Here is a 57,671-nt window from a genome sequence, read left to right on the forward strand (position 1 = left end):
CGAACGGCCGGATCAACAGCACCAGCCCCAGGCCCGCTCCGCCGCCGGCAAGGGCGGCCCGCGCCCCCGTCCGCGCACCGCGCAACAGCTCCGCGCTGGACAGGACGAGCACGGCTGCACCCGGGGCGTAGGCGAGTGGCAGTGCCGTATGCAGGAGGACCAGCGGCGAGAGCGCGACGCCCACAGCGGCGGCCACCGCGCTCCAGGCATGGTCGAAGAGCTCGCGGGCGAGGCGGTACGTCCCGACGACCCAGACCCCGGCGACCGCGGCGGGCGCCACGGCCATCGTGCCGAACAGCGCCTGGGACAGCGCGAGCAACGCCGGCCAGCCCGGCAGGTACTTGGTGAACACGCGGCCGTCGTGCACACCCGTCAACCACGGCCGGAAGAACGGTTCGACGGCGCCCGCGTCCAGGGTCAGCCGCCCCTCGAGCAGCATCCGCGCCTGGAGGATGTACGCGGCCTCGTCCGCGTCGCCGGAGCCCTCCGGGTACAGCGTGACCCGCAGGACCAGGCTCGCGACGAAGGACAGGAGCGCGACCACCGCGACGACGCCGGCCGACGACCGGAACCGGGACAGAGACAGGGACAGAGACAGGGACGACCGGGCCCACTGGAACTGCCGGCTTTGCCGGAACCGCCGGAACCGCCGGCCTCGTGGGCCTGCGTGCGTGCCCGCTCCGGACGGCTCCGCGTGACCGGTGCCGTCGGCCAGGTCGACGGGTGTGCCCGGGAGCGTCCCGGCGGTGCTGTCCGCCGTGGTCGGACCACCTCCGGTCGACGCGCCGACCGGGGAGTCGACAGTCATCGGCGGCGGGGTGCGGCGACGTCCGTCATGGTCGCGCCGTGATCCGGCGCGGCGCGTTCCCGGTCATCCGTGTCAGCCCCATCCAACCTCGATCACACCATTCATCCGTGATCTGTTGATCGCACCGAATGTGCCGTCCGCGGCGCCTGAAATGATAAGAAACCGCTCCGGGACGGCCGAAACCGGGGCTCGGCACCACGCGCCGGCCAGGGGCACCCCGGTGGACGTCGCGACCCGGCGGGCATGGCAGCCCGGCGAAGGGGCCTGACGGGACCTGGTGGCTCGGCAGCGACGGACGGGCTGACGGATGTGGCGGGCCGACAGAGGTGGCGAGCCGACAGACGGGAGTGGGCCGGACGACAGGGGTGGGCTGGCAAACGGGGGTCGGCCGACCGACATGGGTGGCACGGTCACCGTGGCGTCTCGGTCACTGTCCGGCCGGCGGCCCGGCGGCCCGGCGGCCCGGCGGCCCGGCCTCAGATCATCGGCAGTCCGGGTCCGGGACAATCCTGGTGTTGGCCGAGGGAATGTAGCCGTCGTCGGCGAAATGTGTGGTGGTGTAGCCGCGGAGGCCGTGGCCGACGCATTTCGTGGCCAGGTTCCCGAAGTGATCCGGAAAATTGAACACCTCGGCCGGCGTGTCATCCCCGCGCCGGTTCAGGACGGGCGCGTCACCCATCCCCCGCTTGTCGTCGTCGCCGCATCCGGACAGGAGTACCAGCAGCGCCACACAGGTCGCCGTCACCCCCGCCCGCGAGAGGATACGTCCCATGCCGGCCACTATCCCTCCGGATCACCCCGACCCGTGGCGATTGTCTTTTCCGCGACGTGACCGAACCGCGGGCATACGGTGTGGCCATGGCGACCTGGGACGACGTGCGCCGGCTGGCGCTGGCGCTGCCCGAGACGAACGAGAGCCCCTCATACGGTTCGGCCTCGTGGCGGGTACGGGACAAGGGCTTCGTGTGGGAGCGCCCCCTGCGGAAAACAGACCTCGCCGCGTTCGCCGCCCGCGGCGAGAAAGCGCCGGACGGCCCGGTCCTGGGTGTGCGCGTCGCCGACGAAGGAGTCAAGAACGCGCTGATCGCCGACAGCCCGGCGGTCTTCTTCACCGTCCCGCACTTCGACGGCTACCCGGCGGTCCTGGTCCGCCTCGACCGGATCTCCGTCGAGGAGCTGGACGAGCTGGTCGTCGAGGCCTGGCTGCTGCGGGCCCCGAAACGCGCCGCGAGGGCATACCTGGATGCCCGGTGACCTTCCGCCGAGCAGCGGGCCGACGTCGCGGGTATCGATTCTCCACGGCGGAGGCGTTACAGTCACCGCCATGGAGCCCGTCCAGGATTCCGGTACGGACGACTGCTACTCCTGCGGCGGTAATGAGGCGCTCAATGATCTGCCGCCGTGGCAACGAATCCTCGTCGGCACCGGTTGGCGGGTCGCGCACGCGATCAACTGCGCGCTGCCCGGATGGCTGGTCGTCATCGCCCGCCGCCACATCACCACGGTGGCCGAGCTGGACGCGGCGGAGGCCACCGAGCTGGGTCTCGTCACCTGGCGGCTCAGCCGGGCCCTGATCGAGGTGACGGGGTGCGCGAAAACATATGTCGCGGCATTCTCCGAGGCGGCGGGATTCACCCATCTCCACGTTCATGTCGTGCCCCGCGCACACGGCCTGCCGACGGACGAACAGGGCCCTGCGGTGTTCACCCATCTCCGCCGGCCAGCCGCGGAATGGGTGCCCGAGGGCACGATGGACGATCTCGCCCGGGCCCTCGCCGCGCGGATCGCGAGCGAGCCCTGACCACCGAGCCCTGACCACCGGAGCCGGGGCGGGCCGGGCCGGGCCGCCGCGGCCGCTCAGCGGTTGCGCAGGCGTTCCACCGCGCGGCGGTCGCGTTTGGTCGGACGTCCCGTCCCGCGGTCGCGAACCGCCATCACCGGAAGGCGTTCCGGGGGCGGCGGGCTGTTGTCGATGTAGCACTCCGCCGCCACGGCGGCGCCCACCCGCTTGGTGAGGACCTTGGTGACCACGACGACGCGTTCGTGGCCGGCCTGGCGAAGGCGCACCTCGTCGCCGGCGCGGACCATGCGCGCCGGCTTCACCCGCTCGCCGTTGAGACGGACGTGGCCGCCGCGGCAGGCATCTCCGGCCTGCGTCCGCGTCTTCACGAGCCGGACGGACCAGATCCAGATGTCGATCCGAGTGCTCTCCTCCACCGACGCCATAATGAAGACTCTACGAACCGGCCGCCCCCGGACGAGTCCCATCGCTACCGACACGCGGCGATGACCCACGAATGATCGGGTTCGATAGCCTCGCGACCATGGCGGGGGAGGAACTGCACCTACGCGGAGCCGACGGAGCCCGCCGGGCAAAACTGTGGCTCGAGGCCACGACCCGCGCGAACGTCTACTACGTCACCCCGGAACCGGTGGCGGTCGCGAAACTGAGCTACCAGTGGGCTGACGGACGCGGCTTCTCCTACGACCTGGGCGGTGTGCTGCTCGGCGGCGAGTTCCAGGGCCACGAGTTCGTCGCGGAGTCGAAGTTCTACAACGGCCATCACGACCAGGGAACGCTTTACGTGGAGTTTCTCGCGAAGTGCTACCGGGCGCTGTCGTTGCAGCCGGCCCGCATCGACCACTTCATGTGGATCACCTGGGCGCCGTTCCTGGTGACCCGCTGGCCGGACCTCTGCTCACCGAACGAGGTCAGGTCGGCCGTCCTCACGCATCATCGGAGAGTGTTCGGCTGCCCGCGCGACCACGAGGGCAGCCTCGTCTCGGACGAGACCTGCGAGAGCGTCGCGGAGCGCCTGTGGATCATCGTACTCTCGGAGCGTCAGGAGAAGCTGGTCATCTCCGCCGAGAACCTGAATATACTTCGAGGCATCGGCACCGAGAGGGGAGCCAGGTGACCACCCCGACCTACGCCGCCGAGCTGGAAGCCGCGTTGAGCATCTCCAGCACGCAGGAGAGTATCGGCAGTATCAAGGCCGTCGTCGCCAGAGAAATACAGGCGACCGATTCCTCCGTACAGATCCGGGACACCGGGTACTTCAATCATTCATATATGCCCGACTTTGTCCTCGACTGGCCGGACGACGCGGCCGCGGGCCAGCGTTTCATGTACCTGAAGTTCGGCGGGGACGTCGACTACTTCGTCCGGGACGTCGCCCTCGTCGAGGACCGCGAGCCGATCGTCTTCAGCATCGGGCGGTACCGGAACGCGGGCGACGCCCACGTTCGCCTCGCCGCGGAGGCGGGCACCGCCAACACCCTGCTCACCGATGCCGACGGCCTCGCCACGATGATCGAGCGGCGGGACCGCTCCCCCGATATCAGAATCATCTCGACGGCGTTGACGCAGGACGGCCGTGGTGTCCTCGACGCCGTGAACGCCTCGGCCATCGCCGACGGCTTCAGCCAGGGCATCGACGCGGCGCGCGCGCTCGCGGTCGAGGGCACCAGGCGGGCCACCGAGATCGTCACCGCCAGCCTGCGCCGCCGGCAGTCCCGGCTGCTGAACCAGTTCCTCCAGGCCGTCTGGGTGGGCTCCGGGGGGAACATCGCCGGATTTCCGGGTGTCCGCGATCTCTCCGGCGAGGTCACCGACGCCGCCCTGGAATTCCTGCTGACCGGCGAGGAGATAACCGACCCGGTGTTCTGGCGGCGGCTCGGCCGCCGCGCGAGCCTGGAACAGATCGCGCGCCTGCACGTCGACTCCGCGACGCCGAACCTACAGCACTACGTCACCCAGAACATCGGCGTCCTGCGGGCCCGTTCCTATCAGCTGCGGTCGGTTTCGAGAAACGTCACGGATGAAAACCCGCCGTTCGAGTGGAAAATCGAGCGGAAACTGCTTGCGCTGCGCGCCCAGCAGTTCACCGCCTACCTGGACGGCCAGGCGGACGATCCACACGGAAAGGATTCCGGCGGGCGGTCCGACGGCGTTCCGCTCGCCGGCCTCCTTACCCGGGCGACCGGAACCACCGTGGCAGAACTGGAGATCGCGGCGGAGGGCCGGACGATCGTCTACCGCGGAGAGGACAACATCGACGTCACGCGGGACGAGCGGCTCGCCGCGCTCGCCGAGTCACTCGGGCCGGGCGCCCGAGTCACGAAGGCGCGTCTCCCGGTCGCCGACGACCGCAGTCTCGTCTGCGACTTCACGACCCAGGTCGCCGCGCCGCGCGGGCCGAGCAGGATCCCGGTCACCGATCTGCTCGCCAGCCTCCCGCTGCTGCGGGAGCTCACCGCGGCGGAGTCAGATCGCCTGTCCGCGCTGCTCGAACCGGCGACTGATCCTGCGCCTCCCCGCGAGGCCGAACCCGGCGACGTCGAGGAGCACGGATACGCGGCTGGCCCCGGAGACGTCGAGAAGCACTGAACGGACCACCCGGGATCGCCGTCAGCGCCACGACGAGCGCGGCAACCAGCAGCGCGGCGGACACGAACAGCGTGTCCTGGCAGGCCTCGGCAAACCGGGCGGCGGCCGGGCCGTACACCACGGTCGGCAGCACGCCCTCACCGCCGCCGGCCGCGCCACCGCCACCGCCACCGCCACCGGCAGCGCCGGCCACGCCCTGGGCGGTGAGGCCGGCCGCGAGTACGACGGAGGTCAGGGCGGTACCGATCGAGACACTCACCTGGTTGGTGATGGTCAGCAGCGTGCTGCCGGACGGCGCGTCCCGGTCGCTCAGATGCCGCAGCGCTGTCGTGATCGTCGGCATGATCGTCGAGCCCGCGCCGACTCCCATGACGGACATCGCCAGCACCATCTGCCAGTACGGGGTGTCGACGCCGAGCAACAGCGTCGCGGTGATCAGCCCGCAGGACGCCGTCACGATCCCGAAGCCCACCACGCGGGCAGGCGGAACCCGGTCGACCATCCGGCTCGCCACCTGCAGCGAAGCCCCGGTAGCGAGCGCCTGCGGGATCGCCAGCATCCCCGTCTCCGCGGGGCTGAGCCCCCGCACGAGCTGCCAGTAGAGCGGCAGGACGAACATCGAACCGAAGTAGGCCGCCGTGAACAGCGCCAGCGTCGCCGTCCCTGACGCGACAGCCCGCAGCCGCAACAGCGCAACCTGGACCAGTGGGGCGCGCATCCGAGCGGCCCGGACCACGAACACCACCGCCAGCGCGAGCCCGACCAGCGCCGGCACGAGCACACCTGCCGAGGTCACAGTCCCGCGCCGCCCGCTCTCCGCCAGCCCGTAGACGAACAGCGCCAGCCCCGGCGCGACAAGCGCCAACCCTGGGACGTCGAGCCGCCCGTCAGCACTCTCAAGCGTGCCGCCCCGCTGGACGGCACCCGCGGCCGCGGTGACCGGGCGCAGGACTCGGCTCGCAAGCAGGAGCGCGGCCAGGCCCAGCGGCAGGTTGACCAGGAAGATCCACCGCCAGGAGATGTCGACCAGCCAGCCGCCCAGCGTCGGCCCGATCACCGGCCCGACGAGCACCGGCAGACCCAACAGGCCCATGGCGCGCCCGCGCCGCTCCGGCGGCGTGGCCCGTAGCACAATCGTCATCGCGACCGGGTTGACCAGGCCACCGCCGATCCCCTGCACCACCCGGAAGGCAATGAGCGCGCCGATGTTCCAGGCCAGACCGCAGAGCACCGATCCCAGCACGAACAGACTCAGGGCCGCCATGTAGACACGTCCGGAACCGAACCGTGCCACCAGCCATGCTGTCGTCGGCACGGTCACGGCAAGCGCCAGGGTGTAGCCCGTCGAAACCCACTGGATCACCGGCAGTGAGGCATCGAGATCCGCCGCCAGCGTGCGGATCGCGACATTGATGATCGTGATGTCGAGAATGACGAGCAGGCCACCGAGCACGAGCACCGTGAACACGAGCCCGGTGCGCGGCGGCCCGACCGAGCCGGATGGCGCGGATCGCCCACCCGGCTCCCCTCGGCTCCCTTCCTTTTCCCCCTCCTCTCGCGGCCCCCCTGCCTCCTGCGGTTCCCCTGCCTCTTCCAGACCCGCCAAGCCACCCGGATCACCGCTCACAACCGCGCCCTCCGTCCCACTCGGCTCTGCCGAGAGCACCACCCCGCCACCGACCACCCCACCCTCACACCTAAACCGAAGTAGAGGTCAACCCCAGCCCCTCACCCCCGGCCACACCCTCCAAAAACATGTGTGGCGGGTGAATGAGTCCATGGACTCATTCACCCGCCACACATTCAGTCAAGCGCTGATGCACTCGGGGTTTGAACACCGAGTTGGCTGGATGACCACGGCAGCCTGTGCTCGGTCACCTACCCCTTTAGCGCCCAACACCCGGTGGACGACAGCTTGAGGGATTCCGTGCCTGGACCAGGCGCTGGCCCATTCCGTCTGCCGGCAAATCCACGACTCAGAAACTATGACGTATCGACGCCAGCGACACGGCCGGCTCCTCGAATGTTTTCCTCGGCGTGATATGGGGAATCCGCCGCAGTCTCATCAGCGACCTTGAACCCGTGTGTCGACTCGGGTCAACGCGACCCCGCGTCAGCCGGCGCCTGGGTCCGCGGCAGTCGTGTCAGATGTGTCAGATGTGTCGGCGGCGTTCGCGTCGTTGCCGGCGGCTGGGTCGGTCTGGCCGCGGCGGGAGTCTCGCATCAGCGGGAACAGGACTACTTCCCGCAGCGTCGGGGCATCGGTGAGCAGGGCGATGAGGCGGTCGATGCCGATGCCGAGCCCGGACATCGGGGGCATCCCGTACTCCATCGCCTCGATGAAGTCCTCTTCCAGCATCATGGTCTCGTCGTCGCCGGCGGCGCGCAGCTCGGCCTGCTCCTCGAGGCGGCGACGCTGCTCGACCGGGTCGACGAGCTCGGAGTAGGCCTTCACCAGCTCCCAGCCGTTCACGACGACCTGGAACATGTCGAGCCGGGACGGGTCCTCGTCGCTGCGCCGGGCCAGCGGGACGAGCTCCGCCGGATGGTGCACCAGGAAACACGGCTGGACGAGGTGCGGGCGGACGGCCTTCTTGTAGAGCAGGTCGACGAGCGCCGCGTAGGAGGCCGCGTCGTCGACCTCGAGCCCCAGCTCGCTGATGCGCGCCCGCAGGGTCGGCAGATCACGGACGACCGTGAGGTCGATGCCTGTCCGCCGGGCGACCTCGGCCCGGTAGTCCAGCTCGGGCCAGTCGGCGCCGAAGTCGAGCTTCACGCCGTCGTAGGTCACCGTCCGGCTGCCGAAGACGTCGTCGAGGACGGCCAGGATCATCTCGCGGACGAAGCGCATGTTGTCGCGGTAGTCCCAGTAGGCCGCGTACCACTCGAGCATCGTGAACTCCTGCAGGTGCGAGGGGTCCATGCCCTCGTTGCGGAAGTTACGGCCGAGCTCGTAGACGCGGTCCAGGGAGCCGACGACGACCCGCTTGAGGAACGTCTCCGGCGAGATACGCAGGTAGAAGTCCTCGCCGAGGGCGTTGTGGTGGGTGACGAAGGGACGGGCGGCCGCGCCCGACGCCGCTTCCTGCAGCATCGGCGTCTCGACCTCGAGGAAGTCGTTGTCGTCGAGGAAGCGGCGGATGCGGGAGATCGTCCGGGCCCTGGTACGGAAGCGCTCCCGGGAGTCGCTGTTCACCAGCAGGTCGAGGTAGCGCCGGCGCAGCCGGGCCTCGATGTTCGACAGGCCCTGCCACTTGTCCGGCAGGGCGCGCACCGTGCGGTTCAGGACGACCAGCTCGGAGGCGCCGACGGTCTTCTCGCCACGGCGGGTGGTGTAGAGGGTTCCGGTGACGCCGACGAAGTCGCCGATCTTGACGGCGCGGGCCCACTCCTGGAAGGTCTCGACCCCGAGCTCGTCCCGGGACAGCGACACCTGGACCCGGCCGGCGCGGTCCTGGATGTGGCCGAAGACCAGCCCGCCCATGCGTCGCCAGAGCACCACCCGGCCGGCGAGGCGGACGGCCGTCCCGTCCGCGGCGGCGGCCGCGGCGGAGGTCACCGAGTCGGTGAGATACCCGGAGCGGGGACCCGCCGTGGACTCGTCCGTCGCCATGCACAACACCCTTTTGCGAGAGGCTTCCGCCCGAGAATCCCAGGCGTCTTGACGGCGCCGCGCACGTCGCAGTTCCCGCGGCCCGCGTGGTCAAGCCTACTGGCCGCCTCAGCCGCCCCCGCCGCCCACGCGCCCGCGAGGGCCCGGCCGCCCGCCCTCCACCGCCCGGACGGCCGGTGCCCCCGGAGACCAGTGCCCGCGCAGACCCGTGCGCTCAGCCGGTCTCGACGACGGCCTGGGCGAACTGGGCCTTGTACAGCCGCGCGTAGGCGCCGTCCGCCTCCAGCAGGGCGTCGTGGTCGCCCTGCTCGACGATCGCGCCGTCCTCCATGACGAGGATCGTGTCGGCGTCCCGGATGGTGGACAGCCGGTGGGCGATCACGAAGGCCGTGCGGCCGGCGCGCAGCCGGGACATCGCCCGTTGGATCAGCACCTCGGTGCGGGTGTCCACCGAGCTCGTCGCCTCGTCCAGGACGAGGATCAGCGGCTCGGCGAGGAACGCGCGCGCGATGGTGATGAGCTGCTTCTCGCCGCCGCTGACCCCGACGCCCTCGTCTTCGAGCACGGTGTCGTAGCCGTCGGGGAGCGTGCGCACGAACCGGTCGACGTGCGCGGCGCGGGCCGCCTCGACGACCTGTTCGCGGGTGGCGCCCTCGGCGCCGTAGGCGATGTTCTCCGCGATGGTGCCGCCGAACAGCCAGGTGTCCTGCAGCACCATCCCGATGGATCGCCGAAGATCCGCCCGCGACATCTCGGCGATGTCGACGCCGTCCAGGGTGATCCGGCCCTCGGTGACCTCGTAGAAGCGCATCAACAGGTTGATCAGTGTGGTCTTTCCGGCGCCGGTGGGCCCGACGATCGCCACGGTGTGCCCCGGCTCGGCGACCAGCGACAGGTCGTCGATGAGGGGCTTGTCCGGCTCGTAGCGGAACGCGACGTGCTCGAAGGCGACCCGGCCGTGGTCCTGCTCCGGGCGGGCCGGCGCCAGCGGGTCGGGCTCCTGCTCGGGCGCGTCCAGCAGGTCGAACACCCGCTCCGCCGACGCGATCCCGGACTGCACCATGTTCCCCATGCTGGCGAGCTGCGTCAGCGGCTGGCTGAACTGTCGCGAGTACTGGATGAACGCCTGGACGTCGCCGATCGACAGCGCGCCGGAGGCCACCCGAAGGCCACCGACGACGGCCACCAGCACGTAGTTCAGGTTGCCGATGAACATCATCGCCGGCTGCATGAGACCGGAGATGGACTGGGCCCGCCAGCTCGCCTCGTAGAGGCGCTCGTTGTGCTCCCGGAAGATCTCGGCGGACTCCTCCTGCCGGCCGAACGCGCGCACCAGGGCGTGCCCGGTGTACATCTCCTCGATGTGGCCGTTGAGCCGGCCGGTCGTCTTCCACTGGCTGACGAACTGGGGCTGGGCGAACTTGCCGATCCGGGTGGTGATCACGATCGACACCGGCACTGTGACGACGGCGATCAGCGCGAGGATCCAGGAGATCCAGATCATCATGGCCAGCACGCCGATGATGGTCAGCACCGAGGCGATCATCTGGGACAGGCTCTGCTGCAGGTTCTGCCCGAGGTTGTCGATGTCGTTGGTGACCCGGCTGAGCACCTCGCCGCGCTGGCGGCGGTCGAAGTACCGCAGCGGCAGGCGGGTGATCTTCTCCTGCACATCGGCCCGCAGGTCGCTCAGCATCCGTTGCAGGGCCTTGTTCGCCAGCCGGGCCTGCAGCACCGCGCAGAGACCCGCGACGAGGTAGACGATCAGCACCACCAGCAGCACCCGGCCGATCGCGCCGAAGTCCATCCCCTCGCCGGGGGTGAAGTCGACGGAGGACAGCAGGTCGGCCTGGGTGCCGTGGCCCTCGGCACGCAGCCGCGCGACGGCCTCGGCCTTGGTCGTCCCGGCGGGCAGCCGGGAGCTGAGCAGGCCGGCGAACACCAGGTCGGTGGCGTGCCCGAGCAGCCGCGGCCCGGTGACGGTGAGGCCGATGCCGACCACGGCCAGCCCGACCGCGGGGATCAGCAGCGCGCGCTGCCGGCCCAGCAGGCGGAGCACCCGCCGGGTCGAGGCCGCGAAATCCTCGGGCTTCTCGCCCCCGGCGGCGAAGAACCGACCGGGGCCTGCCATGGGGCGGGCCCCGCCCGCGGGTGGGCGGGTCATGCCGCCTCCTCCTCGGTGAGCTGCGAGAAGACGATCTCCCGGTAGGTGTCGTTGCCCGCCAGCAGCTCGCGATGGGTCCCCGTGCCCACGACCTGGCCGTCGTCCAGCACGATGATCTGGTCGGCGTCGCGGATGGTCGCCACCCGCTGGGCGACGATCACCATCGTGGCGCCGGCTGTCTCGCGCGCGAGCGCCGCGCGCAGGGCGGCGTCGGTCGCGTAGTCGAGCGCCGAGAACGAGTCGTCGAACAGGTAGATGTCCGGACGCCGGACCAGCGCCCGGGCGATCGCGAGCCGCTGGCGCTGCCCGCCGGAGACGTTCGTCCCGCCCTGGGCGATCGGGGTGTCCAGCCCGTCGGGCATCGCCTCGACGAAGTCCCTGGCCTGGGCGATGTCCAGGGCGCGCCACAGCTCGGTGTCGGTGGCCTCGGGATCCCCGTAGCGCAGGTTGGACGCGATCGTCCCGGTGAACAGGTACGGCTTCTGCGGGACGAGGGCGACGGTCTCGGCCATCAGCTTCGGGTCGATGTCGCGGACGTCCACCCCGTCGATCAGGACGGCGCCCTCGGAGACGTCGGACAGCCTCGGGACCAGGCCGAGCAGCGTGGACTTGCCACTGCCGGTGCTCCCGATGATCGCGGTGGTCCGCCCGGGGCGAGCGCGCACGCTGACCCCGCGCAGCACCGCCGCCTCGGCGCCCGGGTAGCTGAACATGACGTCGCGCAGCTCCAGCTCGCCGTGGCGCGGCAGCGTGCGCACCGGGTCGGCGGGCGGGCGCAGCGTCGACTCCGTCCCCAGCACCTCCTGGATGCGCTCCGCGCACACCTCGGCCCGCGGAATCATCGAGAACATGAAGGTGGCCATCATGACCGACATCAGGATCTGCATCAGGTAGCTGAGGAAGGCCGTCAGCGCCCCGATCTCCATCGCACCGTCGTCGATCCGGTGCGCGCCGAACCAGATCACGGCGATGCTCGAGACGTTCACCGCCGCCATCACCAGCGGGAACAGCAGCGCCATGATCCGACCGAAGCGCAGGGAGACGTCCGTGAGGTCGGCGTTGGCGGTGCCGAAACGGCGCTTCTCGTGGTTGTCCCGGACGAAGGCGCGGATCACCCGCAGGCCGGTGATCTGCTCGCGCAGGATGCGGTTGACCTCGTCGAGACGCTCCTGCATCTTCCGGCCCAGCGGCTGCATCCGCCGGACCAGCAGGGTGATCATCGCCGCGAGGAACGGCACGATCGCGACGAGCAGCAGCGAGAGGCCGGCGTCCTGGTGCACCGCCAGCGCGATCCCGCCCAGGCACATGATCGGCGCGGAGATCATCATGGTGAACGCCATCAGCACCAGCATCTGGATCTGCTGGACGTCGTTCGTCGCCCGGGTGATCAGGGACGGCGCGCCGAAGCGGCCGACCTCGCGGGCCGAGAACGACTGGACCTGGTCGAACACCGCGGCCCGGATGTCGCGGCCGACCCCCATCGCGGTGCGCGCACCGAAGAACACCGCCGCGGCCGAGCAGACGGCCTGCAGGAAGGTCACCCCGAGCATGATCCCGCCGAGCCGGACTATGTAACCCGTGTCGCCCGGCACCACACCGTTGTCGATGATGTCGGCATTCAGGGTCGGCAGGTAGAGCATGGCCAGGGTCGCGGTCAGCTGCAGCACGACCAGCAGCGCGATCGGCCGTGAGTAGGGGGGTAGGTGGTTCCGCAACAGCCTGGTCAGCATGTGATCTCCGTCGGCGGGTGACCCGGCCCGCGCCCGGCTCGGCTGATCCGGGTGCTGGGCGGCGCGGGGTCCTCCATTGATCCGGGTGCTGGGTGTGATCCGGGTGCTCGGTGTGATCGGACGCTTGGCGTGATCGGACGCGGGTGGCGTGGGCCGTCCGTTGGCAGGTCGACCGACGCGTCGGGAAGCTGGCGATACAGCGTACCGGGGCGCACCGACCATTCCTGGCGGGCGCCGCACGATGCCCGGACCGTCATGATCGGAGATCACCGTGACTGACAGTGGGAGAGACTGCCGGTGGGAGATCGCCAGCGCCCGGGATGTTCGGCGGCGGTCGCACGCGTACCGGCCCCGGGCTTCCGACGATGGTCGGGGCCCGGGGCCGGGTGGAACTCGCTCGGCGGTGGCCGAGCGCGCATGCGCTCAGCGGCGCTCGAGCGCCCAGGACGCCGCGAAGGCCACGGCAAGTACCACACCGACGATCAGCAGACCGCCGATGATGTAGAAGCCCACCGTCTTCACCAACGCGATGAAGATCGGTAGAGCGGCGGCGAGCAGGAAGAGCCCCCGGCTGCGCACCGGGGCGTTGAACAGCGCGGCGAGCTTGCGCGGCCCGCTCTCCCGCTGGATGTTGAGCTCGTCGACCATCGACGGCATCACCCGGATCGTCGACCAGGTGAGCGCGACGAACGCGATGGCCAGGCCCCACCCGTAGAGGAACCCGACCCCCCGTCCGAACGCGTCGAACGAGGCGCCCGCACCGATCACGGTGATCGCCAACGGGATGTACCAGCCGGTCGTGCGGTCCTGCCGGGCCTGCCCAGCGAACCGGCGCGCCTGCGCGAACCGCTCGCCCCGCCGGCCACCCTCGCCCGGGTCCATGTTGACCATCGTGTTCCTCCCCTCGACGGCCCCCGTCCGTCCTGTCCCGCTGGGACCGGCCGCGTCCCCCAGGCAGCGCGGACCGTTCGCCCTCGACTGCGAGGACGCGTCCACCCAATCGTCCTGTAGGACGGCACGCCGACGCGCGCGTTCCGTCACTTTCGGAGGAACCCGCGAACGAGTGGACTTATTGCCCGTCTTGCCCGATACGGACCGTCCGGCATAGTCCGCCCGGGACGACCGGTCCCACCCGGCCGCCCGGGAGGACCCGGCCCGGCCGCCCACACCGCTGGCGCCGCCGCCTGCGGCGCCGCCGATGCGCCACCGCGTACCGTGCCACCGCGCAACGACCGGCACCGCGGAACACGCCGCAAACGAGCGCAACTGCGGCCGAAGGCGCAGCACCGATCACCGAAATGGCACACGCCGGAACGGCGGAGAGAAGGCCGTCCGTGACTGCGATAGGGATTACCGGATCGGGGATGGCGCGGGAAGGAAACCCACCATGAACCGATCTATCCGCAGAATCCGCCGCATCGTGCTGACCGTCGTCGCGGCGGCATCCCTGGGCATGCTCACGACGGCCGCGGGCTGCCAGCCCCATGAGCCGTGCCCGTATCCGCCGAACCATTACAACCACCGCTGCTGAGCAGGCTTCGGACGGGGTGGGAGGCGGTGCACCAGCATCCCGCGCCCCACCCCGTCGTCGGCGCCTGCCGGTCGGTCAGGACGCCGGGACCACCGCGGGCGGGTTCCAGGTGTTGTCCAGCGCGGCCGCCTTCGCCAGGTAGGCCGGACCATCAGATTGAACGAACCCGCGGGGGCGGGCAGCCAGTCCGTCGGCCGCCCCGCCGGACGGCTCCAGGACGGTGTCCGCCGCCGCCTGGATCTGGGCCTCACCATCCGTGACACCAGCCGCCGGCGGCGGGTCCGCGGCCAGCACCGCGGCCAGTTCGTCGAAGAACGCGGCACCCGCGTCGGACGGTGTCCGCGGATCGGGCTGGTTCGCACAGTCCGGAGCCGGCAGCAGGGGATGGGGTCAGCCCTGGGACACCGGGACTACGACGAGTTCCGCGACGTTCACGTGGGGTGGGGCGGAGGCCGACCAGGCGATGACCTCGGCGACGTCCACGTCACTCAGGGGGTTTGCGACTGACCTGCGCAACTCGGCGAGCGCCTCGCGGGAGCCAGGGAAGACCATGTCGTCGCCCAGTTCGGTCTGCACCAGGCCGGGCTCGACCGTGCGCACCCGCACCCCGCGGGGGCCCAGCTCGACGCGCAGGTGACGGGTCAGATGCTCGATGGCGGCCTTCGTCGCGTCGTAGACCGCGAAGTTCGGGAAGACCTGGTGGCCGCCGACCGAGCCGATGTGGACGAGGTCCGCGCGCCGGCCCTCCGCGGCGGCGGCCAGCAGGTCGTCGATGAACACCCGGCCCGTCCACAGCAGGCCGACCAGATTGGTGTCGATCATGCGGCGCCACTCGTCGACGTCCGCCGCGGCCCAGGGTGCGGCGAGCATCGTCCCGGCGTTGGCGACGACCAGGTCGGCGCGGCCGAGGCGCTCGTGGACCTGGTCGGCGATGCGACGCATCCCGTCCGGGTCGGTCACGTCGCCCGTGACGGGCAGGATCCGCTCGTTCTCGTCGGCCAGGGACCGCAGGCGCGCCTCCCGGCGGCCGACCGCGGCGACCACGGCGCCGTCGGCGGCGAGCCGCCGGGCGGTGGCCGCGCCGATGCCGCTCGTGGCACCGGTGACGACGGCGATCCGTCCCGTGGCGGGCATGCCAGGCAGGCCGAACATGGCGACGTGCCGGGCCGCCTCGGCGTCGTCGGGCCACTGCGGCTCCGGGCCCTGCCCCGGGGCCGCGCCCGGCCGTGAGGGCGCATGGGGGCCAGCGGGCCGGGTCTCGGTCTCGTGCTCGGTCACCAGTCGAGGGTGTCACCTTCCGCCCATGATCGCGCGCCGTGCGTTCATCCGCGAGGGTCCGTCTCCGCGTCGATGCGGTAGATCGAAACGGAACCGATGCAGCGAGGCGTCGGAAACGCGGCAAGCCCGTCGTCTCAACCACGAGGCGCGGTACAACTCTTGCGTCGCACGTTCCGAGACGGACGGATCCGGCACCGACGGAGACGATCGCGCGCGGGGGTTCCGGCTCCACGCGGCGCGAGGGCGATGACCGACGACGCACGGGAGGACACCATGCCCGCCGAACGGCAGCTCCCCTCATCGGAAGCGCGGGAGCTGATCGAGCTCACCGCCACCATGTGCGACCGCGAGCTTGCTCCGAGGGTCACGGAGTACGAGGCCGCCAGCCGCTTCCCGCGCGAGGAGTTCGCGGTGCTCGGCAAGGCCGGGCTGCTGAGCCTGCCGTACCCGGAGAGCTTCGGCGGCGGCGAGCAGCCGTACGAGGTGTACCTACAGGTGCTGGAGGAGATCTCCTACCGCTGGGCGGCCGTGGCGGTCGGGGTGAGCGTGCACGCGCTGTCCTGCTACCCGCTGGCGACCTTCGGCACCCCGGAGCAGCAGGAGGAGCACCTTCCCCGGCTGCTGTCCGGTGACCTGCTCGGCGCCTACTGCCTGTCCGAGGCGCACGCGGGGTCGGACCCGGCGGCGATGCGCGTGACGGCCACCGCCACCGACGACGGCTACCTGCTCAACGGTACGAAGGCGTGGGTGACCCACGGCGGCGCCGCCGACTTCTACACGGTCTTCGCGCGGACGTCGTCCGACACCCGCGGCGGGATCTCCTGCTTCCTCGTCGACGCGGGCACGCCCAACATCAGGTTCCACCCGCCCGAGAAGAAGATGGGGCTGACCGCGTCGCCGACGACGCAGATCAGTTTCGACGACGTCGCGGTCCCGGCGTCGCGCCTCATCGGCAAGGTGGGGCAGGGCCTGTCGATCGCGCTGTCGGCTCTCGACTCGGGCCGGCTGGGGATCGCCGCCACCGCCGTCGGGCTCGGGCAGCGCGCGCTGGACGACGCCGTCGCGTACGCGAAGGAGCGGGAGGCGTTCGGGAAGGCGATCATCGACCATCAGGGGCTCGGCTTCCTGCTGGCCGACATGGCGGCCGCCGTCGAGTCCGCGCGGGCCACCACCCTGGCCGCAGCCCGGCGCCGGGACGCCGGGCTGCAGTACGGGCGCGCCGCGTCCGTCGCAAAGCTCGTCGCAACGGACGCGGCCATGAAGGTCACCGAGGACGCCGTGCAGGTCCTCGGCGGCGCCGGCTACACCAAGGACTTCCCGGTGGAGCGGTACATGCGCGAGGCCAAGGTGATGCAGATCTTCGAGGGGACCAACCAGATCCAGCGCCTCGTCATCAGCCGCCACCTCGCCCGCGGCTGACCGGACGCGGTGGCGGGGATCGGGCAAGGACGGAACCCGCCCAGGACGACGCCTGTTGAGGACTGAGGTCACACAGACCTCACATCTGGCGTCAATACGGTGCGTCCTCGCCCTGGATCCGGAACTCACGGCTGATCGAGGTCCCAGATGCGCCGTCCGCCCCGTCTCGTCCTTGCCCTCGCCGCCGCGCCGTTCGCGGCCGCCCTTGTCGCCGGCTGCACGCAGGGTGGCGGGGCCTCCGGGACGCCCGCCACGACATCCGGGCCGGTCACCGCGTCGGGTGCCGCGCCGACGGCGGTGGCGGTGCCGGGCGACAGCTGGGAGACGGTGGACCCACGCGCGGTCGGTCTGGACCCGGCGAAGCTCGAGGACATCGCGCACGCCGCCGAGCAGGGCAAGTCCAACTGTCTGCTGGTCTCGCGCAACGGCAGGATCGCCGGCGAGTGGTACTTCAAGGGCTTCACCCCGACCACACCGCAGCCGGTCTTCTCCATAACGAAGTCGCTGACGTCCACGCTCGTCGGCATCGCGCAGGACGACGGTGACCTGCGGCTGGACGATTCCGCCGCCACCTGGGTGCCGCAGTGGAAGGGCACGCCGGCGCAGGCCGTGACCGTGCGCGACCTGGTGAGCAACGACTCCGGGCGGCAGTGGAGCACGACGATCGACTACCAGGAGCTGATCGCGGCGCCCGACCAGACCGCGTTCGCGGTCGCGCTGCCCCAGGAGCGGCCGCCCGGCGAGGTCTGGGTCTACAACAACTCGGCCATCCAGACGCTGGAGCAGGTGCTGAGCGGCGCCACCGGGCAGGAGGTCAGCGACTACGCCCGGGAGCGGGTCTTCGAGCCGCTCGGCATGGCCGACAGTCGGATGACGACCGACCGCGCCGGCAACACCCTGACGTTCATGGGCCTGCAGACGACCTGCCGGGACGTCGCCCGTCTCGGCTACCTGATGCTCGCGCACGGGGAGTGGAACGGTCAGCGGGTCGTGTCGAGCGACTGGGTCACCGAGGCCACCGGGCGGTCGTCCACGGAGATGAACGCCGCCTACGGGTACCTGTGGTGGCTCAACCGCGAGGGCGTCCTCGCCCAGCCGCTGGCGGCCTCCGACATCTCCGCGGCCGCCGACCCCACCACCCGCCACGGTCAGCTGGTGCCGACGGCGCCGGCGGACATGTACTGGGCGATCGGGCTCGGCAACCAGATCCTGCAGATCGACCCCGGGTCCGGCACGGTCGTCGTCCGGTTGGGTAGCGGGGAGGCCCGGCCGCAGCCGCCGACGTTCGGTGTCGCGGACGCCAGCCGGGTGGTCACCGAGGCCCTCGTCGCCAACTGAGCCCACCCGCGGTTCCCGGCGGCCGTGCCAGCCGGTCCCTCTGCGGTCCGCGGTCGCCCGTGGCTGTCCGTGGCTGTCCATGGCCGGCGCCGGCCGGGCGGGGGCAATTCGCGGCAATCGGCGGGAAAGATCAGAATAGTCCGGAGGATCGCGGACGGACATCCGTCGCCATCCGGGTTCTCCGTTCCTGATCCATCGTGACGGCCAGTGGCCGTCGGCCTGTTTCGGTCGGGTCAGGGAAATCATCTCGACATTGATCGGACGGCCGCCGGGTTGCGACGGCGCGTTGCGACGCAAGCCCCGTTCCGGCTGGTCAAGGCCTGACGCGACGGCGTCCCGATCCTCGGGTTGTGCGACCTTGCCGCGCATTCGGGTGCCGGGTTTCCTGATGATGCAACGTTTCGCGGCATTACGCCGATGTTCATCCGGTAAAGGGGGAAACAGGTGTGGGAACACATAGCGGGTGGCGTGCCCGCGAGCGGCGCTCACCGGCACGCGAACGGGATGGGCTCAACGTCGGACGTCCGGGCGGACCGGTTCGGGAAGACACACGGTTCGTGACGGCTGACCGTTCCGGACAGGACGAAAACGCCGGCCAGACAGCAAGCATCCACACATCACGGGCACACGGGTCGTATCATGCGCAGCGACCGGAGCGGGGGGTCGGGGAACCCGCCGGTGCCACCGTCCCCCCGTCCGGCGCATCGAGGTCGCGCCGACGAGCGGACCGGAGAGAGGATCTGCGCAGTGCCGCGAACTCGTCCTTCGGCCAGCCTGCCAGTGCAAGTCCGGGTGGTGTGTGGGTGAGCCTCGCGGGGGCGCGCCCCAAAGGGCCGCGAGCCGATTTGAAGGACGGGCCGCAGCGAATCCTCCTTACCCGTTTAAATGAACTTAACAATCCCTATCGGGTCAGCTATGAGATGGTGGCCCGGGCGCTGTGGTCCGACCCCGGTCCCACGAAGATCCAGCGCTCGCGGACGCGTGACCTGAGCCGCCAGTTCCGCGGCGAGAAGGCCATCGAATGGCGGGTGGTCGAGGTCTACGTCAACCTGCTGTTCACCGAAACCGATCCGGCGCGCGCCGCACACCTGGAGAACCTGCGTCAGCTGCACGTCCAGGCGTTCGGCGCGACCGTCGACCCCGACGGCCAGCCCACCCCCGAGCCCGAGCCACCGGCCATCGACCCGGCCTACGTCGCCGAGCTCAAGCGTCAGCTCGAGGAGTCCCGCACCCGCGCCTCGTTCGCGACCGCGCTGCTCGTGATCGTCCAGGCGGAGAACACCGCGCTGCGCGGGCGGGGGGCGTCGTTCGACTGGTTCGGCCCGGCGGCGGCCACCGCCGGCGCCCCCGGCAACGACGGCGCCGCGGCTGACACCGCGGCCGGTGGCAAGGCCGGCGGCGCGAACGGCACCGCGGTCGGCGGCACGGGCGCGCCTGGCGGCGGAGCCGGTGCGGGCGACGGGCGCGACCGGTCCGCTCGGCGAGCCCGGCCCGGATCGGACGGCGGCGGCGGCGTGTACCCGCTCATCGACCCGGCCACCGCTCCCATCGTGCGCCGGCAGGGCCATCGCGCCGGGCAGCGCCGCCGGCCGGGCTCACCGGCCGGCGCGGGTGACTCGCCGGGGCCCGGGGGAAAGACGCCCGTGTACCTCTCCGGGGCGGCGCAGGCCCCGCCGTCGACGCTGACGGCCCTCGCCCGCAACCGGTCGGTCACGGCGGCGTTGTACCGCCTCCCGACGCCCGAACAGGCCTCCGACGACCTCGGGCTCGACATCCTCGTGGGACGGGAGAAGCGCCGCCGCGGAAGGCCACGCTGAGGGCACGGGGAGCACCTCGTCGGCGGAGCAGCATCACGGAACAGCGCCGCGGAACGGCGTCAAAGCAGTGACAGGCCGGCGGCCTGCTGCTCGAAGGCGAGCAGGTGGCGCTTGCGCTCCAGGCCGCCGCCGTAGCCGGTGAGGCTGCCGTTCGCACCGATCACCCGGTGGCACGGGACGATGATGCTGATCGGGTTGCGACCGTTGGCCAGTCCCACCGCGCGTGACGCGCCCGGCTGGCTGAGGCGGCGCGCCAGCTCGCCGTACGAAATCGTCTCCGCGTACGGGATGTCGCACAGTGCCTTCCACACCTTGCGTTGGAAGTCGGTGCCGGTCGGGTTCAGCGGCAGGTCGAAGGACGTCCGGCGGCCCGCGAAGTACTCGGCGAGCTGGCCGGCGGCGGCCTGGAGGGCGGCGTCTCCGGGGGCGGCTGCTCCGGAGGTGGTGGTCCCGGGGGCGGTGGTCCCGGGGGCGGCCGGGGCCGGTTCGCCGAACCAGGCCTGGTCCGGCAGGTGGCGCTGGGCGTCCAGGTAGCAGCCGACGAGCGCGCCGCCGCTCGCCACCAGCGTCAGCGGCCCGACCGGGCTCTCCACGACGGCGTGCGTGCGCTCGGCGGCGTCCGGCGGGACGGGTTGGCTGCGGGTCACAGGCGTTCCTCTCGGCGGGCGGTGGCCGGGCCGGGGTGATCCGGCGCGGGCATCCGGTTGACTGGATGGTCGAGCACCGCCCACAGGTGCTGGACGGCATAGGCCCGCCAGGGGCGCCAGGCGGCGGCATGCCGGGACAGCGCGGCGGGGGTGGCCGGCAGACCGAGCCGTTCGGCCCCTCGGCGGACACCGAGATCACCGGGCAGGAAGGCGTCCGGGTCGCCGAGGGCCCGCATCGCGATGGTCTCGAGCGTCCACGGGCCGATGCCGGGCAGGGCCGCCAGCGCGGCGCGGGTCCGTTCCCAGTCTCCGCCCGCACCCAGCTCGATCATGCCGGACGCCAGCCCGCCGACCAGCGCGGCGAAGGTCCGCCGCCGGGCGGCCGGCAGAGCGAGCCCGCGCGGCGCCCCGGCCCGGCGGCCGGCCGGGACGGCGTCCGCGAGGGCGGTGGACTCGGTGTACTCGGTGTGCTCGGCGTACTCGATGTGCTCGGCGAGGTCCGCGATCTGTGGCCAGAGGTGGGTGAGGCCGCCTTCCGGATCATGGATCGGCGTGCCGACGGCCGTGACGAGCCGCGCGGCGTGGGTCCGCGCCGCCGCGACGGAGACCTGCTGTCCGAGGACTGCGCGCACCGCTAGCTCGGCCGGGTCGACGGTGCGCGGAACACGCCGGCCCGGTGCCCGCGCGACCAGCGGCGCCAGCGCCGGGTCGGCGGCGAGCTGCCCGTCGACGGCGATCGGGTCCGCGTCGAGGTCGAGCAGCCGGCGGCAGCGGCCGATGACCGGCGCGAGGTCGCGCACGTCGGTGAGGGCGAGCCGGCAGCCGATGTGGTCGGGCAGCGGCCGCAGGGCGACGATCGCGTGCCCGTGCGGCGTGCGCATCGTGCGCCGGTAGGCACCGTCCCGCCACTCCTCGACCCCGGGAACGGCCGTCGCGACGAGGTGCCCGAACAGGTTGTCGGGATACAGCGGGGCCCGGAACGGCAGCCGGACGGTCAACGTCACGGCACCGGTGGCCGCCCTCGGTACCGGCACGACGGACGGGGGCGTCGCCGGGTTGCGACGGCGTCGCAGATCGCTCGGCGCGGCGGCGAAGACCTCGCGCATGGTGTCGTTGAAGGCGCGGATGCTGTTGAAGCCGGCGGCGGTCGCGACGTCGCCCATGCTCAGGTCCGTGGTCTCGAGCAGGAGCCGGGCGGTCTGGGCGCGCTGGGCGCGGGCCAGCGCGAGCGGCCCGGCACCGAGCTCGGCTGACAGGTGCCGCTCCACCTGGCGTGCGCTGTAGCCGAGCTGACCGGCAAGCCCGGGGACACCGTCGCGGTCGACGACGCCGTCCACGATGAGCCGCATCGCGCGCGCCACGACGTCGGCGCGGTGGTTCCACTCCGGCGAGCCGGGACTCGCGTCCGGGCGGCAGCGCTTGCAGGCCCGGAACCCGGCGCGCTGGGCGGACGCGGCGGTCGGGTGGAACCGCATGTTCTCGGCCCTGGGCGGCCGCGCCGGGCAGCTCGGCCGGCAGTAGATGCCGGTGGAGGTCACCGCGACGAAGAACCACCCGTCGAACCGGGCGTCCCGCGACCGCACCACCCGCGCGCACAGCTCGGCGTCGAGATGCGGGCGGGCGGGCGCGGTGATGGGCACCCGTCCAGCATTCGCGCGCGGGAACCGCCAGGTCCAGCGAGAATCCGACACCACGGTCCGCGGCCGGGTCCGGCGGCGGCATCGACCGCGTGGCCCGACGTGGGCCAATCAGCGCGTGTGCCCCCAGCGCGGGCCCGGGTCGGTGGTCACCGCGCGGGCCGGGCGGGGGCTCGGTCAGCTGGCGGCGAAGGCGCGGCTGAGCATGGTCGCGGCGAACTCGTCGGCGGGGACCGGCTCTCCGAACAGGTGGCCCTGGCCCAGGTCCGCGCCGAACGAGCGCAGCGCCGCCGCCTGCTCCGGCTCCTCGACCCCCTCGGCGGTGACCGACAGCCGCAGCCTGCGGGCGAACTCCACGATCGCCTCCACGAGGTGGTCGTCCCGGCCGGGCTCGGTGCCCCGACCGAGCTTCTCGACGAAGAGCCCGGCGAGCTTCAGCCCGCGCACCGGCATGGTCGACAGGTAGACGAAGTTCGACCACCCGGTGCCGAAGTCGTCGATGACGATGCGGACGCCCAGGTCGTTGAGCGCGTGCAGCGCGGTGACCTGGTCGCCGCCGGAGTCCATGAGCACCGTCTCGGTCAGCTCGAGCTGGAGCCGCCGCGGCGGCAGGCCCGTCCGGTCCAGCACCTTCTCGACCGCGCCGACCAGGCCCGGCTCACGGAGCTGGCGGGCGGAGAGGTTCACGCTGATGAACATGTGCGCCGGCCAGTCACGCGCGGTCTCGCAGGCCCGTTCGAGCACCCACAGCCCGAGCTGGACGATGAAGCCGGAGTCCTCCGCGAGGGCGATGAACTCACCCGGACGGGTTGGCCCGAGGCGGGGGTGGTCCCAGCGGAGCAATGCCTCGGCCCCGGCGACCGTGCCGTGCCGGAGGTCGATGATCGGCTGGTAGGCCAGCGAGAACTCGCCTCTGTCCAGGCCCGGGCGCATCGATCGGGACATCAGGCCACGTGCGGCCTCCCGGGTGCCGCGGTCGGGGTCGAAGGCCGTCCACCGGTTCTTGCCGCCGTTCTTCGCCCAGGTCAGCGCGGCGTCGGCCGCCGCGACGAGGTCGGACGGGCTGGTGTCGGCGACCGCCATCTCGACCACACCGATGCTGCACGTCGCGGGCAGGTCGCGGCCGTCGACGCGGGCGGGCTCGCGCAGCGTGTCCAGGACCCGCCGGGCGATGCCGGTCATCTCGTCGAGCCCACCGCAGTCCGGGACGAGAATCATGAACTCGTCACCGCCCATCCGGGCCACGGTGCGCTCCGCCACGGCGATCCCGCCCAGCCGGCGGGCGACCTCGGCGAGGAGCTGGTCGCCCACCTCGTAGCCGAAACCCTCATTGATCATTTTGAACCGGTCGAGGTCCAGACAGCACAGGCCGACCCGCGCGGACGGCGGCGCGTCCCGGAACACCGCCTGCAGCCGGTCGAGGAACTCGGCCCGGTTCGCGAGTCCGGTCAGCGGGTCGTGCTGGGCATGGAAGCGGAGCTCCTCCTGCAGGCGGCGGCGTTCGGTGATGTCCTCGAGCATCACGACGCCGAACCAGTCACCGGCCACTCCGGGCCAGGTGGTCGAGAGCGTCAGCGCCACCCAGGTCGGCGTCCCGTCGGGCCGCAGGATGCGGCATTCTCCGCGGGACCGGCCGCGCCGGGCCTCACGCCACAGCCAGCGCACCACCTCCCGGTCGGCCGGATGGACGATCTCGGGCAGCGGCCAGGCCAGCGGGGCGGTGTGCCCGCTGAGGCCGAGGATCTCCAGCGCGGCGTCGCTGGCCTCCACGATGCGCCCCGTCCGGTCGGCGACGAGCATGCCGAGGGCGGTGCCGCTGAGCACGGCGTGCAGCCTGGTCTGGGAGATCCGCCGCTCGCGCTCGGCGCGGGCCCGGGCGCCGAGGTCGACGCGACGCGCTGCGGCCTGGCCGTCCCGCGTGCGCTCCCGGAGGGTCTCGGTGTGGCCGCGGACGAGCTCGCCCAGCAGGTCCACGACCCGCTCCGTCGACGCGGCGGGCACCCGGCCCGGCAGCGTGTCAGCCCGTGGCGGCCTGCGCAGCAGAGCGCCCTCGCCCGACGGCCCGGCCCCGGGAGCGGCCGCGCCGCTGTTCCCCATCGCGGCGGTCGCCGTACCCGTGGGCACCCGCCCGGCGAGCCCCTTCGCGGCGGTGGCCGTGGCGGCAGGCCCCGTCGCCGCGGGCGCGCCGCCGGCGAGCCCCATCGCGGCGGTCGCCGTCGCGGCGCCCGGGTGAGCCGTGCCCGGGTGAGCCGTGCCCGCCGGGCTGGTCCCGGGGCCGTCGGCCGGGCGAGCCCAGCCGCCGGTGTGGTGGGCCAGGTGCCGGCCGAACAGCCGGACGGTCCGTCCGAGGGCCTCACCGGACGTCACGTGGCCGTGGACCAGCCGCGCGCCCACGTCATAGCCGATCTCGGGCCGGAACGGCTCGGCACTCACCGCCCGGACCAGCGCCGCCGCCAGGCGTGCCAGCCAGGCGCGGGCGTCCGCGGCGGCGAGCGGAAGGAGATCGACCGCAGTGATCTCGGCGAACCACCGGTCCACCAGGTCCGCCGTCTCGGTCTCGATCGTCACCGGATACCTCAGTCCCGCCGTGGAGTACCGCTTCCGCATTGCCGGTCATTCACCGGAACTGCTCGCTTACCTCGCGTTATCATTCGGACAAAACGGTCGGATTCCCCCAACCGCCGCAAACCGTACTCCAGTCTGCACGGCCACCGCGGTCTCCAGCCCAAGCGCGCCATGGGCACGATTGCCGTCCCGCCACCGTTTGACCACTCGAGAACCGGGCATCCACCCGTCGCCACCACGCCGGGAAAGCACCATGAGGCCGGATGCCGGCACGGGTCTCCTGTGAGGAGTACCACCCCACCGGTGGCCCGAGATTCCGGTGCCATCCAAGGAAAAGAACGAGAAGGAGACACGAAGGCGCGGCCGGGGGCGGCGACGGAGCGCCTCGCCCGAGCCGAGAAGCGCGGCGTGTGCCGTGCAGGGCCGTGGTAATGCGCCGCGGGCGCCGGACGGCCCGTCCGGGGAGGTCCGTCCGGGGCTGCATATCCGGGCCGGTCCCCAGGTGGACGATGCCGGATGTCCCGGAGCAGGCGGTGGCCCCGGAGCAGCGGACACGCGAAGCAGAAGACACCGCGAAACAGAAGACACAGGGAGCCCCTGAGCGGGCGACAGGGAGGCGACCGCGCAGATGCGCATCGTACTCAACGTGATCTGGCTGGTGCTGTGTGGAGTGTGGCTGGCGATCGGCTACGCCCTCGCCGCCCTCGTCTGTTTTCTTCTCATCATCACGATTCCGTTCGGCATCGCGTCGCTGCGCATGGCGAACTACACCCTGTGGCCGTTCGGACGCCGCGTGGTCGACAAGCCGACCGCGGGAACGGCGTCACTGATCGGCAACGTTCTGTGGATCCTGCTCGCCGGATGGTGGCTGGCGCTCGGCCATCTGACGACGGGCCTCGCGCTGTGCCTGACTGTCATCGGCATCCCGCTCGGACTGGCCAACTTCAAGCTCATCCCGGTGTCCCTGATGCCGCTCGGGAAGGACATCGTCCCGGTCGACAGCCGTGACAGCGACCCCTACCTGGCCGGATACCGGTAGGCCGGCCCGTCGGTATCCGGTAGGTCAGCTGGCCGGTCGCCGGTAGGTCGTCGGCGGGCGGTGGCGGTGTGCCGCCGAGGGCTGCCCGATGCCCGTCGGCGCGGCGTGTCTGACGACGTGTTCCGCGTCAATCGCGCCGACGCGCGGCTTCGCCCGCGCATTCCCCTTCGGTACCATCTGCGGGCTGGTGCAAGGTGCCGGGTACCAGCTCGGAATCGATCTGGGTGTATCCGAAACAACCGTCGCGGCCATCGAGGCGGGGTGGCCTGCCGTCGTTCCGATCGGCGGCTCCGCGTCCGTGCCGACAATTCCGCACATCGGCGTTCGACCTGGGCTCGGACTGGTTCGAGACCGCCGTCCACACGGCGATGCCGTCCGGGTTCGCCGTCGCGGGCGGCGTGGAACCCGTCCGGACATAGCTTGCTCCTTCGGCCCGCGCCGGCGGCATGTGCCGTGTCCGGAAGGCGGACGCGGCACACCGCCGGTAACGTCGTCGCTGGCGGCTACTGGCGGCGATCGGGGCGACATCTCCGGCGAGAGGCGGGCAGATGGACGTGTACGACCATGTCACCGACCTGGTCGGTGACACGCCCCTGGTGCGGCTGACGCCGACGATCGCCGACACGGCGACACCCGTGCTCGGCAAGCTCGAGTACCTCAACCCGGGCGGCTCGGTGAAGGACCGCATCGCCCTGTCGATGGTGGCGGCGGCCGAGCGCGACGGCCGGCTCGCCCCCGGCGGGACCATCGTCGAGCCCACCAGCGGGAACACCGGTGTCGGCCTCGCCATGGTCGCCGCGCGGCGTGGCTACCGCTGCGTCTTCACCATGCCGGACAAGATCAGCGAGGAGAAACGGGCCGTCCTGCGGGCCTACGGGTCCGAGGTGATCGTCTGCCCGACGGCCGTCGCGCCGGACGATCCCCGCTCCTACTACTCGGTCGCCCGCCGGGTGTGCAGCGAGACCCCCGGTGCCTGGAGCCCCGACCAGTACTCCAACCCCGACAACCCGGCCGCGCACGAGGCCTCCACCGGCCCGGAGATCTGGCGGGCCACCGGCGGGCGGGTGACGCACTTCGTCGCCGGCATCGGCACCGGCGGGACGATCAGCGGGACGGGCCGCCACCTCAAGGCGGTCAGCGGCGGCACCGTGCAGGTGATCGGCGCCGACCCCGAGGGCTCGGTCTACTCCGGCGGCAGCGGACGTCCCTACCTGGTCGAAGGCGTCGGCGAGGACATCTGGCCGGCGACCTACGACAAGGCCGTGGTCGACCGGGTGGAGGCCGTCAGCGACCGCGACTCGTTCCTGATGACGCGCGAGCTGGCGCGCCGGGCCGGAATCCTCGTCGGCGGCTCCTGCGGCCTGGCGGTCGTCGCCGCGCTGCGGGTCGCCCGCGAGCTCGACGCGGCCGGGACGACCGACGCCTGCGTCGTGGTCCTGCTCCCCGACTCCGGCCGCGGCTACCTGTCGAAGATCTTCAACGACGAGTGGATGTACGACAACGGCTTCCTCGACCCGCCGTCCGACGAGCCGACGGTCGCCTCGGTGCTCGCACACAAGGCCGCGCAGACGTCCGGGCCGCCGAACCTCGTCCACGTGCATCCCGACGAGACCGTCGGGGCGGCCATCTCGTACCTGCGGGAGTACGGGGTCTCGCAGATGCCGGTGGTGCGCCACGAGCCGCCGGTGCGGGCCGCGGAGGTGGCGGGCGCCGTGCTGGAGCGCGAGCTGCTCGACGCCGTCTTCGCCGACCGGGGGACGGTGGACGCGCCCGTCGCCGACCACATGTCGCCACCGCTGCCGACGGTCGGCGCCGGCGAGCCCGTCTCGGTGCTGGTGAGCGCGCTCGGCGAGAACCCGGCCGCCCTCGTCCTGGGCGAGGGGAACCCGACGGGGATCCTCACCCGGGCCGACCTGCTGGGTTTCCTCGCCGTCCGGTGAGATCCGGTGAGATCCCGCTCCGCCTCCTGAAATCGCCGCTTGTTGAAGTCGCCGCCTGTTTGAAGTCCGGGCTCGAGTGCGAGGGTTGTGGCCATGGGTGATCGGAACGCGGGATTCGAGACCGTCGCGGTGCACGCGGGCCAGGAGCCCGACCCTGCCACCGGCGCGGTCGTCGTCCCCATCCATCCCGCGTCGACGTTCGCGCAGGACGGCGTCGGCGGGCTGCGGGCCGGCTTCGAGTACGCCCGCTCGGGCAACCCGACCCGCGCCGCGCTGGAGGCCAGCCTGACCGCGCTCGAGCGCGGGGCCGCGGCGCTCGCGTTCGCCTCCGGGCTGGCCGCCTCGGACGCGCTGCTGCGGGCCGTGTGCCGTCCCGGCAGCCACGTGGTGATCCCCGGCGACGCCTACGGCGGCACGTACCGCCTGTTCGCGCGGGTGCTGGCCGAGTGGGGCGTCGAGCACACGGCGGTCGACCTGAGCGACCCGGCCGCCGCCGTGGCCGCGATCCGGCCGGGGGCGACGGCGCTGGTGTGGTGCGAGACGCCGACCAACCCGATGCTCGCGATCGCCGACATCGCCGCGCTCGCCGCCGTCGCGCACCAGGCGGGCGCGCTGCTCGTCGTCGACAACACCTTCGCCTCGCCCTACCTGTGCCAGCCGCTGACGCTCGGCGCGGACGCGGTCGTCCACTCGACCACGAAGTACCTCGGCGGGCACAGCGACGTGGTGGGCGGGGCGGTGGTGACCGCGTCGGCGGAGCTCGCCGAGCGGGTGCGGTTCGTACAGAACGCTGCCGGGGCCGTGCCGGGGCCGTTCGACGCCTGGCTGGTGCTGCGCGGGATCAGGACCCTCGCGGTGCGGATGGACCGGCACTGCGCGAACGCGCGGGAGATCGCCGCGCTGCTCGCCGGCCACACCGCCGTGTCGGCCGTCCACTACCCGGGGCTGGCGAGCCACCCCGGCCACGACGTCGCCGCCAAGCAGATGCGTGACTTCGGCGGGATGGTCTCGTTCCAGGTCCGGGCCGGCGCGGAGGCCGCCCTCGCGGTGTGCGCCGCCACCCGGCTGTTCACCCTCGCCGAGTCGCTGGGCGGGGTGGAGTCGCTGATCGAGCATCCCGCGCGGATGACGCACGCATCGGTGGCGGGCTCACCGCTCGCCGTCCCCGACGACCTCGTACGGCTCTCCGTCGGCATCGAGGCGGCCGACGACCTGGTCGCCGACCTCGAACAGGCACTCGACTCGGCCTGACGCGCGGTTTCCCGCAAACCGCCGCTTGCCGACCCGACCCGACCGACCCGACGCCAACCCGACCCCGGCCCGGCGGTTACCCACCGGGCCGGGCTCATGAGGTGTGGGCGAAGCCAAGCACATTCCGCCGTCGCACGCGCACGGACATGGCACCACATGACGAAGGTCCCGACATTGGACCGGAGTGACGACATAGAGCTTTGTGCTCGCTACCGTCAGAGTAGCTTCTAGATCGTCTCTTTCCGGAGAATAATCATGAGATTACGTCCGGATCATCCGGGCCTCCACCGCCGTAACCGGACAACGACGCTCAGGAGTGCGGGATGGACGAAGCGGCGGACCGGCGGCTGGTCGTTGCCACCTGTGCGACCACAGCCGCACTCGCGCTGGGCGGTTCGCGTCTCATGATCTCGCCGGAGGACCGTGGCCGCGACACACTCGACCGGATCGAGACGGGCCTGCGGACCATGGCCCATCGCTGGGAGACGATGGCTCCCAGCGAGCTGGTCGAACGCCTCGATCTGATCGCCCGGCACACCGAGACGATGGCGGGTAGCCGCCAGTCGGCCGCGGTGCGCCGGGACTGGCGTCGAACGCACAGCAGAGTGCTCGTGATGTCGGCGGTGGCCCAGGGCGACAACGGCATGTCCGGGCGCGCGGTCGTGTCGGCCCGCACCGCGCTCGTGCTCGCCCGGCACGTCGGTGACGCGCCGACCGCGGCACACGCGGGCGTCGTGCTCGCCGAGCTCGCCGCCTACACGTTCGACAGTGTGGACGACGGTCTCGCGCTCGCGCTCGCGGCACGGGCGACGGCACCCAGCTCCCACACCGCGGTACTCGCGATGACCACCGAGGCCAACATCCGCGCCGGGCGCGGCGAGCCGGCCGACCGGGTGATGGCGGTGCTGCGGGAGGCCGAGGATCTCGCCCGCGAGCTGACCCCGGCGACCCAGGGCTACGCCCTCGACGGCCTGCACCCCGGCTACCTGCCGACGTTCGGCGGCGCCGCACTGATCGGCGCGGGAGCCCTCGACGAGGGACGTCAGCGACTGGCGACGGCGGCCGCCCTGTTCGACCGCTCACGCGCGCCCGGAGCGCTCGCCGCGGTGCGGCTCTACCAGGCGTCCGCCGCGGTGCACGCCGACGCGCTGGACGAGGCGCAGACCCTGGCGACCCGGGCGCTGGCGACCTCCGCGGTACGTCCCACGGCCTGGCTGACGAACGGGATCATGTCGCTCGCCGACCGGGCGCGGCGCCGCGGCGCCGACTGGACAGGGCTGGTCAACCAGGCGCGGGAATGGGCACCGGCGGCGGTGTGAGACCGCCACGGGGCAGTGGCGGCGCGCGGTGTCCGCACGGCGCGCGCGTTCCCGCGCGACGCGGACGTCGGCGCGGATGTGACGGCGCGGACCAACCAGGCGACAGCGGCCGCGACCACAGCGACCGCGATGACGACAACCAGCACAGCAAGCACCGCGGTGAACGGCGAACCGGTCAGGACATCGGCCAGCCAGGATCCCCGCGATCCGGAAGTTCCGGGGACGGAGTGTCCATTCATGCGAATGGGCGGGGGCGTCGGAACCGGCACCGCAGCCGGTGCGGAAGGCGGGCCAGCGGAAATCTGCGACAGCGAACTCAAAGACACGGCCGGGACGGTAGCGGATGCCCGACCAGCAGCTTCAGGTGACTTGATCATGTCCATAAAAGTGCAGTGGCGATCACTCAGCTTATTTTCCGCGCAGCCCCGCCTATTACCTTGATAAGTAATATGTACAACCCGTAACACCATGGTCGCACTAAAGGGCTAGTCCGTGGGCTGACTGTATCGAGTATAAACCGCCGCTGTCAGCACCGGACGCACACCATTCGCTCATCTGCTCAGGTTTCGCACACCCCGCGCGGGGCCGGATCCGCCCGAGCCCGGCGAGCGCAGCCCCACGTCGTGCGCCAACACGATCGCCCCGGCCCGGTCCCGCACCTCGAGCTTGCCGAAGATGCTGCCGACGTGCGCCTTGACCGTCCGCTCGCTGACCCGCAGCTCGATCGCTATCTCCCGGTTACTGGCCCCGCGCGCCATCGCCCGCAGCACCTGCAGCTCCCGCTCGGAGAGGCGCTCGAACCGGCGCCGGACCGCGAGATCGGCCACGGCCCCGGTGCGCAGCGCGCCGAGCAGACGTCCGCTCGCCGACGGGTCGATCCACGAGCCTCCCTCGGCGACCAGCCTGATCGCGCGCACGATGTCCTCGGCTGGCCGGTCCTTGAGGATGAAGCCCGCCGCCCCGGCCGCCATGGCGCCCCAGACGACGTCGTCGTCGCTGAACGTGGTGAGCACCAGGGCCGGCGGGTGCTCCCCCAGCCGGGCCAGGGCGCGCAGGGCGTCCACCCCGTCCATCCGGGCCATGCGGATGTCGAGCAGGATGACGTCCGGGCGGACCGCACGCACCGCCGCGACGACCTCGTCGCCGTCCGAGCGCTCGGCGACGATCTCGATACCCGGCTCCCCGCTCAGGACGAGCGCGATGCCCGCGCGGACGAGCTGCTGGTCGTCGACGAGCAGCACCCGCAGCGCGGGCCCGGCGGCGCTCACCGGGGGCCACCCCCGACCGGGCCGACGGCCACCGTGGGGATCGTCGCCGTGACCTCCCAGCCGCCGTCCCGGGGTCCCGCGACGACCGACCCACCGAGCGCGTGGACCCGCTCCGCCATCCCGGCCAGGCCCATCCCGCCGCCCGGCCGCGGACCCCTTGCCGCGGGCAGGACGCCGTCACCCGGACCGGGCCGCGCGTTGCGGACGGTGACCCGGACCGAGTCGGCGAGCATCTCGACGGTGATCCACGTCGCCGTGCCGCCGGCGTGGTGCAGCACGTTGGCCAGCGCCTCCCGGACCGTCCGGAACAGCACCGAGCCCGCGGCCTGGTCGAGCCCGCCGAGCCCGCCGGTCACGGTGAGCTCGACCGCGAGCCCGCTGCGCCGGTAGCCGTCGACCAGCGCGGCCAGGTCGTGCGCGTCCGGCAGCGGCCCGCCCGAATCCCGGTCGGCGCGCAGGGAGCCGCCGGTGGCGGGTGTGTCCCCGCCGCCGAGCAGCCCGACGGCCCGGCGGATTCCCGCCAGGCTGTCCCGTCCGACCTGCTCGGCCCGGGCCAGCGCCTCGTCGGCCAGCGCGGGGTCGCGTCGCATCGTGCGCCGGGCCCCGGTGATGTTGAGCAGCGCGACGGCGAGCGAATGCGCCACCAGGTCGTGGACGTCCTGGGCGATACGCCGGCGCTCGTCCGTCGCCGCGGCAGCGACCAGCCGGTGCTGGGCCCGGGCCAGCTCGCCGGCGAGCACCGTCGTCCGGCGCAGCACCACCCCGGTCGCCGTCGCGTACAGGGCGGCGGCGCCCCAGACGATCGAGCCGGAGGAGAGGTAGCCGTCGTGCGGCGCCGCCGGCCGACGGCTGAAGTCCACGTACGACAGGGCCGAGACGGCCGCAATCATGAACAGGTTCAGCGGGGCGGATGCCGAGCGCAACGCCACCCAGGCCGCGAGGGCCACCGCGACGAGGATGGCGGTCTTCGGCGCGTCCAGCAGGATCAGCGCGGTGACCATCGCCAGGCCCAACGGCCCGGCCACCACGGGCGGCACCCGCAGGCCGCACGCTTCGGCGGCCGGCGGCGCGACCGCGAGCGCGATCAGCAACAGCGGCCACGGCTCCAGGCCCACGAGCACCGCCGAGATCAGCGCGGCGACCGCGGTCAGGCCGTAGACCGCATGGTCGGCGAGGCGCACCATCCCGGCGACCGGGTCGGTGCCGGCCTCGCCGGCCGTCACGCGCCCGGCATCCATGCCCACGAGATCCACCGTACGAGCCGCCGGCGCGCGCCGCCTCGTACCCGGGACGGCCCGCGGCCCGATGTGCCCGCCTGTCCCCGATGGCCTACTCGGTGTCATGCATCCCCTCGACGCGGGTGGCGCACCGCCGCGACCCACGACATCGGCGGCGGACGGCGGCTCCGGGCACGAGAGCGGCCTCGCGCTACATCGGATCGTCCTGTGGGGGGACTCGCTCGCCTGGGAGGCGCGGAACTCGTTCTCCCAGGAAATGCGACAGGCCGGCGCAAATGTCATGACCAGGACTTTTGGTGGGACGGCCCCCTGCGACTGGCTGGGTGACATCACCGCCCAGCTCCGGTCGTGGCGGCCGACGGGCGCCGTGCTGGCCTTCTCGGGGAACACCGTCTCGGCCTGCATGCGCGGCCGGGACGTGCTGACCGCCTACCGGGCCGACGTCGCCGCGGCGGTCGACGCGTTGACCGCCGCCGGGGTGGACGTCCACCTCGTCGACGCGCCCGCCCGGCCGGACCAGCCGGTCAACGCGGACGGCATGACCCCGCTGGCCGGGCTGTGGCGGGAGCTCGCCGCGCACCGGGACGGCGGCGTGGCGCACCGGGACGGCGGCGTGGCGGTCGTGCCCGCCGCGCTCGCAGTGACCGCGGGCGGCCACTGGGCCCGGTACCTGCCCTGCGCCCCCGGCGAGCCCTGCGAGTCCCGGCGGCCGGGACTGCCCGCCGGGCCCGCCGGACCACCCGCGCCGGGCTCGGGAGCGGCTGTCGCGACCGATGCGACGGGCGGGCGCGCCGAGGCCGCTAAGGTGGCCCGCGGCGCGACGGCGACCGCGGGCCCGGGGTGGGTGATGGTCCGGGGGCCGGACGGCGTGCACTTCTGCCCGGTGGACACCGCCCCGATGCAGCCGTGCCCGGTGCGTTCCGCGGGTGCCGAGCGCTACGGCGCGGCGATGGCCGCACCCTTCACCCGGCGGGCGGGCGCATGATCCTCGCGGGGGCGGCGAAGACGGTGGCACCCGCCGGGACGTCGGTCGTGACGATCGAGCCAGGTCCGATCTTCACGTCGTCCCCGATCGTGATCGGCCCGATCAGGTGCGCGCCCGGCGCGATGTCGACTCGGGCGCCGATCTTCGGGACGGCATCGGGCGGGGCGTCCGTCGAGGCGTACCCGATCGTGACGCCGTGCCGGATGATCGTGTCGTCGCCGATCACGCAGTAGCGCGGGATCATGACCGCCTGGTGATGCCCGATCAGGACGCGACGTCCGATGCTGGCGTCGACGGAGATCTCGGTGCCCTGGAGGTTGCGGATGACGATGTTGTTCACGGCCTTGAAGGCGATCGTGCCGAACCTGCCGACCAGCCCGCCGCGCTCGCGGCACCACCGGCCGAACCGGTGGACGGCGAGCGCCTGGTAGCCCGGGTGCAGCCGCGACCCGTAGTGGACGTCCCTGTCCTCGCGCAACTGCGCCCGCAGCGAGAGCGGCGCGCCCCGCGACCCGGCCACGGCGGCCCGCGCCGCCGCGGGCTCCTTCGCGATGGGCTCCCCCGCAACGCGCTCTGGCACGACGGGCTCGGCTGTGCGGGGCTCAGCCGACATCGCTGAGCTCCTCGATACACACGCGCAGCTCACCGACGTTCGCGAACGAACCGAGGCGCTCGTCGGGGATCTGCACCGCGAACTCGTTCTCCACCGCGTAGATCAGGTTGATGTACGCCAGGGAGTCCCAGCCGGGCACGTCCGCCGCCGTGGTGGCGTCCGTGACGACCAGGTCGTCGTCGCTGAAGATCTCCCGGAAGACCTGGGCGAGGCGCTCCTGCACCATCAGCCGGCCACCTCCTCCATCGTCCGCGCGGATGCGCTCGCGACGGCGGCCCCACCCGCGCGAGCGTCGACGACCCGGATGAGCCCGGGCCGGTTCAGGGCGCTCGCGACCGGCAGCACCCAGCGGGTGGCCCCCGCGCCGGTGCCATCGGCGGGAGCCACACCGGGGCCACCGGCCGGGGCTGCGCGGCCGGCGTCGGCGGGAGCCGCGGGGTCCGGCCGGAAGCCCAGCCGCGGGTACAGGTCGGCCACCAGCGCGTTCTTCGCGGTCGGCAGGTAGTGCCCCCGCACGGAGGAACAGCCCAGCCGCCGGGCCTCCGCCACGGTCAGCCCGGCGATCTCGTCCTCCAGCGTCCGGCCGATGACCCGGCAGCTCATCAGCCAGGTGTCGACGTCGAGGACGGCCCCGCCGGGCTCGGCGGCGCGCCGGGCGATGACGACCGCGACGAGGCCGTGGTCGGCGAACCGGTCGGCCAGCCGGACGCAGATCACCGCGGTGGACGGGTCCGCGGCCAGCTCGGCGACCTCGGCCTCCCCGCGGCGCCGGGTGGTCAGGTTGAACTGGTTGGTCTTCCCGATGAGCTGGACGACCCGGGGCAGCGTCAGCTCGTCGAGGGGTACGACGGTCGCGACCATCTCCAGTCCGCGGTGGAACTCCTCCAGCGAGGTCGCGGACGCGGCGAGCTCCGCCGCCCGGGCCCGCGCCCGGTACTGCTCCGTGCGGGCGGTGTCCTCGGTGGTCAGGGCGGCCGGTTCGAAGAACGGGTAGTCGGCGACCGCGCGCACGTAGCCGTGCGGGTCCCGCGGCAGGGCGATGACGTCCACCTCGGGCACGAGCTGGCGGACCACCTCGCGCTCGGCCGGGTTGTCGTCGACGAAGACCAGGGAGTCCAGACCGATCCCGAGGGTGCTCGCGATGCGCCGGATCTGGGTCGGCTTGTCCTCCCAGGAGGCGCTGAACATGGCGATGTCGTCCAGCCGCAGCCGCATCGCCGGGTGCCGCTCGAACGCCTCGCGCGCGTCCGCCTCGTTGTTCTTCGAGCAGACGGCGAGGATCACGCCGCGGGCACGGAGCCGGCCGATGTACTCCTGGAACGTGGAGAAAGCCTCGCCGACCGGCCCGTCCCCGAGCGCGATGCCGGCGAGGCCCTCCTCCCCGAGCACCCCGCCCCACAGCGTGTTGTCGAGGTCGAGCACCAGGCATTTACGGCTGGTGCCCAGCTGCGCGCCGAGCACCGCCGCGGTGTGACGGGCCAGCGTGGGCACGTGCGCGAGCGAGACGGCCTGCTTCGCGCGGTGCCAGTAGCGGGGGTCGAACCAGGATCGTTTGCCGACCGTGGCGGCCAGCCGCTCACAGTCGACGAAGGCGACCTGACCGCCCGCCGCCGCGCGACCGAGCGCCGCGTTGACCGCGGCGAGCATCGACGACCGCGACCCGGGGGTGCGCAGAGCCAGGTGCCCGAGCGCCTCGGTGTCCGGGACGACGAAGGTGTGCTGGATGACCCGGGCCCCCAGCCGGGCGGTGATGATCTCCCACAGCGACGTCCACCGGCCGACCTCGGTGGCGACCGCGCGCTCGGGATCCTCGGCGAGGGCTGGCAGGGCTGCCTCGCCTTCGTGGACCGCGAGGATCACGACGTCCGGCCCGAAGCGGTACAGGCCGCTGCCCGGGTCGAGCACCTCCTGCCGGTACTGGCCGTACCCGCACTCGTACACCTCGACGGCCACCCCGGCGCGCGCGGCTGCGAGCGGCAGGAGCGCCGCGAGCTGGGCGGTCGTGTAGCTGCCGAGCAGGGCGACCCGCGCCGAGCGCGCCGCGTGGCCCGCGACGGGCGGCGGCACGACCGCCCCTCCCGCAGCGGCGGCCACGGCCGCCCGGGCTGGCACAGCCACTCCGGCCGACGCAGCCGCCCCGGCCGACGTAGCCGCCCCGGGTGACACGACTGACGCGGCCGCCCCGGCCGAGACGCGGCGCAGGACGCCGGCGGCAGCCGTCCAGCAGGTCAGGTCGCCTCCGGCGTCGGTCGTGGCCAGCGCCCAGCGCATGGCGGCGGCCGGATCGCCCGCCTTCTCGTAGGCGAGCGCGAGATCACGACAGAGCCCGGCAGGCGGCACCTCGGCCGCGGCTGCGGCGGCCGTCAGCTCGGCGAGCCGGTGCCGGCCCGTCCCCACGGGATCAGCCATTGATCGAATTCCTCCCCCAGGCGCCGCGCTCCGGACGCCCCCGTCCTCGAGATGCACGCACTTCAACCCTACCCTTACGTAAGGGTCTCCGGATATGCGCGGAGCGCCTCCCGGTACGACCGGGAGGCCACTGGTCGACCACGTCGACACGAATCGAACTCTTCTCGCGACTTTAGGTCGCACAGACGAGTCGTCCACAAAGCTTCCACATCACTCTGTCACCTCAGGAGACCGACTCGAACGCTCCCGGCGACTTTGGTGTGTTCGCTTCGTGGCCCCCGGGCCGGAACCGGCCAGCCCCAGGAGCCGGAGCCGGTCTCCCGGCAGTTCGCGATCAACGGTGCCGACAAGTGGCACGGGCTAGGCTGGGAGCCGGGTAGCAGCCGCGCGCCGGTGCTCGACGGGGCCCGCTCGTGACTCTCGACGGGGCGCTCTCGTGGGCGGAGTGCACACAGAAGGGCAACGCCATGGCGCAGTGCCGCATCCTGAGCGTCGTCGGCAACCCGAAGCCGAACTCGCGCACGCGGGCCGTCGCCGAGGCGGTCGCGGCCCAGGTCGTGCGCGCCCTTCCGGCCGACACCGAGGCGGTGGCCGAGGTGATCGAGGTCAGCGAGCTCGGGCCGGGGCTCCTCGGCTGGGGTGACCCGGCGGTGAAGGCGGCCGTCACGTCGATGAAGGCGGCGGACGTCCTGGTCGTCGCGACGCCCACGTACAAGGCCACCTACACCGGGCTGCTCAAGCTGCTGCTGGACCAGATCGGCCAGGGCGAGCTCGCCGGGGTGCCGACGATCCCCGTGCTGGTCGCGGCCGCGCCCGAGCACGCGCTGGCGGTCGAGGTGCACCTACGACCGGTACTGGTCGAGATCGGCGCGTCCTGCCCGACCCGCGGGGTGTTCGTCCTCGACTCCGCCCTGGCCGACCTGCCCGCCCAGCTCGACGCGTGGGCCACGGGCAACATCGCGGCCGTCACCGCGCTCGTCGCGGCCCGCCGCACCGCGCCACAACCGCTCGGCTGATCCGGCCGGCCGAGCAACCACCCGCGCAGAACACCAGGATCGACCGAGGTTGGCGGCGACCACGGCCGGCGGGTGTTCCGGTTCCGCGGAACACCATGATCAACTGCGGCCGGTGGTGGCCGCGTCATCGACGGGCGGCGTGCGCAGGAGCACCGGGGACCCCTGAGACGGCCGGAAGCGATACATAATTCCCGCCGACCAGATCCACATGCACAGTGCCGAGCAACCGCGGCGGTTGAGTGACAGCCAGGACTCACCCACCCGCCACGCATCACCGGGCGACGGTCCCTGATGCATAAATTCCGTACCCGTAACGCGCCCCGGCCCCGTGTCCGCGCCGCCCGAGCCTGCCCCGGCACCGTGCCTGCGCCACCCAGGACGGGATGGAACACGGCGAGAGCTGGCCGTTACGCCGAGCTGCTTCCGGCTCTCGGCTACTTCCGACTCGGGACCAGTACCAGGGCGGCGGGAACGCCAGGAGCGCGGCGCGCCCGGCGCGACGGCTGTCAGACGCAGCGGCTGTCAGACGCAGCGACTTGCCAGGCCCGAGAAGATGTCGCCGACCCAGACCTCCGGCAGGCCGTCGGGCGGGCGTGGGCCGGCCGGGCCGCATGCCTCGTCCGTGCCAGGCGCTGGATGGCCGTGTGCCGGCACCGACCCCGGCGGCGGCGTCGGGGGCTGCTGACCAGCGCCGGAGCCCGGCCCCTGGCCGGACGGGATCCGGTTGTCGGCACCGGGAACGTCCGGGTCAGGCTGCGGCCCGGGCATGGCCGGCGGCGCCGGAGAGGCCGGCTGGACAGGAGAGGCCGGCGGGGCCGGCGCGGTCACCGGGCCGGTCGGCGACGGCGCGGTGCTCGGCGAGGCGGTCGGGGTCGGCCCGGCGCCCGGCCCGGCGGTCGGCGTCGCACCGCCCGGCGGGCCGGTCGGGCTCGCGGACGCCTGGCCGCCGCCTGGTTGCGCCCACGGATCGCCGCCGCCATCACCGACGCCGGGGCCGGGGCCGACCGAGGTCCGGTCCGGCCACGGAGAGGCACCGCCGAGACCGGCCCTGTAGCCATCTCCGGGAGCGGGCATGGCGGGAGCGGGAAACTGCCGGGGGGCCGCCCGCGGCAGGCCGGTCGCGGAGTCGCCGCGCTGCAGACCCGCCGGTATCTGTCCGCTCTGGTGGCCATCGCCGTCCGACTGCCGCGCGATGATCGTCGCGTCCCGGTCGCCGCCGGACGGAGCCATCGCGCCGAAGGCGGCCACGGCGGCTGTGAAGCCGACCGCCGTTACCAGGCCGGCCCCGGGCCGACTTTCGATCATTGCCCAGGCCACCCGCCCGCGCAGCAGGCCGGTGATGCCGACCAGGAGGACGGCCATGGCGACGGTGGCGACCGATCCGGCGAGAAGCACGATCACGGCCGCCTCCGCGGCGCCGCGGTTGCCCGCATCCGTCCCCCAGCCTCGCCGGTGCAGTGTCCGCGGGAACCTATCTCACCCAGAGTAAGAACTTCGACACTTTGAGGAGCGTGTCGGTGTGGGACGAACCCGACTCACCCTGGAATAGCCGGCTCACCGGGAATGGCGGTGACTCACCTGGAATGGCTCTGCCGCGGCGGTCGGGCCGCGGGCCGTGCCGCCGGCCCGGGCTTGGACGCCGCCGAGGCGACCCTCGGGTGCGCCTGCGAGCTCTGGACCCGCCGGTCACCGCCCCGTTGGTCACCGCTCCGCGGGTGGGCCGCCGCGTCGTGCGGGCGCGACTGGGTGCCTCGCGCCCGGCGGTCGGTGCTCGGCGGGCACACCGGCGGCCGGGCGGCGGTGGTGGCCCGCGGCGCGACCCGCCCGGCCGTGGGCCGGCCCGCGGTGTGCCGACCCGGCGCGGGGCGCGTCGACGAGGGCTTCGAGGAGGCCGTCGAGAGGGCCGGCGCGGCGGGCGCGCTCAGCCGCCCCTGCGAACCCGCCGGAGCGGATGCGTGTGTGCCGCCTGCCGGCGCCGCGCCGGCACCGCCGGTACGGGCGGGACCGATCGCTCCGACGGGCACCGCGGTCGCGGCGCCATGCGGCCGGGACGGCGCCGCCGGGCCCGACCGCGCCGGCCCCGGAGCGGTCGGCGCCGCGGGCGAGTACCTGGGCCGGGTCGTCCCGGACGCCGGACCCGGCACCGGACCGGGCCGGGGCCGCGCGGTGTGGACCGGCCCAGACCGCGTCGGCGTCGACGCGGTCTGGGCCGGAGCCGTCCGAGGCGGCGCGGTCTGGGCCGGGACGGCCGTCTCGTACGGGCTGGAGGGCCGGTACGGCCTGGTCGGGCTCGGCGACGGCCGCACCGTCATCGTCGGCCCCGCCGTCGGCCGGCCGGTTGTCGACCTGCCGGTGGTCGGCTTCGGTGTCGGCCTGGAGGTCGGCTTCGCCGTCGGCTGGGCCGTGGACCGCGGCCCGGCGGGCGCGTGACCGGTGCCGGTGCTGGCGGGCGGCGTCCGGCGGGGACCGGCGGGCGTGGTCGGACTGGGACTCGGCGTGCGGCTGGTGCTGGGCGACGGCGACCGGCTCGGCCCGCCGCTCCCCGTCGCCGGCACGCCCGGGCGGCCCGGCACGGTGGTGGGCTGATCCCACCCCGTCGGCCAGGACGGCCCGGACGACCCGCCCTGGGTCGGCACCGGCGGCACGGACGTGGTGCGCGGCCCGCCGGAGCCGGATGCGCCACCGGCGCCGCCCCGCGTGGCCGGCACGGGCCAGCCGGAACCGGAACCCGACCCGGCGCCGGTGGCCGTGGCCGTCTCGGCGTCCGGATCGGGGCCGGCCGCGACCGGGCGCGAGCCGGCCGTGGCCGGTGACGGCGCGGGGTCGGGCTCCTTGACGACGAGGCCGGAGGCCTCGGGCACGTCCGGGCTGGCCGGCGGTGCGGTCGCGGCCGAGTCGGCCGGGCCGGAGAGGCGCACCGCGACCGCGCTCAGCGCGAGAACCACGGTGACGCCGGCCGCGGTGACGATTCCGGCCCGACGGCGGTCGTAGATCCAGGCCCATTCGGCCACTCCTCGGACGAGCCCGAAGAGGCCTGCGACGACCACCAGGGACGCCACAGCGAGAAAGAAGACGATCATCACACCCCCGGAGGCAGGCGACACGGGCCCAGCCCAGGAGGTGGCCCGTCACCTTCCGTTACGCGAACACTACAGTGCGTTTCCAGTAGCGCGAGTCTCGGACCGCTACAAACTGTCCAGAGTCAGGATAGAACGGGACGTACCGCCCAGAGTCACATCCGACGTTTGTCACACCCTCCAGACACACTCTCCGCACACGTCTGATCGCTTACGCACGGCCACGCGATCAGGCTCCCGGCCCGGACGGCCGGCCTGGCCGGCCCCGGTCGCGGCCTCGGCCGCCCGCGTCAAGCCGGGAGGCAGGCCCGCGACCTCGTATGTCAGGCGATGCCAGCCGACATCAGCCGACGTCAGGCGGTGGCGGGCGGGATCCGGCGCAGGATGCCCTCGAGGTCGAGCCCGGGTGGGAGGGTCCCGAAGGCCAGGCCCGCGTCCCCGCCCAACCGGGCCGCGCAGAACGCGTCGGACACCGCGGCGGGCGCGTGCCGCACCAGCAGCGAGCCCTGCAGCACGAGCGCCATCCGCTCGACGAGCCGGCGCGCGACCAGCTCGATCACCGGCGCCCCGCCAGCCCCACCCGCGCCCGCCGCCCTACTCGTGCCGGCCGCGCCGCCGGTGCCGGTGCCGGTGCCGGTGAGCAGGTCGTCCAGCTCAGCTCGGAGCCGGCGCCACGCCGTGTCGAGCCGGCGGTCGCCACCGGCGGCCGCGTCGACCTCGGCGCCGTAGGCGGCCAGGCTCGCGGGCTCGCGGCCGAGGGCCCGCACGACGTCCAGCGCGTTGACGTTGCCGGAGCCCTCCCAGATGCCGTTGAGCGGGGCCTCGCGATAGAGCCGCGGCAGGCCCGACTCCTCCACGTACCCGTTGCCGCCGAGGCATTCGAGCGCCTCGGCGACCATGGCCGGCTGGCGCTTGCACACCCAGTACTTGGCGAGGCCGGTCGCGAGACGACGGAAGGCACGCTCGCCCTCGTCGCCGTGCTCGGCGCGGTCCACCGCGCCGGCCACGCGCATCACGAGCGCGACCGCCGCCTCCGACTCCACCGCGAGATCGGCCAGCACGTTGCGCATCAGCGGCTTGTCTATGAGCAGCGAGCCGAACGCCGAGCGGTGGCGGGTGTGATGCGTCGCCGCGACGAGCGCCGCGCGCATCCCGGAGGCCGCGCCGACAGCGGAGTCCAGCCTGGTGAGCGCGACCATCTCAATGATGGCGCGCACCCCGCGGCCCTCCGTTCCGACCAGGTGGCCCAGCGTCCGGTCGAACTCCGGCTCGGCGCTGGCGTTGCTGCGGTTGCCGAGCTTGTCCTTGAGCCGCTGGATGAGGAAGGGGTTGCGACCGCCGTCCGGCAGCACCCGCGGGACGAGCAGGCACGACAGGCCGCCCGGCGCCTGCGCCAGCACCAGGAACACGTCGTTCATCGGGGCACTGGTGAACCACTTGTGCCCGCGCAGCAGGTACGAGCCGTCCCCGGCCGGGACGGCGGTGGTCTCGTTGGCGCGGACGTCCGAGCCGCCCTGCTTCTCGGTCATCCCCATGCCGGCGAGCAGGCCGCGCTTGGACAGCGGCGGGCGCAGGCCCGGGTCGTAGACGGTGCTGGTCAGGCCGGGCAGATAGGCCGCGGCCAGGTCGGGGGCGGCCCGCAGCGCCGGTGTGACGGCGTAGGTCATCGACACCGGGCACAGATGGCCCTGCTCGACCTGCCCCCAGACGAGGAACCCGGCCGCGCGGGCCACGTGCGCGCCCGGCCGGTCGGCGGCCCACGGCGCTCCCGCCAGCCCGGCGCCCACGGCCACGCGGAGCAGCTCGTGCCAGGCCGGATGGAAGTCGACCTCGTCGACGCGGTTCCCGTACCGGTCGTGCGTGCGCAGGACGGGCGGGCACCGGTTGGCCTCGTCACCCCATCGCTGCGCCTCGGCCGTGCCGGCGAGCCGGCCGAGACGGTGCAGGTCGTCCGCGTGACCGGCGGCGCCCTCGCGGGCCAGCGCCTCCAGCAGTGCGGGATCCTCGGCGACGTCGTGGCCGACCAGCGGCGGTGGTTGGTTGGTGACGCGATGCGTCGGGCCACCGCCGTCCGCCGTCATCCGGTGCCACCGGGCGGACGGCCCGCCGGCGCCGGGACCTGCCCGGCCACGGGGACAGGACCGGCCGAGGAGGACGGCCAGCCGCGTTCCACCGGGCACGCGCCGACACACCGCAACGCCATCGCCACCACCTCCCGGACCACCCGCTCGGCCTCGCGGCCGCCGCGGGGAAGCTCCTCGGTCATCGAGACCGGGCCGACGAGCACCTCGCCGATCGCGCCGGTGAGCGCCGCCGCCGCGACCATCGGGTCCTGTGCCGGCAGCGACCCCGCCTCGACGCCCTCGCGGACCAGAGCCGCGAACACGTCCCGGTACCGGCGGCGGAAGTCCAGGCGCTCGGCCTCCACCGCCGGGTCCGACGGTGCCACGAGCAGCGCGTAGGCGAGGCCGCGACGCGCCAGCGCCCGCCGGGTGAACAGAGCGACCGCCTGGACGAGTCGGTCGACGGGATCGCCCCCGGCCGCAGGCGCCTCGGCGGCACCCGGGGCCGTGGCATCAGGCACAGCGGCGGTCGACACAGCGGCCAGGGCGGAGATCAGGGTTGCCTCGCGGTCGGCCGCCCGCCGGAAGACCTCGACTACCAGCGCCGACTTGGACGGGAAGTGCTGGTAGACCGAGCCGACCGACATGTCCGCGGCGGCGGCGACCGCGGTGACCGACGCGCCGGCCCACCCGGCGTCCGCCACCAGGTCGGTGGCCGCGACGATCAGTCGCTCACGTGCGGCGGCCAACCGGTCGTCGACTGCGGTGGTGCGACGGTAGGGCACAGAAGGAGTGAATCACCGTTCGCGCCTTCAGGCCACGGCGCGGCGCCGATTCGGCCCCTACGGACCAACCCGATCAGGCCGGTCACGCCGATCTCCTGGTCAGGCCGATCAGGCCGAGGCGGCCCGGCGGGCGACCGCCCCACGACCGGACGACGCGGGAAACATCAACCGACGGCACGCAAACAGAAAAAGTGCCCGGGAAAATCCCAGCGGCATTGAAGCCGGTAGAAGCCACGGACTTCCGGCGGCACGCCGGCACACCAGCGCATGCTGACTGGCAAACCGAACGCCGACCGGATACGCACAGATGTCACCGGCGCCCGCCTGCCGGCATCTCACACCCAATGCCGCCACGCGCGGGCACCATCGCCGCCGCGCCACCGCCACGGCCGCCGATATGCGGCCGCGGGATGCGTGCGCTCGTGATATACGACTTCGTGATATACGCGGTGGACGGACGGCGACTTTCCGACCCATCGTTTCTACCACAGGGCCGCTTAGCGGTGCCGGCGGCAATGCCCCGCCCCACCGCTTCACCGCCGTTTAGCCGGGCGAGCTTCCGGCCCACCGGTTGCGCAGGGTCACCCCGGCCCCCGTCGCCGGCGGGCCCGCCGGCACCCCGCGACGACGCCACGAACAGCGCATTGGACGTCCCCCACAGGAGCCTGCCCGTGGTGACGGTGACTCCAGGAGCCCGGTACACGGAGACACAATGGTCACTGTGAGTACCACAAACAGACGCTCGGACGAATGTCAACGAGGTCGCTGTGGCCGCAGTGCCTCCGCACGGTCGCGCCGGGCATCACGGCGCTACCGCGGCGCCCGCGCCGCCGCGCCCGCGGGGTGATGGCGCGGGCGCAAGCAGGCGGCACCGACTCGGCCCGCACGGCGCACGGCGCCCCGCCCCGGCCCGCCCCGGCGCCGGATTCGCGGCGTTCACCGGCCCGGCCGCCACCGGTATCCGGTGTATCGCCCGCGGCCGGCCATCCCCGCACCGGGCCGCCGGTCCGATTTGCCGAACCGGCCTCGAAGTGGCCGGTAACACAGCTTCCGTCGATTGACCCACCGGCCCGGCCGCGGGCGAAAGACACCCCGACACGCGCGCGACGGCGCGTCCGATTCCCACTTGGAGCAATTCGGCCGGCCGGGCCCGGCGGTGTAAGAACCACACAGGCACCCGTCGGGTGAAACAGTCCGCGGCGCAACTCGTATGCTCTTCCCCTGCCGGGATTCGACGGATCAAAACCGAATACCGTCACCAAACACGGTCCCGGCGGGGTGCCGTCGCATCGGCAGCGGCGGGGGAATGGAAACTGGCGGATGACCATGGGCGACCGGCGACACCGGATGACGCCCGGCGACCGCGCTCGGCGGCGGGTCGAGCGGCGGCGGGTCAGGCGTGAGCGCCGTTGGGTCAGGTGGTCGTTCGGCCGCGGTCGGCTGGCCGGGTGGCCGCTGGTCAGCGGACTGATCGCGATTCTCGCGCTGAGCGGGGTCGCGCTGGCCGGTGGCAGCCGCTGGCTGGCCGACATCGAACGGGACCGGCTGGCGAACCGGGTGAGCCTGATCAGCAACCTGGCCACCTGGGAGTCGACGGCCGACGACCCGGCGGGCCTGCGGGCCGTCGTCGAGCGCACCGCGTTCGACCCCAACGACAAGGCCCGCAATCACCAGCTCGCCGCCCAGTTCCAGATCACTCCGGCGGGCGACACCACGCTGCTGGTCGCGCTGCTCGACCGCGCCGGGACGCTCCTGTCGGTCCGGCCGGCTCAGGGCGCGGTGAGTCCGGAGGATCTCGGACCGGCCTGGTCGACGGCGTGGAGCGGCGGCAGCGCCGTCTCGCCGGTCTTCCCGTTCAACGGGCACGCGGCGCGGGCCACCGTCATCCCGGTCGGTGGCTCGCGGCCCTGGGCGGTCCTGGTCAGCGTGTCCACCGAGGAGTCGAAGCGGCAGCTCGGCACCGGCATGGGCACGCTCCTCCGGCTACGCGGGCAGGGCGCCGTCTCCACCATCGACGCGCGTGGCATCGCTGTGGTCTCAACCGACCTCTCGCTGCCCGGGACCCGCGTGCTCGACCCCGCCGAGCTCAGCGCGGCCTGGCGCTCGACCAACCGCACCCGGGTCTGGACGACCGGCGGCGAAGACGGCTACACCCACGTCGCCGCCGCCCAGCCGGCGACCGGGTACACGACCTACCTGGTCCAGCCGACCGCGCAGCTCTACGCGGAACTACGGGAGCAGCGATCGCACCGCAACATCACCCTGCTGGTGGTGACGATGGCCGCGGTGCTCTCGATCGCGGTCGTCGGGCTGCACGAGGAGACCCGCGCCCGGCGCCGGCACGGGAAGCTGAGCTCGCTGCTGGCCGCCACCCGCGACATCGTCATGACCGTCTCGGCCGCCGGCCGGCTCGAGTACGTCAGCCCCGCCGCGGCGACCCGGCTCGGCCACGATCCCGCGGCGCTGCGCGGGCGGCCGCTGTCCGAGCTGATGCGCGGTGGCGACGCGGAACGGGTCGCCGCGCTGCTCGACGAGCCGCTGCCGGCAACCGTGATGAACGTCCGGCTGCTGTCCGCCGCCGGGCACGAGCACTGGTTCGACGTGTCGGCCCGGCGCCTCGCCGACGAGACGGGCTCGCCACGGGCGATCCTGACCTTCCACTCGATCGAGCGGCGCAAGTCCCTGCTCGACCAGCTCGGGTTCCAGGCCGGGCACGACCTGCTCACCGGGCTGGCGAACCGGGCGACCTTCGACGAACGGCTCGCCGGCGCCCTCGGCCACCAGCCGGCCGGCGGCGCGCTCGCCCTGCTGTACATCGACCTGGACCACTTCAAACCGATCAACGACACCTACGGGCACGCGGCCGGCGACCGGGTGCTGACCGTCGTGGCGAGCCGCCTCACCGGCACGGTCGGCGCCGGGATCGCGGCCGGGCCCGACGCCGACGCCGACGCCGGGGCCGGGGCCGGGAGCACCGTCAGCCGGTTCGGCGGCGACGAGTTCGGCATCCTGCTGCCCGGGGCGGACGAGACCGCCGCGGGCGCGATCGCCGCCCGTGTCGTCGCCGCGCTCGGCGAGCCGATCGACCTGGACGAGACCCGCGTGACGGTCGCGGCCAGCGTCGGGGTCGCCGTCGCCCGCGGGACGTGCCGTCCCGAACAGCTGCTGCGGGCCGCCGACCAGGCGATGTACCAGGCGAAGGCGGCCGGCCGGGCCCGGTACTCGATCGGCGTGGTGGCGGAGGCGGAGCCCGACCCGTCCGAGGCGGTCGCGCCCACTCCCCCGATGACACCGGCGGCGCCCCAGGCGCCCGGGACGCCGGCCACGGGGAGCCCGTCCGTCTCGCCCCCGCCCGCCGCGCGCCCGTCCTCGCGGCGTCTGTCAGTCGCGCACCCGTCCGCCCGGCGGCTGTCGGTCCGGCGGCTGTCAGTCCGGCGGCCGTCGCCGCGGCGGCCGTCCGTCCGGCGCCGAGGGGGTACTCGCCCGCCCGCTCCGCTGCGGCACCGGCTCGCGGCGGCGATCCCGTCAGCGACCGTCGTCGTGGTGCTGCTGGGGACCGTGACCGCCGGGCTCGCGATGGAGACCACGGCGCGTGACAGGGCTCAGAAGCAGCGGATCGACGCCGGCGTCGAGCTCGTCACCCACGTCGCCGAGTACGCCCATGCCCTGAGCGACCCCGGGCGCCTCACCGGGGTCGTCTCGGAGATGCCCTGGCCGCTCGGGAACCCCGCCGCGCTGACCGAGGTGTTGCGGGTCATGGGGACCTCGGCCGTTGCCGGCCCGGGCTCGCTGCTGGCCGTCGTCGCTCCCGATGGCCGGCCGATGGCGACCGAGCCGCCCGGTACGCCCGTGCCGATACCCGTCGGCGACGATCTCTGGTTCGACGCCAGCCGCAAAGGGGCGCTCACCCCGATGATCCTCGTCAACGGCCGCTCCCGGATCTGCTCCATCGTGCCGATCCTGCGCGGCGGGTCCGCGGCGGCGCAGCTACTGCTGTGCCCGACGAACGTGCTGCCCGCCGCCCGGACGCTGCGCTCCATGAACGGCCTGTCCGGGGATCTCGGCCGGGGCGGCATCTCCGTGCTCGACGTGCGCGGCCGGGCGGTGCTGTCCTGGGACGAGGCGCTGGTCGGCAGGACGCTGGTCGAACCGGCCGACCTCGAGCAGGTCCGCGACGGCACACCCGGCCTGGTGCGCTCGGCGAGCCGGCCGGACACGATCGCCGTCGCCACGGCGATCCCGGGCGGCGGATACGTCCTGCTGGACCAGACCGCCGACCTGTTCCAGCTGAGCCTGCTGGAGTACCGCTCGATCGGCGACGGGCTGCTCTTCGGGATCATCGGCGTCACCGTCATCGGGCTGGCCGTGGCCAACCGGCGCCGGGAGCGCGCGGTGCGCCAGGACTTCGAGCAGCTCGACATGCTGCTGCACGGCGCGCACGACATCGTCATCCTCCTCGACCGGAGCGGCCGGCTGGATTTCGTCAGTTCCGCGGCGGAACCGCTGCTCGGCCGGGACAGCCAGGAGATGCTCGGCCACGACCTGCTGCGATACGTGCACCCGGAGGACCGGGCGGCGGTCCGCGAGTTCCTCGCCGGCCCGGCCGGCGAGGCGGCGGACGGCCGGGCGCTGCAGGACATCCGGCTCGAGGCACGCGACGGCAGCCACCGCTGGTTCGACATCGAGGCGACGGCCTGCGCCCCGCGGCCGCCGGCCGCCCGCGCCCGGGGCCCGGTGCTGACCTGCCGGGAGATCGGGGAACGGCGCGGCCTCACCGAGCAGCTGCGCCGGCGGGCCCGGCACGACCCGCTCACCGGGCTGCCCAACCGGGCCGCGCTGGCCGAGCACCTCGACGCGGTCGCGCGGCGCAGGACAGCGTACGCGGTCCTGCTCGTCGACCTGGACTATTTCAAGCCGGTCAACGACAGCTTCGGCCACGAGGTGGGCGATCATGTGCTGCGGGTGACCGCCACGCGCATCCGCCGGGTCCTGACCGGCGGCGGCGCCGGTAGCGGTAGCGGTAGCGGAGACGGTGCCGGCGGCGGCACTGGCAGCGCCAGCGGCGACACTGACGGCGGGGTCGACGCCAGCGGCGACAACAGCCCGCGCCAGCCTGACACGGCGCCCGTTCCCGGCGGTGCCGCGGGCGCCGGGGAGCGGCCCCGTTTCCGCCGCCGCCCGTCGTCCTGGTTCGGCGGCGACCTGGGTGGATCATGGAACCTGCCGGAGCAGGGTGAGGTCTTCCGGGTGGGCGGCGACGAGTTCGTCGCGGTGCTGGCCGGCCCCGTCACCGCGCTCGCGGGCGGGCTGGACGTCGAGGCCGTGGCCCGGCAGACCGCCGACCAGATCACCGCGATCGTCCGGGAGCCGATTCACGCGGGCGGGCGGCTGGTGACGGTGGGCGCCACGGTGGGCGTCGCGCTGTCGCGGGGGGCGGCCGCTCCGGAGGCCGTCCTGCGCCTCGCGGACGCGGCGATGTATCAGGCGAAGCGGTCCAGGCCTGACGGCCGCCCTCCGGGCGAGCCGCTGCGCACCTCCCCGCCCGCCAGGCCGCTGCGCGCCCCCGGCACCGAGCCAGCCCCCGTCACCGAGGCCGCAACGCCAGCGGACACCGAGGCCGAGCACGCGTTGTGACGAAAACCCGGAACATCGGAAATGCAACTTCGCCGGTTGCGCCGTCCGGTGTCAGGGTCGTGCCGTATGGTGGCGCCGTTCGGGCTGACAGGCGGCGAGATGGCCCCGGTTCGGGGCGACCGAGGTGGCGTGTGCGGAACCCATGCGGAGGCGAGATGCGCACCCACGGCCGGCCACGAGCGCTCGTCGTCGACGACCAGGAGATGATCCGGCTGCTGGCGGCCCGGGTGCTGTGTGACGGCGGCTGGTCCGTCGAGACGGCGGGCGGCGTCGCCGAGGCGCTCGCCCTGCGGCCGCTCGGCTTCGACGCGCTGGTCATCGACACGCGGCTCGGCGCCGAGCGGGGCACCGAGCTGCTCGCCGCCCTGCGGCTCGACGATCCGCTGGTGCCGCGCCGGTGCCTCATCCTCAGCGGCGCGTCCACCGACCCGGCGCCGGACGACGTCGCCGTGCTGCTCAAGCCGTTCCGGGCGGACGACCTGCTCGACGCGGTGAACAGGCTCTCGGGCCGGCCCACGGTCGACGATGACCCGCCGGGCGGTGGGCGCCAGCGGCGGACCGGATGACCCAGTCCGGGACGGCCGGCGACGCACGTGTCGCCGACCGTCTGATGTTCCTCATGATCGCGCTCCAGGAGCGCGCGAACCGGGCCCTCGTCGAGGAGCTGCACGACGGGCCGATGCAGGAGCTCACCGGCATCCTGCTGTCGCTGGCGAGCCTGCGCCGGGGCCTGCCGGCCGAGGCCGCCGCGCAGATCACCCAGATCGAGACCCGCCTGCGCGACGCCGCCGCCGCGCTGCACCGGCCCCAGCCGCCGTTCCGCCCCGGCAACGGCCCCCGGCAGATGCTCGAGCTCGGCCTGACCCAGCGGGTGGAGGGGGTCCTCGTCGACCGGCTCTACACCAGCCTGGACATCGACGTCGCCCCGCCCGCGCTCACGGAGGTCGCTGTCGTGCTGGCGACCGTCCAGCTCCTGCTGCAGGAGAGCGACCCGCTGGAGCGCCCGGCGCGTGCGCTGGTGGCGGTGCGGAGCAGTGCCGAGCATGTCGAGCTGGCCCTGCGGGTCGCCTACGCCGACGGCTTCCGCCCCGACGCCGCGACGGCGGGCCGGCTGGAGCGGCTGCGGCAGGTCGCGGACGTCCTCGGCGCCCGGCTGAGCCCGGACGCGGTCACCAGCGCGTGGTCCGCGGCGGTGCGGCTGCCGCGGGCGCCGTCCCAGGCGGGCGGGTAGGCACCGTCAGTTGTCGCGGGGCCAGGGCGGCGCACCGAGCGGGGGGAAGGGACCGCCGGGGGCATCCAGCGCCTCCCGCACCTTCGACAGCAGCACCCGCTCGGAGAACGGCTTGGTCAGCAGGGCAAGCCCCGGGGCGAGCGTCCCGTTCTGGGCGAGCACGGGCTGGGCGTACCCGGACATGTAGAGGACGCGCAGGTCCCGCCGCTGCTGGCGGATCCGCTCGGCGACCTCGCTGCCGAGCAGCTGCGGCATGACCACGTCGGTCAGCAGCAGGTGGATCTCCTCCCGCGTCGTCGACGCCAGCGAGATCGCCTCGGGCCCGCTCGCCGCGATGATCACCTGGTAGCCGTTGCGGGCAAGGATGCGACGGGTGAGCTCGCGCATGGCCGGCTCGTCCTCGACCACCATGATCGTCTCGCCGCCGAACAGCTCACCGTCGGCGAGCTGCTCCTCGGCCGCCGGGACGGCGCCGTCGACGGCCGGCAGCAGCGCGCTGACGGTGGTGCCGACGTTGACCGTCGACAGGATCTCCACGTGCCCGCCCACCTGGGTGACGATCCCGTAGACGGTGGCCAGGCCGAGCCCGGAGCCCTCGCCCTTCGTCTTGGTCGTGAAGAACGGCTCGAACGCGCGCGCGGCGACCTCCGGCGACATGCCCGTCCCGCTGTCGCTGACCCGCAGGTGCACGAAGCGCCCGCCGCGCAGCCCCGGGCGGGCGGCCGCCGTCTCGTCGTCGATGCTCACGTTCGAGGTGTCGATGGTGAGCGTGCCGCCACCGGGCATCGCGTCCCGCGCGTTGACGGCGAGGTTCACCAGCACCTGCTCGATCTGGCCCACGTCGGCCAGCACCGTCCACAGGCCCGGGTGGGCGGAGGTGTGCAGCTCCACATGCTCGCCGAGGGTGCGCCGCAGCAACTGCTCCATGTCGTGGACGACCCCGTTGAGGTCCAGCGGGCGCGGCTGGACCACCTCGCGCCGACCGAAGGCGAGCAGCTGATGGGTGAGCTGGGCGGCCCGGTCGGCCGCCCGCTGGACCTGCTCGATGTCGCGGCGGGCGGACTCCCACCGGCCGCCCTGGTCCCTGGCGGCGGTTCCGACGACCTCACCGACGAAGGCCGTGTAGTTGATGATCACTGCGAGCAGATTGTTGAAGTCGTGTGCCACGCCGCCGGCGAGTTGGCCGAGGCTCTCCAGCCGCTGCGACTGGTGCAGCTGTACCTCGAGCCGTTCCCGCTCCGCCTGGGCCCGCAGCCGCTCGCGCTCCGCCTGCGCCTCCAGCCGGTCGGTGACGTCCCGGATCGCGGCCGAGACGAGCAGCCCGTCCTCGGTCTCCAGCGCGGACAGGGAGATCTCGGCGGGGAACTCCGTGCCGTCCCGGCGGCGCGCGGCGAGCTGCATCCCCGCGCCCATCGGCCGCGGCCGCGGATCGTCGAAGTAGCGGGTGCGGTGCCGCGGGTGCAGGTGCCGCACCGACTCGGGGACGAGGATCTCCATCGGTTGCCCGACGAGCTCGTCCCGGTCGTACCCGAAGAGCCGCTCGGCCTGCGCGTTCACCAGCGCGATCCGCCCGTCCGGGCGCACGCCGACGATCGCGTCCGGCGCCGCCTCCAGCAGGCCGCGGAACATGGCCTCGGCCCGCTTGCGGCTCGTCACGTCCCGGATCGCGGCCGTGACGAAGATGCCCTCGGCGGTCTGGACGGCCGACAGCGAGATCTCGGCGGGGAACTCCGTGCCGTCCCGGCGGCGCGCGGCGAGCTCCACGCCCGCGCCCATCGGCCGCGGCCGCGGGTCGGAGAGGTACGCGCCGCGGCGGGCCGGGTGCGCCCCGCGCAACGCCTCCGGGACGAGGATCTCCATCGGTTGCCCGACGAGCTCGTCCCGGTCGTACCCGAAGAGCCGCTCGGCCTGCGCGTTCACCAGCGCGATCCGCCCGTCCGGGCGCACGCCGACGATCGCGTCCGGCGCGGCGTCCAGCAGACTGCCGGGCGGCACGTCGGCATAGCCCGCCAACGACTACCCCCAAATCGTGAACGACGTGTCACGCAATGACACATGGTAGCCCGGAGGGCGCGGGACGTTCGACCGCAAACGGGTATCAGTCGGACCGCGCCACGATCATGTCAGCAGGTGCCGAGGTCAGCGTGCCCAGGTGCCCGGGAACCGGTGGCACGGTCAGGATCTGAGATCCCGGCAGAGAGCCCGGCCAGCCCCGCCCCGACGATCACGACGTCGACGGTCTCCACACTGCCTCCGAAGATTCGGGTGGCCGCGGGACTCCCACGGCCGTGTCACGCTACGTCACGGCCGACACGGGATCGGTGTGCGCAGTCGGCCTGTCCCCCGGGGCATTCCCGGTTCCGGGACTCTCGAGCCCGTGCTGGGACGGGACCGCCGGCTCCGCGGGCGCTGATGACTGCGTGGGCACGACCGGCTCCGCGGGCACGACCGCCGGAGGCACCACCGAGACACCCGGGGACACAGCCGAGACCTCCGCGGACCCCGCGGATGCGGCCGGCCGCGGGGCCACGGACGGCCGGAACCCGAGGCTCACCAGGGCGGGCTGCTCCGGCACCGGGCGACGGCGGCCGACGAGCAGCACCGCGCCCGCGACCAGGGCGCCCCCCACGATGCCGTCCAGCCAGAAGTGGTTGGCGGTCAGCACGACCACGGCGACGGTCGCCAGCGGCTGGATCACCGCGAGCCAGCGCATCCGGTGACGCAGGATGGTGACCACCGCCCACGCCTCGAGGATCGCCCACCCCACGTGCAGACTGGGCATCGCGGCGTACTGGTTGGCGACCCCGCCGCTGCCCTTCCCGTACGGTGACGGCCCGAAGAGCATGCCGGTGTCGACCAGGCCGACCGACGAGTCGACCCGTGGCAGGAAACGCGGCGGCGCGAGCGGGTAGAGCAGGTGGATTCCCAGGCCGGCGCCCGTCGCCAGGATGATCACGTTGCGGACTCGGCGCCAGTGGTCGCGGTGCCGGACGAACACCCACACCAGCAGCAGGATGGCCGCCGGGAAGTGGGCGCCGACGTAGTACCAGTTCGCCCCGTGCGGCAGCCACTGGTGCGCCAGCGCGACGCCCTGCAGCGAGGCCTCGTCGGGCAGGCGCAGGAACCGCTCCAGCCGCCAGACGTCAACAGCGTGCCCGAGTGCGTCGGGCTCGCGGCCGGTAGCCAGGTGCCGGCTCAGGCTGTAGCCGACGTAGAGCAGCCCGAGCAGGATGACCTGGCCCACCGTGTAGGCGAGCAGGCCGAGCCGCACTCCCGCCCACCGCGGGCGCACCCGCTCGAAGGCGTGCGAGGGCCACGACCCGACGCGGGCGAGCCGGGCCACGGCCCCCGCCCCGGCGGGCGGCGCGTCACCCAGGCCGTGCGCCGCGCCGGCGGGCGGCGCGCCGGCGCGGCGCGCGGACGCGGCGGCTGGTGGTGGCGCGAAGGGAATCAGCCCAGGCAACGCCACCGGTACGGCCGCGGGTCGCTGCCGTGGCAGCGCGGCCGAAGGAGCCCCGACCATGTTTCCCTCCTCGTCGACGCGTTCCGGACCCGCCACAAGGACGGGCCCACCGCACCGGACGTGACACCCGGCAGCCGCCCCCGTGGACCAACACTCGGCAAACCAACGCCACACGGCAACCGATTTCGCTCGGCGACCGTTACCGCCGGACGACCGATGACGCTGGGCACCACGGACACGACGCCCTGAGTGTCGCCGACAGGTCCGACAATTCCCGGGCGCCGCCGTCCCCGGCTGTGCGCGGCCTCGACGGGCGTGGGCCGCGACCTGTCCGAGTGTCGGCGTTTCGGCCCGGAAAGGCAGTGGTGCCAGCCCCCCGATCGCGATGGGGTCACCGCCCCCGGCCTTGGTACGGCTCGTTCGGGCCCAGCGGGCGGCCCCGGCGCGCCCGGCAGGCGCCGAGAGCCGACCTAAGCCGCGAAAGCCCAGGCCAGGACCCTGCCGGGCCCCTGCGAGCCGTCGCCGGTGGGGGCAGTCGGCCCACCGAAGGTGGTGCCAGCACCCCCGCGCGGGTGACCCTGGCCTGCTGGCGACGGTGTAGGCGAACCGGGCTGAATGGAGCCATGGCGCGCAACGGCACGGCGGGCGACACCACACCAGGCCACGAACCAGGCAGCCACCGACCAACGGACGAGACCGGGAGCACCGGAGCGATCACCGTGCTGCTCGCCGACGACAACCTGATCGTCCGGGAGGGCGTGCGGGCGCTGCTCTCCCGCGTCGCCGACATCGTGGTCATCGGTGTCGCCGCTGACCACGACGAGCTGGTCCGCGCAGCCGCGCGGCTGCGCCCCAGGGTCGTCGTCACCGACATCCGGATGCCGCCGGACTTCACCGACGAGGGGGTCCGGGCGGCCCAGCGCATCCGGGCGGCGAGCCCGGCGACAGGCATCGTGCTGCTCTCCCAGTACGACGAGCCCGACTACGCGATCACGCTGCTGCGTGACGGCCTGTCCGGCTACGCCTACCTGCTCAAGGAGCGGGTCGCCGACCCCGACCTGCTGGCGCGCGCCATCCGCGAGGTCGCCGGCGGCGGCTCCATGCTGGACCCGGACATCGTCGCCGCGGTGATGACGCCCGTCCGCGAGGCCGGGACGCTGACCCGCGAGCAGGAGGAGCTGCTGCGCGACGTCGCCCACGGGCGCCCCGTGGCCGCCATCGCCGCCGACCACGGCGACACCCCGGCCGCCGTCAACGCGGCGATCGACGCGCTGCTGCTGCGGCTCGCACAGGGCGCGAGCTCGGGCCAGGCCGGCGCGCTGCGCCGCCTGCGCATGCTGCACGAGGCGCTGATGAAGCGCGAGGAACAGGACGTCGCCCTGACCAGGCTGCTCCCCAGCGGCCTGGCGCAGAAGCTGCGCGACGACGCCACCGCCGCGAGCCGCGCCGAACGCCTCGTCGTCACCGTGCTCATGTCGGACGTCCGCGGCTACTCGGGCATCGCGCAGCGCACCGACCCGATGGTGCTGGCGCACCAGCTCGACGAGCACCGCCGGGAGATGAACGCGGCGATCCTCGCCGAGGGCGGCACCGTCCTGCAGTACGCCGGGGACGCGGTGATCGCTGTTTTCGGCGCGCCGGACCCGACCAGCGACCACCGCGAGCGTGCGGTGCGCGCCGCGGCCGCGATGCACCGGCGCCAGCGCGGCCTGGACGAGCGGTGGACCAGGCGCCGTCTGGAGCCGTTCGGGCTGGGCGTCGGGGTCTCCACCGGCGAGGTCGCGGCGGCCCTGCTGGGCTGCGACGCGCACCGGGAGTACACGCTGGTCGGGGACACGATGAACCTCGCGCAGCGGCTCCAGTCGATGGCGGAGGCGGGTGTCACGATCGTGAGCGCCGCGACCGCGGCGGCGCTGCCCGCCGACGTCGTCGTCCCCCTCGACCCGCGGCCGGTGAAGGGGCGGGTCGGGGACGTCCGGGCCTACCGCGTCATCGCCGGCGGCGCCTCCTCCCCCATCCCCGTTCCCGTCTCCGTCCCCACTCCCGTCGTTCCGGCTCCCGTCGTTCCGGCGCCTGCCCTCACCGCGCCGGTCCCGCGGCCGCGCCGCCGCCGTCTGCTGGCCCGCTCCGCCGCCTGAGCGCCGGGCACGAGCCCCGCCCGATGGAAAATGGGCCCCGGAACGCAGGCCGGGGCCGCCGGGGAGATCCCCGGCTGATCGGGAGGGTCGTGATGACCGCGATGACTCAGCCGGAGCAGGCGGACGCGGGCAGGGGGGTCGCCGTCGTGACCGGGGGCAGCCGGGGCATCGGCGCCGCCTGCGCCCGTCTGCTGGCGCGGGCCGGGTGGACGGTCTGCGTCACCTACCGTTCGGACGAGGCCGCCGCGCAGGAGGTTGTCCGGGAGTGCGACGCCGCCGCGCGGGCCCTCGGCACGCCGGCCGGGGCCGCCGCCGTCGCCGCGGACCTGGCCGATCCGGCGCAGATCCCCGGGGTCTTCACCGCGGCCGACCGCCTCGGCCCGCTCACCGTCCTGGTGAACAACGCCGGGATCGTCGACCGCCAGATGCGGGTGGACGAGATGACCGCCGGCCGGCTGACCCGGATGTTCACCGTCAACACGGTCTCGTCGATCCTGTGCGCCGGGGAGGCCGTCCGCAGGATGTCGACCCGGCACGGCGGCGCCGGCGGGTCGATCGTCAACATGTCGTCGGCGGCGGCCAGGCTCGGCAGCCCGGGGCTGTACGTCGACTACGCGGCGAGCAAGGGCGCGATCGACACGTTGACGCTCGGCCTGGCCAGGGAGGTCGCGGGCGAGGGCGTGCGGGTCAACGCGGTGCGCCCGGGGATCATCGCGACCGACATCCACATCAGCAGCGGGGAGCCGCAGCGGCCCGCCCGGATGGCGGGCAGCATCCCGATCGGCCGTGCGGGCACCGCCGACGAGGTCGCCCAGGCCGTGGCCTGGCTGTGCTCGCCGGCCGCGTCCTACACGACCGGCGCGATCCTGGACGTCGCCGGCGGCCGCTGAACGAAGGCTGAACGGAGGCCGAACAGGCGCGACTACCGGGCCGACGGGGGCCGGAACATGACCAGGGCGGTGGGGTTCCGGCGGGCGTAGCGCAGGGCCGCCCGCTCGCAGGAGCCGCTGACCCACTCCAGCGTCCAGTCGACGTTCACCAGGCCCACGACGTCGGCGACGCGCTGCTGGAACTCGTCGTCGACCTCCTGCTCGGCGCTGCGGGAGGCATAGGCCACGCCCTCCATGCCGAAGGCTCCGTACATCCCGGCCGACCACCGGGCCCATCGCGTCCATCGGTCACGCACGGCGACCACGACTAAGCGGGAACCCATCCGCGCCGCGAGCTCCGCCGCGAGCAGGACATCGGCGAGATCTCCGGCGTCA

Annotated in this window: 44 protein-coding genes (2 of these 44 running past the window's edge); 20 read left to right on the top strand and 24 right to left on the bottom strand. The window is 73.3% G+C overall.

The window, feature by feature from the left end:
- A protein-coding gene (locus AC559T_RS35370) for a DUF7846 domain-containing protein (RefSeq protein ID WP_498871478.1) crosses the window boundary here: on the bottom strand, positions 1–808 show its beginning. 1,595 nt of this gene lie to the left of the window's left edge; the window shows 808 of its 2,403 coding nt (coding positions 1–808); its start codon is at positions 806–808; its stop codon lies beyond the left edge, outside the window.
- Positions 809–1,289: 481 nt separating this feature from the next.
- Positions 1,290–1,580, bottom strand: a complete 291-nt coding sequence (locus AC559T_RS35375; RefSeq protein ID WP_498871479.1) for a hypothetical protein — start codon at positions 1,578–1,580, stop codon at positions 1,290–1,292.
- An 86-nt stretch (positions 1,581–1,666) separates the two neighbouring features.
- On the opposite strand from AC559T_RS35375, the gene AC559T_RS35380 reads away from it, so the two are divergent.
- Positions 1,667–2,062 carry an MmcQ/YjbR family DNA-binding protein gene (locus AC559T_RS35380; protein WP_071064175.1) on the top strand — a complete coding sequence of 132 codons (396 nt, stop codon included), beginning with the start codon at positions 1,667–1,669 and terminating at the stop codon, positions 2,060–2,062.
- A 70-nt stretch (positions 2,063–2,132) separates the two neighbouring features.
- Positions 2,133–2,609: an HIT family protein gene (locus AC559T_RS35385; RefSeq protein ID WP_498871480.1), complete on the top strand. Its 477-nt coding sequence runs from the start codon at positions 2,133–2,135 to the stop codon at positions 2,607–2,609.
- Positions 2,610–2,665: 56 nt separating this feature from the next.
- Here AC559T_RS35385 and AC559T_RS35390 read toward each other — a convergent pair whose 3' ends face one another.
- Positions 2,666–3,034, bottom strand: coding sequence for an RNA-binding S4 domain-containing protein (locus tag AC559T_RS35390; RefSeq protein ID WP_071064116.1), 369 nt, complete (start codon positions 3,032–3,034; stop codon positions 2,666–2,668).
- Positions 3,035–3,105: 71 nt separating this feature from the next.
- On the opposite strand from AC559T_RS35390, the gene AC559T_RS35395 reads away from it, so the two are divergent.
- Positions 3,106–3,726, top strand: coding sequence for a hypothetical protein (locus AC559T_RS35395; RefSeq protein ID WP_112106207.1), 621 nt, complete (start codon positions 3,106–3,108; stop codon positions 3,724–3,726).
- Positions 3,727–5,061: 1,335 nt separating this feature from the next.
- On the opposite strand, the gene AC559T_RS35400 is transcribed toward AC559T_RS35395, so the two are convergent.
- From AC559T_RS35400 to AC559T_RS35420, 5 genes are all read right to left on the bottom strand, one after another.
- The gene (locus AC559T_RS35400) at positions 5,062–6,657 is read right to left on the bottom strand and encodes a DHA2 family efflux MFS transporter permease subunit (protein ID WP_498871517.1); all 1,596 of its coding nucleotides are present in this window, start codon (positions 6,655–6,657) and stop codon (positions 5,062–5,064) included.
- A 654-nt stretch (positions 6,658–7,311) separates the two neighbouring features.
- Entirely contained in the window at positions 7,312–8,811 is a 1,500-nt protein-coding gene (gene lysS, locus AC559T_RS35405; RefSeq protein ID WP_498871481.1) for a lysine--tRNA ligase, read from the bottom strand.
- 214 nt (positions 8,812–9,025) lie between these two features.
- Complete coding sequence (locus AC559T_RS35410) at positions 9,026–10,975, bottom strand: ABC transporter ATP-binding protein (protein ID WP_498871482.1); 1,950 nt, start codon at positions 10,973–10,975, stop codon at positions 9,026–9,028.
- Positions 10,972–12,705: an ABC transporter ATP-binding protein gene (locus AC559T_RS35415; protein ID WP_498871483.1), complete on the bottom strand. Its 1,734-nt coding sequence runs from the start codon at positions 12,703–12,705 to the stop codon at positions 10,972–10,974. Before AC559T_RS35415 ends, AC559T_RS35410 begins: the two co-directional genes overlap by 4 nt.
- Positions 12,706–13,128: 423 nt before the next feature.
- Complete coding sequence (locus AC559T_RS35420; protein WP_498871484.1) at positions 13,129–13,596, bottom strand: hypothetical protein; 468 nt, start codon at positions 13,594–13,596, stop codon at positions 13,129–13,131.
- A 496-nt stretch (positions 13,597–14,092) separates the two neighbouring features.
- On the opposite strand from AC559T_RS35420, the gene AC559T_RS35425 reads away from it, so the two are divergent.
- The gene (locus AC559T_RS35425) at positions 14,093–14,236 is read left to right on the top strand and encodes a hypothetical protein (protein ID WP_165938512.1); all 144 of its coding nucleotides are present in this window, start codon (positions 14,093–14,095) and stop codon (positions 14,234–14,236) included.
- A gap of 75 nt (positions 14,237–14,311) precedes the next feature.
- On the opposite strand, the gene AC559T_RS35430 is transcribed toward AC559T_RS35425, so the two are convergent.
- Both AC559T_RS35430 and AC559T_RS35435 read right to left on the bottom strand, forming a co-directional pair.
- Positions 14,312–14,530 carry a hypothetical protein gene (locus tag AC559T_RS35430; protein ID WP_498871485.1) on the bottom strand — a complete coding sequence of 73 codons (219 nt, stop codon included), beginning with the start codon at positions 14,528–14,530 and terminating at the stop codon, positions 14,312–14,314.
- A 96-nt stretch (positions 14,531–14,626) separates the two neighbouring features.
- Positions 14,627–15,514: an SDR family oxidoreductase gene (locus AC559T_RS35435; protein WP_083391051.1), complete on the bottom strand. Its 888-nt coding sequence runs from the start codon at positions 15,512–15,514 to the stop codon at positions 14,627–14,629.
- Positions 15,515–15,787: 273 nt separating this feature from the next.
- Between AC559T_RS35435 and AC559T_RS35440 the strand changes: the two genes are divergently transcribed.
- The 3 genes from AC559T_RS35440 to AC559T_RS35450 all read left to right on the top strand — a co-directional run bounded on the left by AC559T_RS35440 (position 15,788) and on the right by AC559T_RS35450 (position 20,088).
- The gene (locus AC559T_RS35440) at positions 15,788–16,933 is read left to right on the top strand and encodes an acyl-CoA dehydrogenase family protein (protein ID WP_020463826.1); all 1,146 of its coding nucleotides are present in this window, start codon (positions 15,788–15,790) and stop codon (positions 16,931–16,933) included.
- Between the two features lie 147 nt (positions 16,934–17,080).
- Positions 17,081–18,271: a serine hydrolase domain-containing protein gene (locus AC559T_RS35445; RefSeq protein ID WP_498871486.1), complete on the top strand. Its 1,191-nt coding sequence runs from the start codon at positions 17,081–17,083 to the stop codon at positions 18,269–18,271.
- A 920-nt stretch (positions 18,272–19,191) separates the two neighbouring features.
- Positions 19,192–20,088: a hypothetical protein gene (locus tag AC559T_RS35450; RefSeq protein ID WP_071064102.1), complete on the top strand. Its 897-nt coding sequence runs from the start codon at positions 19,192–19,194 to the stop codon at positions 20,086–20,088.
- A 59-nt stretch (positions 20,089–20,147) separates the two neighbouring features.
- On the opposite strand, the gene AC559T_RS35455 is transcribed toward AC559T_RS35450, so the two are convergent.
- The 3 genes from AC559T_RS35455 to AC559T_RS35465 all read right to left on the bottom strand — a co-directional run bounded on the left by AC559T_RS35455 (position 20,148) and on the right by AC559T_RS35465 (position 24,979).
- Positions 20,148–20,735 (bottom strand): methylated-DNA--[protein]-cysteine S-methyltransferase, encoded by a 588-nt coding sequence (locus tag AC559T_RS35455; protein WP_498871487.1) that lies wholly within the window; start codon positions 20,733–20,735, stop codon positions 20,148–20,150.
- Entirely contained in the window at positions 20,732–22,375 is a 1,644-nt protein-coding gene (locus tag AC559T_RS35460) for an AlkA N-terminal domain-containing protein (RefSeq protein ID WP_498871488.1), read from the bottom strand. The genes AC559T_RS35455 and AC559T_RS35460 overlap by 4 nt, the downstream gene beginning before the upstream one ends.
- A gap of 174 nt (positions 22,376–22,549) precedes the next feature.
- Positions 22,550–24,979 (bottom strand): putative bifunctional diguanylate cyclase/phosphodiesterase, encoded by a 2,430-nt coding sequence (locus AC559T_RS35465; RefSeq protein WP_498871489.1) that lies wholly within the window; start codon positions 24,977–24,979, stop codon positions 22,550–22,552.
- Between the two features lie 586 nt (positions 24,980–25,565).
- On the opposite strand from AC559T_RS35465, the gene AC559T_RS35470 reads away from it, so the two are divergent.
- The 4 genes from AC559T_RS35470 to AC559T_RS35485 all read left to right on the top strand — a co-directional run bounded on the left by AC559T_RS35470 (position 25,566) and on the right by AC559T_RS35485 (position 30,486).
- Positions 25,566–25,976, top strand: coding sequence for a YccF domain-containing protein (locus tag AC559T_RS35470; protein ID WP_071064095.1), 411 nt, complete (start codon positions 25,566–25,568; stop codon positions 25,974–25,976).
- Positions 25,977–26,524: 548 nt separating this feature from the next.
- Positions 26,525–27,916, top strand: coding sequence for a cystathionine beta-synthase (locus AC559T_RS35475; RefSeq protein ID WP_071064093.1), 1,392 nt, complete (start codon positions 26,525–26,527; stop codon positions 27,914–27,916).
- 93 nt (positions 27,917–28,009) lie between these two features.
- Positions 28,010–29,167: a cystathionine gamma-synthase gene (locus AC559T_RS35480; RefSeq protein ID WP_112106103.1), complete on the top strand. Its 1,158-nt coding sequence runs from the start codon at positions 28,010–28,012 to the stop codon at positions 29,165–29,167.
- A 323-nt stretch (positions 29,168–29,490) separates the two neighbouring features.
- Positions 29,491–30,486, top strand: coding sequence for a hypothetical protein (locus AC559T_RS35485; RefSeq protein WP_368953233.1), 996 nt, complete (start codon positions 29,491–29,493; stop codon positions 30,484–30,486).
- A gap of 551 nt (positions 30,487–31,037) precedes the next feature.
- On the opposite strand, the gene AC559T_RS35490 is transcribed toward AC559T_RS35485, so the two are convergent.
- Positions 31,038–31,754 carry a response regulator gene (locus AC559T_RS35490; RefSeq protein WP_498871490.1) on the bottom strand — a complete coding sequence of 239 codons (717 nt, stop codon included), beginning with the start codon at positions 31,752–31,754 and terminating at the stop codon, positions 31,038–31,040.
- Positions 31,751–32,992 (bottom strand): sensor histidine kinase, encoded by a 1,242-nt coding sequence (locus AC559T_RS35495; RefSeq protein ID WP_498871518.1) that lies wholly within the window; start codon positions 32,990–32,992, stop codon positions 31,751–31,753. The genes AC559T_RS35490 and AC559T_RS35495 overlap by 4 nt, the downstream gene beginning before the upstream one ends.
- A gap of 103 nt (positions 32,993–33,095) precedes the next feature.
- Between AC559T_RS35495 and AC559T_RS35500 the strand changes: the two genes are divergently transcribed.
- On the top strand, positions 33,096–33,977 hold the full coding sequence (locus AC559T_RS35500) for a hypothetical protein (protein WP_498871491.1): 882 nt from the start codon (positions 33,096–33,098) through the stop codon (positions 33,975–33,977).
- Here AC559T_RS35500 and AC559T_RS35505 read toward each other — a convergent pair.
- From AC559T_RS35505 to AC559T_RS35515, 3 genes are read right to left on the bottom strand one after another with little or no spacing between them, the layout of a single operon-like run.
- The gene (locus AC559T_RS35505) at positions 33,955–34,590 is read right to left on the bottom strand and encodes a serine O-acetyltransferase (RefSeq protein WP_241831629.1); all 636 of its coding nucleotides are present in this window, start codon (positions 34,588–34,590) and stop codon (positions 33,955–33,957) included. The two genes, AC559T_RS35500 and AC559T_RS35505, sit on opposite strands and share 23 nt — an antisense overlap.
- Positions 34,580–34,816 carry an acyl carrier protein gene (locus AC559T_RS35510; protein WP_020463840.1) on the bottom strand — a complete coding sequence of 79 codons (237 nt, stop codon included), beginning with the start codon at positions 34,814–34,816 and terminating at the stop codon, positions 34,580–34,582. The genes AC559T_RS35505 and AC559T_RS35510 overlap by 11 nt, the downstream gene beginning before the upstream one ends.
- Entirely contained in the window at positions 34,816–36,999 is a 2,184-nt protein-coding gene (locus AC559T_RS35515) for an HAD-IIIC family phosphatase (RefSeq protein ID WP_498871492.1), read from the bottom strand. Before AC559T_RS35515 ends, AC559T_RS35510 begins: the two co-directional genes overlap by 1 nt.
- 467 nt (positions 37,000–37,466) lie before the next feature.
- Between AC559T_RS35515 and AC559T_RS35520 the strand changes: the two genes are divergently transcribed.
- Positions 37,467–38,015 (top strand): NADPH-dependent FMN reductase, encoded by a 549-nt coding sequence (locus tag AC559T_RS35520; protein ID WP_071064167.1) that lies wholly within the window; start codon positions 37,467–37,469, stop codon positions 38,013–38,015.
- A gap of 522 nt (positions 38,016–38,537) precedes the next feature.
- Here the strand turns inward: AC559T_RS35520 and AC559T_RS35525 are convergent.
- Positions 38,538–39,416, bottom strand: a complete 879-nt coding sequence (locus tag AC559T_RS35525; RefSeq protein WP_498871493.1) for a hypothetical protein — start codon at positions 39,414–39,416, stop codon at positions 38,538–38,540.
- A 168-nt stretch (positions 39,417–39,584) separates the two neighbouring features.
- Between AC559T_RS35525 and AC559T_RS35530 the strand changes: the two genes are divergently transcribed.
- On the top strand, positions 39,585–40,445 hold the full coding sequence (locus AC559T_RS35530) for a hypothetical protein (RefSeq protein WP_498871494.1): 861 nt from the start codon (positions 39,585–39,587) through the stop codon (positions 40,443–40,445).
- A 267-nt stretch (positions 40,446–40,712) separates the two neighbouring features.
- Positions 40,713–41,006, top strand: coding sequence for a hypothetical protein (locus AC559T_RS35535; protein WP_071064075.1), 294 nt, complete (start codon positions 40,713–40,715; stop codon positions 41,004–41,006).
- Positions 41,007–41,445: 439 nt separating this feature from the next.
- Here AC559T_RS35535 and AC559T_RS35540 read toward each other — a convergent pair whose 3' ends face one another.
- Complete coding sequence (locus AC559T_RS35540; protein ID WP_498871495.1) at positions 41,446–43,173, bottom strand: acyl-CoA dehydrogenase family protein; 1,728 nt, start codon at positions 43,171–43,173, stop codon at positions 41,446–41,448.
- Complete coding sequence (locus AC559T_RS35545; protein WP_498871496.1) at positions 43,170–43,940, bottom strand: TetR/AcrR family transcriptional regulator; 771 nt, start codon at positions 43,938–43,940, stop codon at positions 43,170–43,172. The genes AC559T_RS35540 and AC559T_RS35545 overlap by 4 nt, the downstream gene beginning before the upstream one ends.
- A gap of 1,320 nt (positions 43,941–45,260) precedes the next feature.
- Here AC559T_RS35545 and AC559T_RS35550 point away from each other — a divergent pair.
- The 3 genes from AC559T_RS35550 to AC559T_RS35560 all read left to right on the top strand — a co-directional run bounded on the left by AC559T_RS35550 (position 45,261) and on the right by AC559T_RS35560 (position 50,805).
- A complete protein-coding gene (locus AC559T_RS35550) occupies positions 45,261–49,574 on the top strand; it encodes a diguanylate cyclase domain-containing protein (protein ID WP_498871497.1) in 4,314 nt (1,437 codons plus the stop codon).
- A gap of 155 nt (positions 49,575–49,729) precedes the next feature.
- Complete coding sequence (locus AC559T_RS35555; protein ID WP_071064067.1) at positions 49,730–50,140, top strand: response regulator; 411 nt, start codon at positions 49,730–49,732, stop codon at positions 50,138–50,140.
- A complete protein-coding gene (locus AC559T_RS35560) occupies positions 50,137–50,805 on the top strand; it encodes a histidine kinase (RefSeq protein WP_498871498.1) in 669 nt (222 codons plus the stop codon). The genes AC559T_RS35555 and AC559T_RS35560 overlap by 4 nt, the downstream gene beginning before the upstream one ends.
- Before the next feature lie 6 nt (positions 50,806–50,811).
- On the opposite strand, the gene AC559T_RS35565 is transcribed toward AC559T_RS35560, so the two are convergent.
- Together AC559T_RS35565 and AC559T_RS35570 are read right to left on the bottom strand one after the other, a co-directional pair.
- On the bottom strand, positions 50,812–52,818 hold the full coding sequence (locus AC559T_RS35565) for a hybrid sensor histidine kinase/response regulator (protein ID WP_498871499.1): 2,007 nt from the start codon (positions 52,816–52,818) through the stop codon (positions 50,812–50,814).
- A 283-nt stretch (positions 52,819–53,101) separates the two neighbouring features.
- The gene (locus AC559T_RS35570; protein WP_498871500.1) at positions 53,102–54,328 is read right to left on the bottom strand and encodes a phosphatase PAP2 family protein; all 1,227 of its coding nucleotides are present in this window, start codon (positions 54,326–54,328) and stop codon (positions 53,102–53,104) included.
- A 563-nt stretch (positions 54,329–54,891) separates the two neighbouring features.
- Here AC559T_RS35570 and AC559T_RS35575 point away from each other — a divergent pair.
- Entirely contained in the window at positions 54,892–56,406 is a 1,515-nt protein-coding gene (locus AC559T_RS35575; RefSeq protein WP_498871501.1) for an adenylate/guanylate cyclase domain-containing protein, read from the top strand.
- A 101-nt stretch (positions 56,407–56,507) separates the two neighbouring features.
- On the top strand, positions 56,508–57,296 hold the full coding sequence (locus AC559T_RS35580) for an SDR family oxidoreductase (RefSeq protein ID WP_112106126.1): 789 nt from the start codon (positions 56,508–56,510) through the stop codon (positions 57,294–57,296).
- A gap of 32 nt (positions 57,297–57,328) precedes the next feature.
- Here AC559T_RS35580 and AC559T_RS35585 read toward each other — a convergent pair whose 3' ends face one another.
- On the bottom strand, positions 57,329–57,671 hold the 3' portion of the coding sequence (locus AC559T_RS35585) for a hypothetical protein (RefSeq protein WP_198541328.1). Its footprint extends 77 nt past the window's final position; only the last 343 of its 420 coding nucleotides appear in the window; its start codon lies off the right edge, out of view; its stop codon occupies positions 57,329–57,331.

Source organism: Frankia sp. Hr75.2 (assembly GCF_949319125.1).
Lineage (GTDB): Bacteria > Actinomycetota > Actinomycetes > Frankiales > Frankiaceae > Parafrankia > Parafrankia soli.

Excerpts from the sequence above, each read along its gene's own strand:
- AC559T_RS35375 (WP_498871479.1), bottom strand. The coding sequence starts at position 1,580 with ATGGGACGTATCCTCTCGCGGGCGGGGGTGACGGCGACCTGTGTGGCG.
- AC559T_RS35380 (WP_071064175.1), top strand. The coding sequence starts at position 1,667 with ATGGCGACCTGGGACGACGTGCGCCGGCTGGCGCTGGCGCTGCCCGAG.
- AC559T_RS35385 (WP_498871480.1), top strand. The coding sequence starts at position 2,133 with ATGGAGCCCGTCCAGGATTCCGGTACGGACGACTGCTACTCCTGCGGC.
- AC559T_RS35390 (WP_071064116.1), bottom strand. The coding sequence starts at position 3,034 with ATGGCGTCGGTGGAGGAGAGCACTCGGATCGACATCTGGATCTGGTCC.
- AC559T_RS35395 (WP_112106207.1), top strand. The coding sequence starts at position 3,106 with ATGATCGGGTTCGATAGCCTCGCGACCATGGCGGGGGAGGAACTGCAC.
- lysS (WP_498871481.1), bottom strand. The coding sequence starts at position 8,811 with ATGGCGACGGACGAGTCCACGGCGGGTCCCCGCTCCGGGTATCTCACC.
- AC559T_RS35410 (WP_498871482.1), bottom strand. The coding sequence starts at position 10,975 with ATGACCCGCCCACCCGCGGGCGGGGCCCGCCCCATGGCAGGCCCCGGT.
- AC559T_RS35415 (WP_498871483.1), bottom strand. The coding sequence starts at position 12,705 with ATGCTGACCAGGCTGTTGCGGAACCACCTACCCCCCTACTCACGGCCG.
- AC559T_RS35420 (WP_498871484.1), bottom strand. The coding sequence starts at position 13,596 with ATGGTCAACATGGACCCGGGCGAGGGTGGCCGGCGGGGCGAGCGGTTC.
- AC559T_RS35425 (WP_165938512.1), top strand. The coding sequence starts at position 14,093 with ATGAACCGATCTATCCGCAGAATCCGCCGCATCGTGCTGACCGTCGTC.
- AC559T_RS35440 (WP_020463826.1), top strand. The coding sequence starts at position 15,788 with ATGCCCGCCGAACGGCAGCTCCCCTCATCGGAAGCGCGGGAGCTGATC.
- AC559T_RS35445 (WP_498871486.1), top strand. The coding sequence starts at position 17,081 with ATGCGCCGTCCGCCCCGTCTCGTCCTTGCCCTCGCCGCCGCGCCGTTC.
- AC559T_RS35450 (WP_071064102.1), top strand. The coding sequence starts at position 19,192 with ATGGTGGCCCGGGCGCTGTGGTCCGACCCCGGTCCCACGAAGATCCAG.
- AC559T_RS35465 (WP_498871489.1), bottom strand. The coding sequence starts at position 24,979 with ATGCGGAAGCGGTACTCCACGGCGGGACTGAGGTATCCGGTGACGATC.
- AC559T_RS35470 (WP_071064095.1), top strand. The coding sequence starts at position 25,566 with ATGCGCATCGTACTCAACGTGATCTGGCTGGTGCTGTGTGGAGTGTGG.
- AC559T_RS35475 (WP_071064093.1), top strand. The coding sequence starts at position 26,525 with ATGGACGTGTACGACCATGTCACCGACCTGGTCGGTGACACGCCCCTG.
- AC559T_RS35480 (WP_112106103.1), top strand. The coding sequence starts at position 28,010 with ATGGGTGATCGGAACGCGGGATTCGAGACCGTCGCGGTGCACGCGGGC.
- AC559T_RS35485 (WP_368953233.1), top strand. The coding sequence starts at position 29,491 with ATGGACGAAGCGGCGGACCGGCGGCTGGTCGTTGCCACCTGTGCGACC.
- AC559T_RS35495 (WP_498871518.1), bottom strand. The coding sequence starts at position 32,992 with ATGGATGCCGGGCGCGTGACGGCCGGCGAGGCCGGCACCGACCCGGTC.
- AC559T_RS35500 (WP_498871491.1), top strand. The coding sequence starts at position 33,096 with ATGCATCCCCTCGACGCGGGTGGCGCACCGCCGCGACCCACGACATCG.
- AC559T_RS35505 (WP_241831629.1), bottom strand. The coding sequence starts at position 34,590 with ATGTCGGCTGAGCCCCGCACAGCCGAGCCCGTCGTGCCAGAGCGCGTT.
- AC559T_RS35510 (WP_020463840.1), bottom strand. The coding sequence starts at position 34,816 with ATGGTGCAGGAGCGCCTCGCCCAGGTCTTCCGGGAGATCTTCAGCGAC.
- AC559T_RS35515 (WP_498871492.1), bottom strand. The coding sequence starts at position 36,999 with ATGGCTGATCCCGTGGGGACGGGCCGGCACCGGCTCGCCGAGCTGACG.
- AC559T_RS35520 (WP_071064167.1), top strand. The coding sequence starts at position 37,467 with ATGGCGCAGTGCCGCATCCTGAGCGTCGTCGGCAACCCGAAGCCGAAC.
- AC559T_RS35540 (WP_498871495.1), bottom strand. The coding sequence starts at position 43,173 with ATGACGGCGGACGGCGGTGGCCCGACGCATCGCGTCACCAACCAACCA.
- AC559T_RS35550 (WP_498871497.1), top strand. The coding sequence starts at position 45,261 with ATGACCATGGGCGACCGGCGACACCGGATGACGCCCGGCGACCGCGCT.
- AC559T_RS35555 (WP_071064067.1), top strand. The coding sequence starts at position 49,730 with ATGCGCACCCACGGCCGGCCACGAGCGCTCGTCGTCGACGACCAGGAG.
- AC559T_RS35560 (WP_498871498.1), top strand. The coding sequence starts at position 50,137 with ATGACCCAGTCCGGGACGGCCGGCGACGCACGTGTCGCCGACCGTCTG.
- AC559T_RS35570 (WP_498871500.1), bottom strand. The coding sequence starts at position 54,328 with ATGGTCGGGGCTCCTTCGGCCGCGCTGCCACGGCAGCGACCCGCGGCC.
- AC559T_RS35575 (WP_498871501.1), top strand. The coding sequence starts at position 54,892 with ATGGCGCGCAACGGCACGGCGGGCGACACCACACCAGGCCACGAACCA.
- AC559T_RS35580 (WP_112106126.1), top strand. The coding sequence starts at position 56,508 with ATGACTCAGCCGGAGCAGGCGGACGCGGGCAGGGGGGTCGCCGTCGTG.